We start from the raw sequence: 57671 nt of genomic DNA, 5'->3' as shown, positions 1-57671 counted from the left end.
GAGGAAGTAACCAGCAATAAAGGGTCAGGTGCTCGAGGGTTGTTGAAAGGTGCGGCGACAGGGGCTGCTGTTGGTGCTATTTCAGGCGGCAGTGGTTCTGATGGCGCTAAAGTAGGCGCCGCTGGTGGTTTAATCGTTGGTAGAGTTCGTGGCAACAACCAACAGTCTTCTCAACAAAAAACAAATTTGGATAACTACAAAACGGTTATGCGTAATTGTATGGTGAACCGCCAGTATGTGGCGTTAAACTGATCTGAAACGTTAATGCCCAATACCAAAGCCATTCCGAAGGGCAAATTGAATAAGTTCTGCATGGCTTTTTAGTCTTAGTACGTCGATCATTCGGTATTTATGAGATTCGATTGTGCGTGGGCTTAAGAATAATGCATCGGCACATTGCTTAGCACTGTAACCCTTGGCCAATAACTCTAATACCGAGCACTGCTTTTTACTTAATAAAAGCAATTTTTCGCTATCGTTGATGGCCGTTTCAGCCCCTTTGTTTAAGCTGCGTGCGATGATAGAGTGTTGCCAATAACAAAGCCAAGTATCTGAGATGATCTTTAATCGTCTGAAGTCTTTGTCATTCAACCCATTAGCGGGCTCTCCAAACTGAGTAAATGCCAGCGCTCCCCACACCTCCCCAAACAGCTCCAATCGAATAATGCCATGCCAACGTCCTCCTTGAGAGTAGAGTAATTTTAACGGTGTAATAGGCGATGTTCTCAGGGCTTGATGGTCGAAGCTTTGCCAGATGGACTTTGATTTTAAAAGGTCTATGTAGTTAATGTAGTTACCACTTGCAAAAAGGACTTTATCTAACGTTAGATCAGGTGTTTTTGCCACTGACATTGTTCGCTCATCGTTCAACAGCAGCATCGAGTTAGGAAACAATGTCAGCCGATCCAGCTGGAACCAATCAAGAACCTGTCTGGCGACAACATCAAAGGTATCTTCAAAATGAACGGGTTGGCTTCCTGACAATGCGACGGATTGACTCATTAACAAAGTTTCAAAGCTCTCGCTTGATTGAGATGTCATAAGCGATCTCTTGTGACGACGTGATATGATTTAAGCTAACGCTAACAAATGGTTATTGTCAACAATGTGATGAAAACTATCCTTGTCGTCATTCCGTTAAAGCCCCAAGATGGCAGTCAATCACTTGTAGTAACCGCTCTCTTGGGGGATATAGGCGACCTATGAGCGACGCTTACATGGCGTTTAAATAAGACTTGTAAGAGTGAAGTCGAACCGTTGCAGCGCCAATGACATCGATGAAACCAAAGAATGCGTGCGGCTTGGTTGCGGCGATCCATGCTGATCCGGTAGCACCTATAGGAATCACCTTTCCGTCTGGTTCGATTATTTCAAGTACCACCGTTCGTCCATGCGTACTTGTATTAGCACCGACGTGTTGACGTACGCTTTGTGGGCCTTGAAGCGGTGAAATTGATGACTCTCCCGTTCCTGCGGTAAAGCTATGCACGCGTGCTCTAAAGACTTCGCCTGGATACGCATCGACATAAAACTCAGCAAACTGACCAGGCTTCACATAACGAAAAGTCTGGTCTGGGATGCGCATTTCTAAGAATTTACGCGACGTATCATAGATATGCATATTACCCACTCGACTTCCGTCTGCCACGTTGACGACCGCGACTTGACCATCAAAGGGCGCTCGTACCGTTTTACGCTCTTGTTCAAATTGAACGCGATCGTAGTCGGCATGCAGAGAAGCGAGAGTGGACTCTGAGATTCTTAGTTGTGAGTGATAGTTTTCTACATCGCGTTCTTTAAAGATTTCTGGCGATGTTTTAGCGCGATGTAAATCACGCTTCATTTGCGCTATCGATTCTTCTTGGGTAACGATCGATGCTCGTATTTTCTCGAGGTCGGCATACGATGTCGTGTCTATTAGCGTGTAAATAACATCGCCTTTTTTAACCACTTGGTTATGGTCGACGTGTATTTTGTCAATCTGTTCGCGCAACAAAGGGGATAGTACAGAATGTGGCGCTTTGATTGTAGAAGAGTACGTTAGGTCTACCGGTGCCCAAAGACGGGATAATACCCCCAAGATAATGAGAATAAACGCACCGCCTGAGACAATCCAAAACCCGCTTTTTAGCGTCCATTTAATGGCTCCTGTCGAAACAAGGATCCACATGATAAGGATGTAAGGGATCATGACTTCTTTCATGACTTGGCCTCCGAGCTTTCGATGTGGTTGTTGAACGCTGAGGTAGTCGATGATGACCCTCGGCTGTTTCCAATCACTCGACTGATGGAAGCACCAATGTGTTCCCAATTGGCAAAGGCGATGATGATGGCCAGTACCCACCACGCTTTGTGCACAAATAGCCCACACAGGGAGAGGGCAAACACGAGCTGGATGTGAGAACTCTTCTTCTCATGCGCCTTATGCACAGCGACTTCATGAACTCGCCAAAGTAGATAGATAACAAAAGCGGCAAGCGCAATGGTCACAGAAAACAAATAGCCACTAAAATACTCTGAATTAAAGATCATCATCATGGCGTCATTAGGTGTATTGGTAAAAGAGCCCATATCAACGTCTTTTGAGTTGATCGTGCCCATTGGCGCTAACAGGTAAGCACCTAGAAACATGGTTAGCATAAATACTGTGAATTTAATCAGTACTTTGGCGATCACCATGATTATACGCATAATATTTTTTATCGCGTTCATAGTTGTCTCTATTTTTAATTGAATAATGGTCACTGTATTAACCATTTATTGCTATCTGAGGGATATCGTATTGTCCACTTCACGATGTTCACTCGATATAGTTAGCCTGATTACAGCGAAGCGCTCGCTAAAAAGCCGCTAACAGGGTTAGCGGCTCAGACATAGGTGTATCAATACACTAACTTACTTAAGAACTTGTTGGCTAACTTGTTCCAATTGTTGGAGTTTGCCTTGCAGCATGTAAGTATTTTGGTTGAAGTTACCCGGGTTTAGCACTTGGCTATTTTGCATTGGGTAACCTGGCAACGTTGCCATGAAATCTTGAACTTTGCCGCCTACTGGTACAAACAACCACATGTTGTCAGCCATCCAGCGTAGGTACATACCTGATTCATGAGGTGCTTTCTCAAATGGGTCAGCACGTAGATGTACTACTTGAGGCCAGTTAGTTTGGAAGCGAACTGCATCAACAATGTTACCTTCTAGGACAGCGAATGAGATTTTGAAGTCGTTCCAACGTACGGCGTTCAATTCAGCATTAGCAGAGAAGTACAGCATTGAATCACGAGGACCTTCTTCCGTTTTACCTTCAAAGAAAGGTAGGAAGTTGTAGCCATCTAAGTGTACACGCCAGTTTTTGTTGTTGTACGTAGCACCTTTATCCGACGCTAGCTTCTCAACAACTTTGTCATCACCTGCCGCGGCTAAAAGCGTTGGAATCCAATCTTGGTGAGCCATGATGTCGTTAATCTTAGAACCTGGTTCAATGACACCAGGCCAGCGAACGAGTTGAGGTACACGCATACCGCCTTCGAATGTTGTTCCTTTCTCACCGTGGAATGGCGTTGCGCCGCCATCTGGCCAAGAAACCGTTTCAGCACCGTTATCAGTAGAGTAAATAACGATGGTGTTGTCAGCGATGCCTAGATCATCAAGTTTATCAAGCAAGATACCAACGTGGTCATCGTGCTCTAGCATGCCATCTGCGTAGATACTGATGCCAGATTTACCTTGGTATTTTTCTTGTAAGCGCGTCCAAACGTGCATACGAGTGGTGTTGTGCCAAATGAAGAATGGTTTGTCAGCTTTCACTGCTTTTTCCATAAAGGCTAAAGACTCTTCTAGGAATTCCTCATCGGCATTTTCCATACGCTTACGCGTCATTGGTCCGGTATCTTCAATCTTGCCATCGGCAGTAGATTTGATTACACCGCGAGGGCCGAAGTTCTTACGGAACTCTGGGTCTTTCGGGTAGTAGTATGTCTCTGGCTCTTCTTCCGCGTTCAGGTGATAAAGGTTGCCAAAAAATTGATCAAAACCGTGGTTGGTTGGCAAGTGTTTATCTTGGTCACCCATATGGTTTTTACCAAACTGGGCTGTCATGTAGCCTTGCTCTTTTAGCAAGTCCGCGATGGTTGGCGCCCAATCAGGAATACCGTGGTCAGAGCCAGGCATACCGATCGTCAATAGGCCAGTACGGAAAGGTTCTTGACCCGTCAAAAATGCAGCACGACCTGCAGTACAAGATTGTTGACCATAGTGGTCAGTGAACAAAGCACCTTCGTTTGCGATACGGTCAATGTTCGGTGTTTGATAGCCCATCATGCCATTGTTATAAGCGCTGATATTGTAGATACCAATATCGTCACCCCAGATAGCAAGAATATTTGGTTGCTCTGCGGCAACTGCTGCGCCAGAAGCGGCGAGTAAACCGACGCCAATAGCTGCTTTATTAATACGGGTCGTCATAGGGACTCCAATTGTTTTTTTGTGATTGGAAATTAAGACGTTATTTGTGTGGAACGTCCTGTTGGCGACTAAACTAATCTTAATATTTGCAAGCGTCAGTTTATAGTGACTATAACCAAAGGTTATGAGCCGCTTAGGTATTATCAGAACACTCCAATTCGATGAGATAACACATGAATCCAGCACAACAGAAAATCGGCGAACTTATCACCCGTATTGAGCAAGATGTCGTGGGTCAACACCACGTTGTGAAGGCTTTAGTGCTGGGGCTGCTAACGAATGGACACATATTATTAGAAGGATTGCCGGGGACAGCAAAAACACGTTCGGTAAAAGCGTTAGCGAATACGCTAAATGCAGATTTTGGTCGTATTCAATTTACGCCAGATTTATTACCTTCAGATGTGACGGGTACCGAAATTTATCAAGAATTTGAAGGCAAGCCTCAACTCACATTTCAGCGTGGCCCCATTTTCAATAACATCGTGTTAGCGGATGAAATTAACCGCGCGCCGGCTAAGGTTCAGGCAGCGTTGCTAGAGGCCATGGCGGAGTCAACGGTCACGGTGGGTGAACAAACTCACGTTCTACCTGAGCTATTTATGGTCCTTGCGACCCAAAACCCAGTGGAACAAGAGGGAACGTATCCATTACCAGAAGCACAAATGGACCGTTTCATCATGAAAGTGGATGTGGACTACCCAGAAGACGATGCTGAGTTAGCGATTATTCGACTCGTCAGGGCTGAAGAAGAACAAACCTGCAAGCCAGATCTTGATGATGGACAAGCATTGACCATTGACCCGGCCGTTATCCTTCAAGCCCGTCGCGAGCTTCCAAGTATTGTTGTCTCCGAACTTGTGGAGCGATACATTGTCGCGCTGGTGATGGCGACGAGAAAACCAGAGCGATACGCAGACACTAAATTGGCTGATTGGATTGCGGTTGGCGCCAGCCCAAGAGCATCAATCGCGCTCGACAAATGCGCACGAGCCAATGCGTGGCTAGAAGGGCGGGATTATGTTCTTCCTGATGACGTCAGAGCAATGGCCTCTATGGTTTTAGGGCACCGCTTTAGCTTGTCTTATGATGCGTTAGCCGATGGAATTACCCACCAAACGGTTGTGGACACGTTGCTTGATTCTGTCGAAATTGGCTAAAAGGGGCGTTCAATATGATGATCCCACCAACCCCGCCAGTACCGCAGAGCATCGACGCAAGAATCCATTGTGATTATGCACAACTCGTGCGCTTGCAATCACAATCTCAATCCTTCCACTTGTTGCCAAACCTGAAAGCGGGCAGTGCCTTATCGGGACGGCATCATTCCCTTTTTCGGGGACGAGGGTTGAATTTCGAAGAGTTGCGCCATTACCAACTGGGTGATGATATTCGGAATTTGGACTGGAAAGTGACCATGCGAACCGGTAAACCTCATGTGCGTACGTACACGGAGGAGAAAGACCGCGACGTCATGATCGTTGTCGATCAACGTAGTGCCATGTTTTTTTCGTCGGTTGAAGTGATGAAGTCGGTCGTTGCAGCGGAAATCGCCGCGTTATGCGCATGGCGCGTGCTCAAAGACAGCGATCGGGTAGGTTTTTTGATTGCCGATCATCGTGCGTTGAGTTGGAGCAAATCGAAGCGTTCACAAAATGATGTTCTTGCTCAACTGAAAAAGCTGGCGAAAGCAAACCAAGAACTGAATGTGTCGACTGTGGATCAAAATGGCACCAGTTTTGACGATATCGTTCAATTATTGCTTCGCTTAAAGTTGAGGTCTACCACGCTTATTATTATCAGTGATTGGAGTGATGCTAGCGAGCAAAATCTGTCTCACTTGACCCGAATGCAGCAGCACAACGATGTGCTCGCGATCATGGTTTCAGACCATTTAGAGCAACAACTTCCCAGCGGCATGTCTGAACATGGTTGGGTCATGGGAAATGGGCAGCAGCAACTCAGTATTCAAAATGAGTCGATGTTGGTTTCTGTGAACCGTCAGCTCACTCTCAATATAGAATCTAAACGTGAGCAGCTCTCGAAACTGATGCGCCGGAATCGTATTCCTCTTGTGGAAGTCGATACGTCAGGCACACATTTGGCGCAGTTTAAGAAAATGATAGGGGGTAGTTGATGACTGAGCATCGGCCACCCAGTACGTACATTTTACGTGAACTTATTGATATCGATGTACCAGTGCCCGTGAGCTGGGTACCTCAAACCGTAGGATGGAAAATAGTCGCCGCCGTACTGTTTGCGCTTCTAATGTGGGCGGGGTATCGCTGGATAAAGCACTGGTGGAACAATCGTTATCGAAACGAAGCCATTCATGAGTTGGTTCGTATTAACTTGAGCAGTTCTCTCGCAGAATACCACCTCTTTTTAGTGACGAAAACGGTGTTGCGCTACTTAGATTCAAGATTGGCAAACGCTTTTGGGCAGCAGTTCTTATGCGCTTTAGACGACTTTGGCTCATCTAAGACGAGGCCACTGTCGACCGAACTCGGTGTGGCTTGGATGGATAGCTTAGTCACCCCAAATTTTGAATTATCTCTCGAACAGAAACAAGCATTGGTAACAGAGTTAACCTTATGGATTAAGCATCATCAGTCCGGAGGTGATCATGTCGTTAGCTAGTTTTGGATTGCTTAACATCGAAGTCGGTAATATGCAGCTCAGTAGTTTGGAGTTTGTTCACCCGATGTGGTTGCTGGCTCTGCCATTGCCATGGCTTATTTATAAATTAATTCCTGCGTACCGTACAAAGAAGCAAGCCACAAAAGTCCCGTTTTTTAGCGTGTTAGTTGAAGCTATTGGTGAGCCGCCTAGTGATGGTGCACATCAATTAAAAGCACGCTGGTGGCAGCGCTTTGTGTTAATCAGCGCTTGGCTTTTAGTGATTTTGGCACTGACGAAACCGATGGTGTTGGGTGAACCACAAACACGCGAACGCTATGGACGAGATATTATGGTCGTACTTGACCTTTCTGGCTCAATGGCAGAGAAAGACTTTGTTTCTTCAAGTGGCAAGAGTGTCAATCGCCTTGATGCGGCCAAACAAGTGCTTAATGAGTTTGTTGATCAACGAGAAAGCGATCGGTTAGGCATGATCTTGTTTGGTGACGCCGCATTTGTTCAGGCCCCTTTTACTGCTGACCATACAGTTTGGAAAGCATTGCTATCAGAAACTGAGGTGGCGATGGCTGGCCCGAGTACATTACTTGGTGATGCTATTGGTTTAGCGATCAAAATGTTTGAGATTCAAGCCCCCGGATCTAACGCGGCAGAGCATAATGCTAGAGAGAAAGTGGTCATCGTGCTGACTGATGGCAATGATACCGGTAGTTTTGTTGCTCCGATAGACGCGGCTAAGGTTGCCGCCGTCAAAGGTGTCCGCATTCACATGATAGCAATGGGTAATCCACAAACGGTGGGAGAACAAGCGCTGGATATGGACACTATCAATCGAGTCGCAGGCGAAACGGGGGGGGAATCGTTTGAGGCGCTCGATCGTGATGCTTTACTGCGGGCATATCAAGTCATCTCTGATCTTGAACCCACGCTGTACGAAAGTACGACTTATCGTCCTAAGCAGAGCCTTCATCATTATTTGGTGTCACTGGTTATTATTATTGTTTTGTTGGCATTCGTTATTGCTAGCGTTCTTCGTGTCTTGACGAAAAAGGCAACATCGCGCGTTACACCTAATGCAGTAATAGGAGCTAATGCAGCAGTAGGAGCTAATACTCGGGTAGAAGATGCACTAACAGGAATGAGTACATCTGCAGGAGCGAGTACGCCTGTCGCTGATAGTACGAATGATCAGTCGGAGAAGAATCATGATTGATATTCATTGGTTTGAACAATTCATCGCCCAGTTTCATTTTATTCGACCGATATGGCTAATCGCGTTTGTCCCTATGTTCGTGGTGTTTTACTTACGCTGGAAATGGGAATCCTCATCGAGCGCCAATAGCTTTTTGCCGGCTCATCTGGAGAAAGCGCTCACCATTCAATCACAAGGGTGGAAAAACCAACTGCCTTTGAAAATGTTGATACTTGGAGTCAGTTTATTGATTGTCGTGGCATCGGGGCCAACATGGCAACGTGAAGCGTCGCCTTTTGGTGAGGACAAAGCATCACTTGTTATTGTGTTGGACGTTAGCGAAAGTATGCTGCAACAGGACATTGCACCTAATCGGCTTGAGCGAGCGAAACAGAAAATTCAAGATTTATTGGACGCTCGACACGGTGGTCGAACCGGACTTATTGTTTACGCAGGTTCGGCTCATATAGCGATGCCTACCACTCAGGATAATCGAGTGTTTGCCCCATTTCTGTCTGCGATCAGTCCTGAAATCATGCCTGTAGCGGGAAAATCGGCAGAGCAAACTCTGCCATTGATTCAGCAACAACTGGATGGTCAACCAGGGAGCTCAGTGTTGCTGATCTCTGATGGCGCAACCCCAAGTGCCGTCAGTGCCTTTGAACATGCATTTTCTCAATCTCCGACACAACTTCTAATCTTAGCGATGGGGAATCGTGACGTTGTCACTCAAAGCCCTTTGGACCTCAATTCATTGCAACAACTGGCAAGCAGTGCGAACGGACAAGTCCTTGAAGCCACCATTGATGACCAAGATATCAAGGCTTTAACACGTTATATCGACACTCACATGGAGATGAATGGTGAGTCAGCGATGCCGTGGAAAGATATGGGCTATGGATTATTGGTTCCCATTGCATTGATGTTGTTACTTTGGTTTAGAAAAGGTTGGTTAGTGCAATGGTGTTTGGTCATGACGTTTGCATTACCTGCAATGATGCCGACTAGTGCATGGGCGGATGATGAGAGGGCTCTGAATGGTCAACAAAGTGCGCAGCTCGAAGCCAATTCTCAAGGTAATACAGAACAAATGGACACGATGTTACCGAAGAAAACGCTAGGGGATTCCGCGTATCGATGGTGGATGGACTTGTGGTTTACACCCGATCAACAAGGACAAAGGTTGTTCGATGAGCAAAGGTACTTAGAGGCAGCACAGCATTACACTGACCCCAAGTATAAGGGCGTAGCTTATTATTACGCGATGGAGTACCCATTGGCCCATAGTGAGTTTCTCAAAATGGACAGTGACCTTGGTTATTATTATGCCGCCTCTGCGCTTGCTCGTCAGAGAGAATACATCGCTGCGCGAAACATGTTGCGCGCCATTTTGGAATCTGACTCGTTGTCGGATCGGTTAAGGCCAGAGGTTCAGCAAAACTTATCGGTGATTGAGGGCATCATTGGTGAAATTAATCGAGTAAGTGAAAGCCAAACCAACACAACAGAAAGCATGGAAGAGTCAATTGAGCTTGGTGATAACCCTCAAACGGCGGAAGGCGCAGAAGAAATTACGAATCAGGAGTTGATGAAAAAGGAAACACTCAACGCCAATGAGATCCTGGGAAGCGAAGCCTTGGCCGACAAGTGGTTAAAACGTGTCGAAGCAGACCCTAAGCAATTTCTGCGTGCTAAATTTCAGATTCAATACCTAAATCAGCAAGCAATAGGAGCGAAAAATGAATCTTAAGTCGTTACTATTATCGCTAGTCATCGTTTTTTATTCTTTGGTTCATGCTTCTGCATTCGCGAGCGTTTCAGTCACTAAAAGTAATAATACAGGCACGACGAATCCTGTTGTTGAAATGTCAGTATGGCTAGGTTCTGATAGAGAGGAAAAAGACCCTACCTTCACAACCAATGAACAAGTGGTATTGTCAATAGAAGTGGCCACACCTCGTTGGTTTAGCGGTGGTACCCGAATTGGCAGCATAGAGGTCCCCAATTTGATTGCCATGCAACGCAATCCAATGGGTATTAATGGTACTGAGCGAAGAAATGGTCAGACATGGTCAACACAACGTTGGGAAGTGACCTTGTACCCACAAGCCTCTGGAAAGCTAGTAATACCACCAATAGCGGTGAAGGTGCAGGTATCAACAGAGAATAAAGGCAGTGTACCGATTACCTTTTATACTAAACCGATGTCGTTTGATGTCCATATGCCAAGTGGTCACCTGTCATCACAACAGGCATGGTTGTCAGCGTCTGATATGACACTTGAACAACACTGGGAATTATCGAATACCGAGCTTAAAGCTGGCGATACGATCACACGAACTGTGACGTTAAATGCGAGTGATACCTTGTCTATCCTCATGCCTAATCTTATTCATAATGTCGCCAGTGAGCGCTATCAGACTTATTCGAAACCACCGGTGTTAACCGACACGCACGAGCGAGGCGATTACGCGGCTGAGCGTATAGAACAATCGACCTATGTGTTGCAAAATGGTGGTGAGGTCATTTTACCTCCTATTGAAATCAAATGGTGGAACACGGACAAGGAAGTGTTAGAAACAGTGATGCTCGAAGGGAAGGTCATTCATGTTGACCACACCTTTGCATCGTTTATGAGCAGCTATCAACAGACTATCATTCGCCTAATGATAGCCTTGATGGTAATCATTATATCCAGCGTGTTTATTTACCAACGTGTTCGTAAGAATGGTTTGCCAGAGGTTGTGTCTATGCTTTTGGCGTTGAAAATGAGCCGTTTTGCAAGAGTGCGCCTGTTGACGTACCGACGTCTGCGAAAAAAACAAGGAAAGGTTGAGTTATCACTCGTATCTAAAGAAAAAGAGTGGCTGGAACGGTCCCGAAAATGGCAAAATGGCAGTGAAAATAAACGCTTATATTTCCGAGTTTGGCGAAAGATCAACGCAAATCAAACAAGTAAACATAATGAGCCAAGGACATCTACGTTTGGTGCCTTCATGGCTTGGCTTATTCCACCAGCATTGTCATTTCCGAATAAGCCACGGTTAAAAGACCCTAAAGTTGGTCTATCGGAAGACAAACGAAACTGAACAAGATACTAAATTTGACAACCACCACATTGCAATAGAGTGGCGTGGTTATGGATGGCTATGAAAAATACAGAACTGAATCTTATTCCTATTTTTGTCGCAATTTATGAAGAAAGCAATCTCACTAAAGCCGCTAATAGAATGGATATTAGCCAACCAGCAGTAAGCAAAGCTTTAGCAAAACTGCGTGATATTTACGACGATCCTTTGTTCCACCGAACCGCTTCTGGTGTGGACCCGACGCCGTTTGCCAGCGATATTTATCCGGCATTGGCGGCGGCACTGAAGAACTACACGTCGACCCTGTCTGCATCAAGAGGGTTTAATCCGAAGAAATCGAAACGCATTTTTTCAATTGCTAGTGTGTCTCCGGCAAGCTTTAACCTTATACCCAATGTCATGAAGCTTATTAGTGCGGTAGCTCCAGATATCTTTTTAGAGGTCCACTTACTGTTTACGGAAGATTATGAATCCGACCTACGTTTACAGCGGTACGATCTCATCATCGATATGACTCCTAAAGGCAGGACGTCACTAAAATATGAGCGTCTTTATAATGAGTATTTACAAGTCGTGTGCAGTCAAGACCATCCACGGATTGGGGATACTATTGATATCCAAGAGTTTTTAAATGAAGAACATGTTGTTGTATCACGTTGGCATACTCGACGCAGTTTGCTCGAAGTGAATGACCTTGAGGAGCTTCATAATAGGCGAGTTGTGTATCGCGCGGCCGGTGCAGTAGAAATGTTACCAGTCATTCAAGAAACTGAATATATTGGTATTCTTCCAGAAGCAACGATTGAGGAGTTTTCGTCAAAATACAACGTTAAGGGCATACCTTTACCGTTTGAGTTACCGGACGTCGGGCTTTGTATGATTTGGCACCCTAGCCGAACCAACGAAAGTGGGCACAGGTGGCTACGTAACAAATTTAGAAAAGCAGCAAAAATGAGAAAAAATAGAGACAGTTAATGTACCTTAAAAACAATAACTTAAAGCATGAAGCATGAAGCATGAAGCATGAAGCATGAAGCATGAAGTAAGGTGATCAGTCACGAACGCTAGTCACTCACAGGAAAATGCACGTAATGAACGATTAAATAGTGAATACACAACCTTTGTTGCCTTGGATGACTGTTATTGTTCCAATAAATAAGGTGCTCATGCTCGAGATGGGCACCTTATTACCGTTTTAATCGCTATCTTTTGCAAGACGTAATCCAATGTCTGACATGATGATCGATTGACTTGCGAAATCGCGTTTAAAGTTCTCAGAATCCTTTTCTGGATAGGAAAAGCTGCCGCCGCGTAGAGATTTATGGGCGAGTTTTATATCTGTATCCTGTGCATTGTTGGGGTTATCTGTTGGGCCGTAACGATAAAACGTATCATCAAACGCATCCATGACAAATTCACCCACGTTGCCAGTCATGTCGTATAACCCAAGTTCATTAGGCGCTTTTAACCCAACAGGGTGGGCTTGATTTTTTGAGTTCCCCGCGTACCACGCGACGTCTTCAATATTGTTTGAGCCGCTATAAAGGTAACCTTGACTTAGATTGCCACCACTGGCTGCAAACTCCCATTCCGCTTCAGTAGGCAGCCGATATTCTTCGCCAGTCAGTTCGTTTAAGCGTTGGATAAAATAATTGGCTTGTTGCCAACTGAGATTGTTGACGGGGATTTGATCGCCTGCAAAATAGCTCATTGATGAACCCATGACGGATTCGAACAATGCTTGAGTCACTTCAAATTTTGAAATGTAGAAGCTATTGACGGAAACCGTTCTTGATGGTTGCTCTGCTTTTGATGCGCTTTCTTGGTCTGAACCCATGGCAAACGCGCCGCCTTCGACTAAAACGAGGTCATCGTTAATTTGCTGTGCGATAGGATGCGCTGTTTGTGTCCCGCACCCTGCTAACACAAGCGTTAAGGTCAGTGCGCAGTACTTGCTTAACGTCGATTTTGTCCGTTTCAGTGGATTGAATCTTGATTGACATTGCTCATGCTGACCTAAAGGTAATTGACCCAATGTAACTTGATGTTGCTGTGTTTTATTTGAAGCCGCCATCACAGAATGTTCTCCAGTCTTTGTGGACACACAGAGTATCGGGTTTGGTCATTCCATTTGGTTATAAAGGGTATAACGAGCAAATGGAAGTGCTCAGAATTATGATGGTGACTACTCATTAATTTCAGGTGTTTTTAGTATGCATATCAGTCAAGGCCCTCAGTTTAACGGCAAAGCATCGAAGCGTTTACATGCAATGGCTAAGCCAATTGGCGCAGCATGTAATATCGACTGTACTTACTGTTATTACTTAAGCAAACAGGACTTGCTGGAATACAAAAAAGGATGCTCTCCGAGGATGGACGATGAGACGTTAGAAACGTACATTCGCCAGTACATCGAAGGTCAAAATACACCTGAAATTATATTCTCGTGGCAAGGCGGTGAGCCGACCATGTTGGGGTTAGATTATTTTGAAAAAATTGTTGGATTACAGGCAAAGTATCAACCGCAAGGCATCATTATTTCTAACGACTTACAAACGAATGGCACACTACTGAACGATGACTGGTGTGAATTTTTAGCGAAGCATCAGTTTTTGGTTGGTCTGAGTATAGATGGGCCAGAACTGCTGCATAATACTTATCGCACCAATCGAGCTGGACGCGGTACATTCCGACAGGTTATGAACGCCGTTGAGTTACTTCACAAACATAACGTGAAGTTTGCAACATTAACCTGTGTAAATAACTTAACCAGTCAGAACCCTCTTGAGGTATACCGCTTCTTGCGAGATGTCGTTAAATCGCCGCAAATGCAGTTTATTCCAATTGTTGAACAAAAAACATTCCGTACTACCGCACCACAGACTTGGGATGCTAACGACCAATTAAAGCAAGGGGATAAGCGACTGATCCCAGGACACAAAGATTCAGTTGTAGAGCCTTGGTGTGTCTCTGATCACGCGTGGGGCAATTTTCTTATTGCAGTGTTTAATGAATGGATTCAACACGATATTGGTAAGGTGTTTGTTCAATATTTTGAAGCAAGCGTCGAAACGTGGACAGGACGTCCTAACCCATTGTGCACACTGAATGAATTGTGCGGCAAGGGGTTAGCGATGGAACCAAATGGCGACGTCTATGCATGTGACCATTATGTGTATCCAGAATATAAAGTTGGCAATATTCATCATCAGAAGTTGGATGACATGGCTTACAGCCCGACCCAGCAAAAATTTGGGTTCGCGAAGTCACGAACATTAACCAGTCAGTGCCAAACCTGTGACTATAAGTTTGCTTGTCATGGGGAATGCCCCAAAAATCGATTTATCCGAACAAAATCTGGCGAGCCGGGCTTAAATTATTTATGTGCTGGTTGGCATAAATTCTTTGCTCATGCCGATAAAGCGTTGGCCTACATTTTGCGCGCGGCAGGGCACCCGGTTGTGCATGGTAAGTTCAACGATGAAGCGCTGAAGAAACAACGGTTAGACGCCTTGTCAGCTCGTACCCATAGCAACCCAGTTATTTCATACAGTACTAAGCTTTAGGATTGAAAATGATGAATAAATCGCTATCTAATACCGCTCGTTCAGTGGCCTCTGTCGCCATTTTGTCGGCGACCATCGCTTCAACCGCTTTTTTTCCTGCGCTTGGCTTTGCAGAGGAAATGGGCTCAGCGGACTCAAACAATGCGCCAGCAACGACGAGTATCGAACAACAGCTTAGTCAATTGTCTTATACCGCACAAAACATCAATGAGTCACCAGAGGTACGTGCCAATGCCTTGAGGGAGTTAGCGAATTATCCTAGTCAGAATGCACTTGTTGCCGTTGCTAGAGGGCTAAAAGACTCTGAGTTTGTCGTACGAGAAGCAGCTATTGTTGGCGCAGAACCCTATCCGCTTGAACATCGCTGGCGTATGGTTGCGCCGTTATTGAATGATGAACACGAATCGGTTCGAACAACGGCTGCCGCCAGTTTGGTTCGAGATTATGATAACGTAACGCCGGAACAACAAAAGCAACTTGAACTGCCAATCGCGGAGTTAAAAGATTACTTGGATGACAAAAGTGATTTTGCCTCTCAGCTTCTGCTTGCTGATGTCCTTCGTTGGAACAATGAATGGTCAATGGCCGATAAGAAGTATCAAACACTGCTTATCAAACATTCAGATAATCCACAGATATGGCTTAATATCGCCGATAACTACCGTGCACAAAATCAAGATCAACTTGCGATTGAAACCTTAGATACCGCGATAGATGTTAATCCAGATACGGCGTCTCTGCATTACTCAAAATCATTGACATTGGTTCGCATGGAGCAAAAAGAAAAGGCCGCAAGCGAAATAGAAAAAGCTGCAAAGCTTGCCAAGGACAACAGTTATTACTGGTATTTAAACGGTGTTTTGCAAGAGCCACTTGATGTCGATAAATCGACTCAGTCATTTGAAAAAGCTTACCTGATTTCCGGTGCGCCAGAGCAATTATACGCCGTCTGTGATATTTATGTGCGTTATGGTAATGACAATGCAAGTCAATGCTTAGATGAGCTCGGAAAAATCGCACCAGCGTATGTTATTGAAGAATTAAAGGCTAAGTTGGTTACCAAAGGGTAAGTTTAATTAATACACAAGAAAAACCCCAATAGTCAACTCGTTGGCTATTGGGGTTTTTCTTATGCAGTGTGGTTTGAGCATTACTGTTTGTACTGAGTCCACGATTTAGCGTCAAAACTATAAAATTGCTGTCCGTTGATTTCTAGCATGGTGGTACCCGAGTTTTGTGATACTACAGGGGTCTCAGGCAAACCAGAAACAAGTGATGTCAATGTTGTCGTATCCCCGTCGTATACACCACTAGAGGCAACATTAGCAATAAAATCGGAAAGCGCTAAAAAGCTAACAGGCGCAGTTACTTCCACTTGTTTTTTATTATCGAATGCGGCGTTACCAAAGAACTTAACTCCAACCGGAATGGAGGTAATAGCTTTGGTCGGAATTTCGCGCATTCCTGATATTTGCATTCGATCCCCACGAACAGCGGCACCATGCTCTGGCAGAATGACCACCATAATGTTTCGACCACTCGCGTCAAGATTGTTGAAAAACTGCAATAAATCGTCAAGCAGTATTGATTGCTGCCTTTTATAGGTCACTAAGCGAGAGCCCGACTGGCCAACAACACGATTCCCATCGTGGATGCTAATTGTGTTGTAGAGGCTGACCGTAGGTTTAGTGTGCTCGATTTCACTCCATGTTTTCAAAACCTCTTTATCCCGATATATCTTAGTACCGTCAAAGGCGTACTGAGAGGGCTGTAATGCATCAATATCTACTGCAGCAGTAAACGGACCTATATTGCTGGCAATATGCTTGTTGAAACCATCAAACTTACCGTCGTGATTCATCAATATTTCTTTTTCAAAACCTAAGCGATGAAGTTGGTCGAACAATGAGCATTGTTTCGTGAGAGTGCTGTCAAAAAGCTTAGCATGATCTTGTTGTCCACAATTCGCACGCAACACGCGCAAAACCGCTGGGCCACTGTAGGATGTTGCAGAATTAAAGTTTTTAAAGACAATATCGAGTTGGTCAAATAAGGGGTGGTCTTTATTGCCGCTGTACTCTAAGTCATCCCATGCCAAAGAGCAGATATTAATAAACAAGATATCGTAGTTTGGTTTGTAATTTTCAATCGTAGACAGTGTTGATGTTAGATTTTGTTGTTGGTCAAAAAAGTTAGATACGTAGCGATTTAAGCCTTCAGAAGACGTGTCGACCTCAGCGTTGATATCGTTCATCTGGGTAGGCTTGGTTACTTGTGTTGAAGGGGTTTGCATGTCATTTACGGCAGCGCTTGGTGCTGACGAGGTTTGCCAAAAGTAAGAGGGCATTGATGACACGATCATTGCGACGACAACAAACGTAGATAACCGGAAAACTTGGTTGAGGTAAAGGTAACCTACAATGCTAAGCGCGAGAAGAAGAACAAAGTCGAATGATATAAAGTCGGTGGCCAATGCAAGTAAGTAACTACGATCAAATTGACTAACCAGCGCCCATTGACTTGTAAGGCGCTCTATTGGTGGCAGGAATGAGTCATGGTGTAACAGCAGCAAGGCTATAATAGCTGCGAAGAAATGACGCATTCGGTTTAACCATTTATTCCCTATCGGGATCATGACAAAGGCTAAAAAAGCAAAATTGTAGGTTGGGTCGAAGCCAAGAGTGTCATCCCAGAATAGCATTACTTTTATGGAAAAGTAGATGGTCCACCAGCCAAGGTACCAGGTGTGAAGGCGAGAATTTTTCATAATCAGAACTTAGTTTTTTTTAGGTATCTAGGACGTTTAAAAAGAAAGTTAAACAACGCGTGGAATAACTTAAATAATGTTGGCACAAGGAAACTAATCGCCACCCCAAAGCAGGTAAAGAATAGAGCGACAATAAAAAAATCATTAATGTTCATAGACTATCCCAAGTCACCTTCTTTGCTGTTTTTGTTTTAGGCTCAGACAAAGGTTCAGGTGTGGGGGAATCATTTGATGACCGGCTTGAACTTGTTGTGCTGAGTGGCGCTAATTTATGTGTGATTTTATCTGGTTCTACAAACGTATTGATTTCAATAAAAAGATCATTGATGGACAGGCTAAACACGTTGGTCAATGCCTGAGAAACTTCGTAAAGTCTAAGCGAACTAAAGAAGATGAAGAATTTACCATCATGCGTCGCCGCGATATCCCCTTTACGTTTTAATTGGCAGTAACTTATCACTTCATCCATTAAGACCGAAGAGAACGGTATCAATTCAACCAATGCAAATTCTAGTTGAGAGTCTTTGATCGCTTCAACGACGTCTAATGTGGTGCGGCTAAAAGTGTCGAAGGATTGAATTCCTGACATTGAAAGTGGACTTTGGAAGTATTTCGATAGCGAATCAAATGATAGGGAACCTTCATCCATGGTGGTATGTGAAGCTAAACGAATTTGGTCGAACAGGATAGAGTCAGTTCGATCGTGTTCTACAATCGCTTGCGCTCCTGCACTTAATAACATGTGGAAGTCGTTATACCGAATACAAGGGACAGACTCTTTTACAATGATTTTAAGGTTACGGCCATATTTTTGTTTGAAAGAAAAAACGTGTTTAGAGACGCGGGAGATATCATGGAATCCTCGACAATTAAAGACAACAACGGCTTCCTGTGAGCGATCAAGCTCGTCAGCAACATTTTGTGAAAAAGAGAAAGAATGAAAATTATGTGCTGCGACAAATGAAGAAGACGCTGCGGACTCTTCAATAAATGTAGGTAAGAATTCATTTTGTATGTAATCAGAGTTAGATTGATTTAATTTGAACACTTTATTACCAAGAGAGATATTGCCTGCACGGTAACTGATCATCTTTGAGTATATATCATCTTGAAGGTGGGTAATATTGCCAACATAATATGTTGGAGATGAAATAAAAGGAAATAAAATATTTCGAATGTAAGAATTATCTGAATTAACAATGATAACGGTAATCTGAATAAATAATGAAAAGCTATGCGTAATTATTAACTCTAGCTCTTTGCTTGTTAACTCATTTTGATCGAGAAGAACGACGACATGTTGGTCATTACGTACCGTTACTCGGGATAAATCAATCAAAAAGTCAGAGGTAACTAACGTATCATGTGATAAGTAAATGTCTGAAAATATATCATTTAAAGCACTTTTTATTCGAGATGTCTTTTCAGGATTTTGATTAAGGCTAGGCAGTATTGATTCTTTGTTTAAGTTAGATAGCAGTAGCGAAAATCGATTAACAAATAAGGGTATTTGAAACTGTTTAATTGCAAGTGAGTGCATGTCTTCCCATGAATCGATGCCGATAACTTGTTGAATCATTGTAAATTGCTACCTAAAGGGATGTCGTCTTGTTAAAAACAGTGTACTATGCAGCATCCTTATTAACAAATATATTCAGAGTGTAAATGTCTAAGGCGTTATCAGATGTTTCGCAAGTTTTTAAATCATATGGATTGAAATGCGATTCTTATAAAGATCTAGAAAAAGATTATGAATTACAAATGACGTATCAAAAATGGCAGCTTTTGGTACACAAAAAGACTAACGACAGTGTGACGGCGACAAGTGAAAAGCTTGTTAGTGCGAACGACTAACCGTGGCTTTAATATCAGTTCAATCGGTAAATAGTGGTGCGGGAGCCAACACCGTGGCGGCAAATATGGCGGCTGCGTACACGTCTCGTGGAAAAAAGGTTGTTCTGATTGAATTAGACAATCGAAATGTTTTAGGGTGTTGGTTCGGTAAACATACCCTTGATGATGACGGGTGGGCGAATGCGCATTCAAATGGAAAGTCGTGGAAAGATGCGATCTTCATGAGCCCTGGAGGGACATGTTTTATACCGTTTGGAGACGCTCATCTAGACATTGAAATAATGATTAATGTTCTAAGTAAAATGTGCCAAACCGCTTCATTAAAATTTGATTACATTATTGTACTACTCCCAAATAATCTTAAAATCGAAGATTATGGTGTCAGTGTTGACCTGGCTTTGAAGGTTATTAATCCTACACCGCTATCAGTTACGATGCTTTCTAAACGACTCAACAACAACCCCGCTATGGAAAATACTCGATTTGTCCTGAACGCTTGTCGTCATGACGTTGGTTTGTCCCGGGAGCTAGTTTTAGTTCTAGAAAAGATGCTAGGAGATAAACTGTTATCGTCTTACCTATACTTTGACATTGCAGTACAAGAGACATTTGCGGAGCTGTCCAATGTAATCGTTTCTGCTCTCTATTCCCAAAGCCATATTGAGTTTAAACAATTGGCGACGGTGACCCTATCGTACTTGGAACAAAAGCAACAGCAGGGTCGTTAAGATGAATGTCGTTAAATTATTCATTTCGCCGTCTCTGTATCGAGACTTTTCGAATTCCATAAAGACCCCGGAATACTCCCTTAGCACTCGTCATTTTTTCTTATTCATACTGTATTTGCTTACCAGAGCCTTTCTTCGTCATCCGTTAGATTTGAAGGCATGGAACCATTATTTTCCACAAATTGAGTTTGATCACTTCTCATATGGCGATAATATTCGAATTGTCATTCAACTGCTTTGGATCTGCTTAGTAAAGCAAAATTTCCATTTAGATAGCTGGTTGTTGGTTCGTCATTTATGTTTTTTAAAATCGATGCTTCGATACGGCGCGCAATGGTTCCGTAAGATTAGTTCTATAGCGGTCAGTTCTTTGGATTCAAAGCTTGAAGATGTAGGTTCAGAAAAATACTCCAATAGGATCCTCCCAGATCCGCTTCTGTATGGTATTTTATTCGTCCTAACGCTGCTCTGTTTAACCGTTCCATTCTCAATTGCTGCACAGGCATTCTTTGTTGGTGCGTTAGCGTTAGTCGCGTTTTCAATTCGAGGAGTGGAAGGTAGACTGCCAAACCTACTCCTCATTGTACTCTCCCTGATTGCGTCATGTCGTTATATTTGGTGGCGCTATACGTCAACGATTAACTGGGATAAAGACCTCGACCTAATATTGGGCCTAATACTACTAATGGCTGAAACCTATTCGTGGTTGGTGCTCCTTCTCAGCTACTTTCAGTCTATTTGGCCACTTAACAGGAAACCCGTGTTACTGCCAGAGTCAGTGAAGAAGTGGCCATCTATTGATCTCTATATTCCCACCTTCAATGAAGAGTTAGAGGTAGTTCGAGCAACTGTCTTAGCAGCAAGTACAATCGACTGGCCAAAAAACAAACTTAACATCTATATCCTCGACGATGGCAAAAGAGATGATTTTCAAGCCTTTGCTGAGCAGGCTGGCGTTGGCTATATAAGGAGGCCAACAAACGAACATGCGAAAGCTGGGAATTTAAACTACGCATTGAAACACACCAATGGTGAGTACGTTGCAATCTTTGATTGCGACCATATCCCCACGCGAGTTTTTTTTCAGGTGACGATTGGAGCATTTCTCAAAGACGATAAGCTGGCATTGGTTCAAACACCCCATCATTTTTTCTCTCCTGATCCCTTTGAGCGCAACTTATCAAACTTCAGGAAGCTTCCCAACGAAGGCAATCTATTTTATGGATTGATTCAAGATGGTAACGACATGTGGGACGCGACTTTCTTTTGCGGATCCTGCGCAATTTTACGGCGCGGTGCACTTGAGGAAATTGGTGGTGTTGCCGTCGAAACGGTGACTGAAGATGCGCATACCGCGTTAAAGTTGCATCGGTTGGGCTATCGCAGTGCTTACTTGAAAGAACCAATATCCGCTGGACTTGCGACCGATAGTTTGTCGGCGCATATCGGTCAACGGATTCGCTGGGCACGAGGGATGGCGCAAATATTCAGGGTCGATAACCCGCTATTAGGGCGAGGTCTAAAGTGGCAACAAAGATTATGTTACCTCAATGGAATGATGCATTTTTTAAGTGGAATTCCACGGTTGATTTTCATGGTAGCCCCTCTTGCTTTCTTGTTGTTCGATGCATACATAATCTATGCTCCGGCATTGGCTATCGTCCTATTTGTATTACCACATATGTTTCATGCCAGTTTAACCAACTCGAGGATCCAAGGTAAATATCGTCATTCATTTTGGGGAGAGGTATATGAAACGGTTTTAGCTTGGTACATTGCAATCCCAACCACAATTGCGTTAATTGCGCCTAACAAAGGTTCATTTAATGTGACGGAGAAGGGGGGGCTAATACAAAATAGCTTTTTTGACTGGAATATTAGTAAACCGATTATAGCGTTGCTGATACTCAATTTATTGGGGTTTGCCGTTGGTATTCATAGGTTGTTCGACTATGAATTTACCGAAACAGCTACGGTTTTAGTCAACCTATTTTGGACGCTCTATAACCTGTTTGTACTTGGGGTCGCGCTTGCGGTATCGGCGGAAGAAAAACAAGTCCGTCAGACTCATCGAATTGAAGTGGATTATGCGATTTCATTTACGACGACTGATGGCCATCATTACCCCGCACAACTTAAAGATTTTTCGTTTGGAGGGCTGGGCTTTGAAATTCACTCAGGAATAGTGCTGCGGCAAGGTGATAAAGTCAATGTGGCGTTGCAACGCTACGGTATTACGGAATCATTTCTGTGTGAAATTAAGTTTTGTCAAAATGGAACGGTTGGCGCCGAGTTAATGCCGATGACATTGGAAAAAGAAAAACGTTTTATACAATGTACTTTTGCGCGGTCGGACACATGGTCTAAGTGGCAGAAATCGTACGAAGAAGACAAACCTTGGCAGAGTTTAAAGAATATGTGTTTAGTCAGTGTCATGGGTTTTAGAAAAATGGTGGATTACAGCCCTAGAATATTCCAATTGATATATTCAAGGTTAGAAGCACTGGTTTTATTCGGGCTGACTTTCAGGCCTCGATGGGTGTATTAGGAAATGATAATGAGAATGATAAGGACGCTATCGATATTATCGCTGGCAATGATATCCACGGCGTTTGCCGCTGATTTCAACGAGAAAGTGAACCCTAATATGAGTCTCGAATATACATTCGAAGACATTACAGGTGAGTCTTCTATACAGCTAAAAGGCAATCAAAGTACGGCTTATTTAGGGTTTGGTTCGCGTCTTGATCAAGTGATTACAGGCGGAAACCTTCGGTTAGAGTTTTTGCCATCGCCAGCATTGCGTGCATCCGTATCGCACGTACGAGTGTTTCTTAATAATGAACTGATGGATGTCGTTGAATTTAACAACGCTTCAACGACTAAAAAAGAGATGAAGCAGATAGCCCTTGATGGGCGTTTTTTCAAAAATTATAATCAAATTAAGTTCGAACTTATTGGCCGTATTGATGCTCAATGTAGCGATGGGAGCGATCCTGCGCTTTGGTGGGAATTGAGCTCAGCAAGCTCGATCCAACTTGATGTACAACCATTAGAAATAGCGAATGAGCTTAGTTTGTTACCGGCCCCATTTTTTGATACTCGTGATTTCCACGATGTGTCCATTCCTATGGTCGTACCGCGTGATTTTTCGCTTTCCGGCGTACATTCAGTATCGGTAGTTGCCAACTACTTTGCTAGCCACGTTAAATGGCGTGACATTACTTTTCCAGTTTATGATGATCAATTACCGGACAGGCATGCAATCGTGTTTGCCTCGAACAAAAATAGGCCGCTATTTTTAAAAGACCTGCCTGAAATAACGCGTCCTACCATTCAAATGGTAAGCCATCCCAGGAACCCCCACATTAAGCTGTTGCTCGTGTTGGGCGCCAACGAACAACAGCTGTCTATGGCGGCTAAAGGACTTGCCGCAAGCAATCAATTGATGTCAGGTGAAGTGGCGTATGTGCACGAGCTAAAAAACTTGAAAGCACGGCAGCCATATGATGCGCCCAATTGGCTTCCGACGAACAGAGCTGTCAGGTTGTCTGAGTTGGTTGAGGGGGACTACCAGTTAGAAAGCCAAGGGGTGAACTTATCACCTATTAAAGTTGACTTTACTTTGCCACCTGATTTGTTTACTTGGAACGCGAAGTCGATTCCGATGAAGTTAAATTACCGACATTCTCCTCCTCAAGAGGGGACCAGTAGTTCAAAGTTGAGCGTCGCGGTTAATGAACGATTCGTTAAAGCATTTTCTTTGGATAGCGGGGAAACCAGCAAGGAGCAACGAGTATGGCGAATTCCAGTATTAGGTAGTGAATCATTTTCTGCGCATGAATCGTTAAACGTTCCTGGATTTAAAGCGGCGACCCAAAACACCTTAGGCTTCACTTTTCAATTGGCTCAAAGCACGGCTGCGGAATGTGAAGGAAGCTCTACGTCGATCCAGTATGCCGCCATTGATGGAAATTCGAGCGTCGATTTTTCTGGATTTCCTCACTACATCCAAATGCCAAACAACCAAGTATTTGCTTCATCTGGGTTTCCGTATTCAAGAATGGCAGACCTGTCTGAAACCGCTATCGTCATGTCAGGAGAACCCAGTCCTAAAGAAGTTGAACTATTACTTGATATGGTTGGTTTCATCACCAAAAAGACAGGGTTGCCCGCTTATCAATATAAGTTGATCGATTCGTGGGATACCGCGGTTCTAAATGACAAAGATGTTTTGGTACTAGGCGTTCAGTCTGCAACTCGCTTTGGCTTAAACTCCGATTCTCTTGCTTATGTTAACTCCTCTGAAGACGGACAATTTATGACCGCGACACTCTCATCTGATGAGGGGGCTTTGAATGGGTTTGGAAAACTAGCAGGACGGGCACCAACCGTATCGGCGCACTTGTCGACGCGAGGCGAGTTTGCATCAATGGCAAGCTTTGAGTCACCTATTTCTGCTTTGCGAACCGTCACGGTGTTGTCGGCAAGGAACGAGCAGTCGATTCCGTTGTTGCAATCTGCGTTGAATAAACACAGTGCTGAATTGACTGGCTCTGCGGTCGCAATTACCAAGTATGATATCAATAGTTATCAGATTGGTAGCCAGTACTTTGTAGGTTCATTGCCTTTGTTTGACCTTGTGTGGTATCACTTTTCAGATAGACCCGTGATTATGGTCATCGTTGCGTTATTGTTGGTACTTGGCTTCACTTTGTTGATGTGGCGAGTATTGAAGCGCTATGCATCGCGTCGATTAAAGCACTCTTTAGGACACAACGATGAATAAGATCGTCATTTATCTATCTTTGCTGCTCTCTTGTTACTCAGTGTCAGCAGAGCACGACCTGTCTTGGTCAGATTTTAAAGAAGTGTACATTATAGATAATGGTCGGGTTATCGATGGATCTGACCCTCGAAGTATCACAACGTCTGAGGGCCAGTCTTACGCCTTATTTTTTGCTTTGGTTGAGAATGACCGAGCAACATTTGATCTTGTGTACGAGTGGACGCGCCACCATTTAGCCGGTGGCGATCTAACGGCGCGATTACCCTCTTGGTTATGGGGTAAGGGGAATAACGGCTATGAGATTCTAGATACCAACTCCGCTTCCGACTCGGATTTGTGGATAGCTTACACATTACTCGAGGCTGGGAGGCTATGGAAAAGCGACTATTATCAAAATGTAGGTTATTTACTAGCGCAAAGAATCTTAGCTGAAGAGACAATAAGCTTGGTTCCGGGCGTGCGACAACTTGTCCCTGGAAAATACGGATTTGAAGTGGATAAAGCCGTTAAGTTGAATCCAAGTTACGTTCCTATGCCGTTGCTTGCCAAGTTTGTGCACTCATCGACTGATAAGCGTTGGACAGAGTTGTGGAGCGGTTCGAGAGAACTTCTTTTTCGCTCTCAAGTATTTGGTGTGAGTCCTGATTGGATACTCTACGACGGTCAAGATTATTACTTTGATAATGAGACTGATGATCAGGGTAGCTACAATGCGATTCGCACCTATATGTGGGCAGGTATGATGCCTAGAACCATGGAAAGTCGAGAGCAGCTACTCAAGACATTGCAGCCGTTTGTTAACCAAATACGAACAGAACAGTCGATACCGTTGACAACCTTTGCGCAATCAGGAAAAAGTCGCGGTAGTGCTCCGGTGGGCTTTACTGCTGCTATGATACCGCTTCTTGTGGCGAATGAAGACGACGAACTTGCCCAGATATTTGCTACTAAAACAAAGCAACAGTTACAGACAAAGCGTGATGATGAATACTATAACAATGTGCTAGCGTGGTTTGGCATGAGTTGGTACAACAAGCGATTCCGGTTTGATGACCATGGTGAGCTTATTCTCCCTTGGGCAAACTCTGAGGCACTGACTCCTGAGGTAAATGAGCAGTGAGGAGGATTCCTTTTACGTCAAATTGCTACGCGATCGCTTTGTGCTACTCAGTGGCAGTCAATGCCACGACTCATACACCCGCAGTTTATTATCAATCTGCACCAAACTGGCTGGAAAATCAGATAGTCATAGGGGAGCTTAAGAAGGATGAAGATTTAGTTTTTTCTGCCGTCGAACGTTGGCTTGCTATTGCACCTACGGACCCTCAGGCACTTTTTGCCAAGGGACGCTGGTTGATTCGAAACAATCAGACTGAGTTGGCATATCCGTTGCTCGAGCAGGTAAGTAAAAGTGGTGATAAAGACATTCAGCAAGCCTTTCGCAACTACATCGACGTTAATGAGCAGAGAAAAACGGAATACAATCAAATCATGTTGCTCCAAAAAGGAGGGCAGTATGATAAGGCTCTAGCGGGATTTGTGGCGCTTTTTGGGGACCAACGGCCTGACGTTAATTATGAGCTTGAATACTTGGATCTTCTTTCTACGTTTCCCGATCGTGCAGACGAAGCACTAGAAGGATATAAGGCGTTAGATGACGCTTTTCCACAAGTTGGAGAGATCCGGATTAGGCTTGCGCGACATCTAGCTCGATATTACGACAGCGAAAAAGCCATCGAAATTTATTCCTCTTTGGCAAATGATTCACAGTTAGGGGTCTTTGCAAGCAGTCTTTGGTTAACCGAGTTGGAATCCCAGCCGCTTTCAAAGCAATGGTTTGCGACCTATGAGCGAGTTGCGAGTTATCACCCTGATGATCTTGCTCTTCAACAGCGCTATGAGACAGCAAAAAGTCGATGGCTGCATGAAAAAGAGTTACGAAAAGATCCGTTGTACCGGAAAAAGCGCAAGGCTTTACAGGAGGTAGGGCGTGGGAAATTTACATGGTCTGGGTACGACACGTTAGTAGCGTCAAACCGAAAGTGGCCAAACGACCCTTTGACACTCAGTTCACTTGCTAAACACGAATATCGACGTGGTAATTATACGGCGTCATTGGAGTATATTAGACGAGCACGTCAAAGTGATGATAACCCTGACTTAAGCAATTACTACAACGCCGAAGAGCGAACTATTTTATACTGGCAAGCGATTGATATTGCGCGTAGTGCTATCGTCCGTCAAAATTTTACTAAGGCTGAAGCTGAACTTGACAAAGCGTTGAGCATTGATAAACGTATTGCGTTAGGTTACGTGATGAAAGGTCAGGTTCTACGGTCTCAAAGCAATATACAGTCCGCGCACCAGTGGGCTATTAAGGCAAAGGATATTGAGCCCCTGAGTACCAGTGCTCTTGAACTGTGGGTGGAAACTCGCTATCCAAGTCAAGGTAACGAAGGACAATTGCAAGCGTTGTCTGAACTTAACGCCGAGCAACGCCATGTACTGAAGTCTTTTACAGCACGTGTCGAGCATTCAGTGGTACTTGATAGATTGCGACAGGATAAAGAAGCGCCCTCAGAGTTGTTGTCCTCCTCCATATTTCAACACGTTATGAATAGTAATGCTGATCTGCCTTGGTTAAAAAAAGAGATTGCTGATGAATTAGTGATATTGAATCAATACGAATCAGCTGATTATATGATGCGCACTGCTTATATTGAATTTCAAGACCCTGAACACACGCACGCTTATAGTCTGTTCTTAGTGTCAAACAATCGATGGGCTGAAGCGTATGGTATTGTCACAGAAAACCAACTCAATGGATTAACGTCATCAGAACAAGCGACGTTCACAAGAATTAAACTGGAGTATCATCGCCAGATGATACAAAGGCTATCTGATGATAAGAACGCCTCAGACGTTTTACTTGAAGTAGACCGGTATATTCAGTCGGTGGCTAAAACAGATGAGCCTATCGCTACCGTTCTATGGTCGGAGTTTGGTTACCCAGAAAAAGCGAACGATTTAATCGCTGAAATTGATATTAACGACTTACAAGATTACGAGTTGCTGCTCTATTCTCAGGTTGTGTATCAAATGAATAATCCTGATATACATCGCCTTGTCTATCAAGAAACAAAAGAACGAAAAATCAATGCCAAAATCGTTATGGATCGTGAAAAAGCCTTGAAAGCCGATCAGTCTCTTGTTGAGCACGATGTAAATCAAGCGATAGATGCCTATGTCGAACTCATTGGTGATGAGTTTCCATTGGGAGCGGATCGTTATTTAAATACCGTTGAACATTCTCCTGAAAACGCAGAAAAATTGCTTGAAGCCTCTGCTAATCATGTGTTTCAACTTGATAAAGAAGACTTCATTTCCGCGATGGTAGTGGCTATAAGGCTAAGAAATCAATCCTATATTAACTTTTTTAATAATCATCGTTCTCAATTTGCGTTAACGGGTTTTGACTACTGGCGTTTGCAGGAAGAGGCGGTTGATGCTAACGATGAGGGGCTGGTTGAACAATTCGCTACCACCGGTTTATTACTCGATGATCAAGAAAGAAGTGAGTCGCCAACAACCCGCAGTATCAAAACGGCGTACCGTGAAGCTGATGACAATTGGATGACAAACGATCTCATCGCAACGCTAGATGAATTACGTAACAAAAATCAATCTTATGTTATGTTCGGCACCGAATTTAACTCGGTACCAAATGGCGCTACATTTTTAACTGTTCCTGTTGAGTTGAGTTTAGCGATACCTGATTGGAATGGGCATTTGAAGTTACGGACAGATAGTGTCTACCTTGATAGTGGAACACTTACGTACTATGACGAAAATGTGACGTTTGAGCGCAGCCGAGTCGGTCAAGCATTCTCTATTGGGTGGGAAGCAGAGCATTGGCGTGCGGATATCGGTACGACGCCGATAGGCTTTAGGCTTAATGATTGGGTAGGAGGAGTAGAAGGAACAACATCACTAGGGGATGTATCTATTCGCGGGAGTGTGAGTAAACGCCCAGTGACCTCAAGCCTGATCTCATACTCTGGTTTAGAGGTTGCAGATAGACGAGGGAATGTAACAGAGTTTGGTGGAGTGACGCGCACCGGGAGTACGGTTAGTTTATCGTGGAATGATGGTCGACCATATGGTTTTTGGGGCTACGGTGAATACCATCAACTAACCGGTGTTAATGTTGCCGATAATGATCGTTTATCTGGGATGGCTGGTGGGTATTATAACGTCATTAATACCAATGATAATTCGCTATCGATCGGTAGCTCAATGTTCTATATGGGGTATGACAAGAATCTAAGTGAAGTAGTAATAGGGCACGGAAATTATTATAGTCCGCAATCGTACTTTTCGTTATCAGTTCCAGTGTCGTATTATCGACGTGTCAATTATGATTGGACCTACGGTGCGAGAGCGTCGGTTTCTCTATCCAATGCTAGTTTTGACGCACCTTATCAGTTAGAAGGTAACCCATCAACAAGCTCTGGGGTTAGCAGTGCTGTTCAATTGTACACAGAATATAAAATATCTGACCACTGGACATTTGTCGGCTATCTTTCTCAGCAATTTTCAAGTGATTATCAACCAAGCCTGTTTAACCTATATTTTAAGTACAATTTTGACTCCGTTTGGGAAAAAGCAAAATTACAACCCGACCCATTAAGGTTGTATTCTAATTATTACTAACTTGGTTACTTGGTTACTGAGCGTTTGGAGCACGAGTATCCATTTAATGGCCTCTGATAAAGGGAAGCCATGGTTAGTTTCATAAGAAATTATGGTTTAATTAATCGTTTTTGACTTCATAAATTTAGCGCGTTGCTTTATCCATTTGTGAGCCCAGTCTTCAGGTGCATTTTGGTAAAATCGTTCAACCGTTTGGTTTAGTTCACGCATTGTTGGTATGAACTCAAGCTGATTTGATACATCGCCCATTCTAGCCACTTCAACATCGCTAAAAGGTCGAGGCGCATAAAGTAACGCGTTTATATACACTGGTTGAGCTTCATTTTTTTGGTATTCTGTATCCGTAAATAAACGCATGTTTTGCTTATCCATTGCCCATTTAATCCCTTCACCTGCACTGTATCTCATCGTCGCAATGAACTGACCGTTTGAATATAGTTTGTAAACTACATCACCAGCGTCCGACGTATAAAATACCAAAGCAATACGGTGCCATGTATTCGCTTCAAATATACCGGCGTATTGAGAGTAAAGCCCGAGTTGATTATCTTCGTTTAGATATATTTCAACCTTGTTATTTAGGCTATTCGCATCAAGGATTGCCCGAAAATTGTTACTACTATCATCGGGCCAGAGAGCGTCAAAAACGAGTGTATAGTTTGAGACAAGGTTTTGGTTTGAAAAGTCGCCATTTGAATCGTGTTGTGTTTGTAATCGCAACTCTCCGTTGGTGTCGGCAACAAGTGCATTAAGCTTTATGACGTTGCCCACACTGCCATCAGGAAGCTGAGGGATGTTTAAAGACTCTGTAGTGCCACATGACAACAGCGATGATTCACAAGTGGCATCTGTTTCGTCTTTGAGTTGAAGCTTAAGAGACGATAGTTGACTCTGTTCCGCAAGGAAAATGTTATCAGTGTCATTAAAATTCCATATCGTCGTAGCATTGATTAAGTCATTGTTACAGCTATAAAGCTCGTCATCGGAATCAATAAAAAGGCAGCTTGCAGTGCGGGTTCTGGCGTAAGCATCATAGATTTGCCATGCTTCTGCAATTAGAACGGCATCGCTTGGGTCATAATACAGGGCGTTAAAAAAATATTCTGGATTCCACGCTGCTGATTTAAACAAGCCAACATTATAAATAGCGGTATCGACTAAGTCATCTAACGGAGGACCATTATATTGAAGTGTTTCATTGGCATCAGCCATTAACTTTAGGTCTGCACCAGACACTTCGACTTTGTAAAGCGCGGTGAAACCAGGTGTATTAGAAGGTTGTCGCTCAATAGGGTACGAGCGATGAAAATGCTCTTGGGTTAATGAGCCAGGCGCCCAAATTTCACTGTCTTCAATTTCGTTTTCATTCAGGAGGCTAGCGTCGATTGCGAAGTGTGTTTGTGTTTCAGGGTTTGTATACGACAGCATCCCTTTAAAGAGTAATTCTCGCATTTGTGTACGATTGAGCTGATTTTTTGAAACGGCGATTTCAGTGTGAGCATCTGGGGCGTATCGACCGAGTATCGTGTCTATTTTTGCCTGAGTGTTTTCGTCCGTTAATGACGTGGTTTCAATATCAGTACTTTTGATTGGTTTAGCAAAGGACGCTGATTTATCGGCTAGGTCAAATACAATTTCGATGTCTGTATATCCCTTGGCGTTAAAGTCAGGCAACACGACAGTGGTATTATTAATGAGCTCTGAATCAGGCGTGGCATGAGAGTGTCCTCCCAAAATAAGGTCTATACCATCAACGTAGGTTGCTAAAGCTTTATCCGTACCAAAGCCTAGGTGACTCAACATAATCATATAGTCGACGTCTTGTGCGTAATCACGGATAAGCTGTCTTGCTCTGTCATTCCAATCCCAACGCATTTTAAAGTCGGGAATAAAATCAGTTTCTGGTGTGATTTCTTGGTCGAGCTCGTTCCATGGGCCAGAGGTCATGCCAAACAAACCAATTTTTACGCACCCTACTTGTGCGATGGCAAAATCAATGCCATCAAAGCCGCTCGGATCTGTCCCGTAGTATTCGGTATTGGAGGCAAGCACGGTTGCGATGTCGTCTTTAGAATACTTGATTAATTGTTCCGGTCCCCAAGCAAAATCATGATTGCCAATAACGCGGTAATCAAACGCCATGGCTTGAGTCGCTTCTAATGTAGCATCCCCGAAAGACAGCTGTTCAGCGACTGACCCTTTTTCGTAATCATCCCCGCCATTTGTGAATAACGTATGAGGGTTTTCTTTCAACGCCTGTGTATGCGCTGCTTTTATTTTGCTGTAATATTTTTCGTTAAACCCAAAATGCCCATGAAGGTCTGCAACATGAATAATTCGTATGGTTTGTTTTGTCGCTAAAACGTCGCATTCAGGGCCAACCATTTTGACTGGCGCAGGATTAATAATATCTCCAAGGGAGACGGTATCGTCACTATTACAACCCGTGAGTGACAGGGCTATTAATAAACAACTTAAAGCAAGATAATATTGAGATATGGGCATGGATTTTAACAAAGGTAGCAAAGATTTTAACAGTATATCATGTAGTTAGTTTTCCAAGCACGAATTAACTCGCAATCCTTAGAAAATCTCAATGGTAACTGATTTGTATTAATGAAATGTAATGGTTGCCATAGAATAATATAGAGATGAGACGCTCATAAAGGTGTTTATGAGCCTTTGTAGGTAACGCGAATAGAATAGATGGTAGCGATGTTTATTAGAATAATAGTACTAGGACTATGTTGTGTGTTTTCCAACGTTGTTACTGCTAACTGGGTTGAGAGCTTTGTAGGCGGTCATATTGACCTGGTATCGCGTGAAGACCTAGGTGCATTATCAGACATATATGATTGTGGTGAGACGGAAGGGCAATATTATTGTGGTTTTGATCTGGATTACCGAGGCGTCCCTATGGACGCTAAGGTATCAGTCAATGATGACGAAATTAGCCGTGTAGAATTAATAGCATTGATGACGCCATATCATTATACGAGAATTCCGTTCAGCTTAAGAGTTGACGGATTCGAACTTGTAGAAGTCTTAATTGGTGAACAACGGTTCAATGTGGCGGAAGAGCTCGCAAAGCACTCTGCAGCAGAAACAGATAAGAAACTGGTTGAATTTTTGAACTTATCTCCCATTTCTGTTTCTAAAGTATTTACCTGGGTCAGAAAAAATGAGATTCAGGATAGGTTGGCTACAGAAACAGTCTGTATGAAAAGTGACAAAGAGCAGATTTCGCTCGTATGGATGTCCAATCCATCTTTTTAACGGTGTCACACAATAGTATTACGGTTGTCATTTCTCTGTTACATAGAGTCAGTAACTTAGAATGCGTAGAGTAAAGAAGGAATTAACCATGAAAAAAATGAGACGTGCTCGACTTCATCGTTGTCGTATTCAGTATTGGAAAGAAACCAATCAAAAAACAACAGATAAAGAAAAAGCATAAACAATAAAAAGTAATGTTCCACCCGCAAACCAGCAATCTGAAATTGCTGGTTTTTCCATTTTTAGCGTCCGCTAAAATCCGTTAAAAAACGATAGACACAGCAATATTTCAGGATTACAATCCGCTCGTTTTGGGGAGTAGTCACCTAAATTATTTGTCGTCATCTCGTTAAGCAAAGCTTATCCGGCAAATAAGAACACCTAGTGTGTTTTGACGAGACCAACGCAATCAAAGTCTCAGTACGTGTGTACTGAGGTATTTATTGGTTTGCGGAAGGTCGATTCTTACTCACGTCCTTCCGCTTGGAGGACTTATGCCCTTATCTATATACCTTTCTTTTCTCGTATTAACGCTCGGCTTAGTGGCGTTAGATATCTATCAAACCCGTGGTGGCCTTATTACCATTCGCAAAGCGGCGATATGGAGCGGTTTCTGGTTTTTACTTGCTTTTGTGTTCGCAGCATCGATCTATTTCTTTTGGGATGTCTATGCCCCTGATAGTGATTACAGCGCAAGAAAAGCAACAGTGGCATTCTTGACGGGATATCTGCTCGAAAAATCGCTCAGCATCGATAATCTGTTTGTGTTTGCGATCATTTTCCATCAATACGCTGTTCCCGAGCATTTGAGGCCGAGAGCGCTGTTGTGGGGGGTCATTGGCGCGTTGATATTAAGAGCCATCATGATTGGCGTTGGTGCTCAGTTGCTTGCACAGTTCCACTGGGTGATGTATCTCTTTGCAGCGTTCTTGATCTGGACGGGTATTCAGCTCGCGAGAGACAAGGGTGAAGATGAAATTAACCCGTTGCCTGAGCGCGTTATTCGTCGATTATTTACGGTATCCGATGATTATCGAGGTAATCGATTATCGGTCATAGAGAATGGAAAGCGTATCTTTACGCCTATGTTTATTGTTATTGGCGTCATCGCCTTCATGGATGTGTTGTTCGCTCTTGACTCTATTCCGGCCATTTTCGCGGTGACTAGAGAGCCATTTCTAGTGTTGGCGGCAAATGTATTTGCTTTATTGGGGCTTAGGTCGTTGTATTTTGTTTTGGAGGGCATGATGAATCGATTTGTCTATCTAAAACCTGCGTTGTCGTTCGTGATGGTGTTCATTGGGATTAAGATGGTATTGGTTGGAACCGCATGGGCGATACCTACCTGGGTTTCACTCAGCGTGATTCTTATTACCATGTTTATTGCTACTTTCGCCTCTTTGTATCACGAGCGGAATGCTTTACTTGTAATTGATAAGAAAAGGTAACGTTAGCATGTTGACTCAGCGAACTATTTTCGAATAGTTTATGCGCAACCATTCGTTAACAAATGGATTTGTTAACGTGGCTTGATGCAACATTATCCACAAAAATCGCGGAATGTTGAATAGTCATGCATTGATATTGAATGCTTTCAATATGGGTTTGTTAAGGGCTCGTTTCATTAGAAAAACTTATCTGAATATCAAAAAATAGTCATTTTTTTAAGCGCGTATTGTTGCCTATTATTGCTCCAACAACGACGAAAAACGAATTTGTAAAGAGAGGCAATCATGGCACAAGCAATGAATATCGAAACCATCGCTCTAGCACCCTCTATGGATAAGAAAGCCTACGCGGTTAACATCAAAGGATTGATTGCACACTTGCTAGATATCATGTTCGGTAAAGGTGAAGTTCAAAACACGTACTACACTAACGAGCTGTCTGGACATATGCAGAGAGACATCGGTCTTAACCGATAAACGATGCAGTTTAAAGTGAATATTAAGAAGGGGCATTGACGAAAGTTGATGCCCCTTTTTGTATCTAAGTACCTGGGTAATCGAGATATGTACTTGGGTAATTAAGAAATGTAACTGGATAGTTAAGATATAGGTGTTGCAGTCCCTTGCTTCACAGAGGCTGCGTTTAGTTGTGTAAACCACCGTCTCTTTGTGCTTGTCTAATTAATTCTTTTCTTTTTTGCTCAGCATCGGATTGCTTTCCCGCAGTGCTAGTGTTTCGACCTAACTCTTTAGGCGAAAATACATAATATTTATTAGTCATCATCATGTCTCTCTCGATCAAACGATTATCTGAATTACCGTAGGTTAAGACGATTATTGTCATTTTCAGATTAGAGTACATCAACCTAATGGCCTTTATTTAAGGCGTAGGGCATAGGTGGATATCGAATTAAAGCAATTAACCGGAAGTGATCTAAAGCTGATTTAACTCAACGTCTTGTCATGTCTAACCCGTATGATGGATGACGTTTAAACAATATGACTAGGTGAACTACAATGGCAAATCTTACCGACCGATTTCTTCAATACGTCACATTTGATACACAATCTGACTCGTCAAACGGTTGTTGTCCAAGTACCAAAGGACAAAGGCAATTTGCAGACGTTTTGAAAGCGGAGCTCATCGCCCTTGGTTTATCTAATGTGTCTTTAGATGACAACGGTTATCTTATGGCGACATTGCCGGGCAATGTAAAAGGTGACATTCCAGCTATTGGTTTTATTGCTCACATGGATACCGCGCCAGATGCTTCAGGAAAGGACGTTAACCCTCAAATCGTAGAAAACTACGTAGGCGGGGATATAGCATTGGGTAGGGGCGACGAAGTGCTTTCTCCAATTCAATACCCTGATCTTCACCTGTTACATGGTCATGACATTATTACCACCGATGGAACGACATTACTCGGCGCAGATAACAAGGCAGGAATTGCCGAGATCATTACTGCGATGGCGTATTTAATCGCGCACCCTGAGATCCCACATGGCGATATTCAAATTGGGTTCACCCCAGATGAAGAAATAGGACGTGGTGCTAACCTATTCAATGTTGAAAAGTTTGGCGCGCAGTGGGCGTACACCGTTGATGGGGGCCCAGTAGGTGAATTAGAGTATGAAAACTTTAACGCTGCTGCTGCGACGGTCGAGTTTACTGGGGTGAGCGTGCATCCAGGAACCGCCAAAGGCAAGATGGTGAATGCCATGACACTCGCTTCTCGTTTTCAGGCAGATATGCCTGCTGACGAAACACCTGAAAGTACAGAAGGGTACGAAGGTTTTTATCATTTAGGCTCTGCCGATCTATCGGTGGCAAAGTCGACGCTTCGTTATATTCTTCGTGATTTTGACTCTGACGGATTGGAGCGCAGAAAGGCCTACTTACAAGATAAAGTCGATTCATTTGATCTCGGCTCTAAACGGGCGAAAGTCACGTTAACCTTAGTGGATAACTATTCCAATATGCATGAAATGGTGGCACCTCACCCTCATATCATTGAGCTTGCGGAGAAAGCGATGTTGGCGTGTGATGTGACGCCTAATATTAAACCTATCCGCGGTGGTACTGATGGAGCAAGGTTGTCATTTATGGGGTTACCATGTCCGAATATCTTTACTGGTGGCTATAATTTTCATGGTATTCATGAGTTTATTACTATTCAAGGAATGGAATCAGCGGTAAAAGTGATTGTGCAAATTGCGAAAGAGACAGCAATTCGGTATCGTTAAGCCAAACCTTTACTGATATAGGCACTCATGGAAGACACGGAAAAAATAATCACGTATTTAACGGACAATAAACTGCTACTGAGTGCCTTAGTCCTGTTCCTAATACTTATTATTCGTCGGGTCACCCTAGGGGCGATCCGTGGTGACGTCGCGTTTATTTCAGAGGACCAGCGTAAGTGGATGTCTCGAACCAAGAATGGTTCATTTGCACTTATCATGCTGATGTTTTTCTTAATCTGGAAATCTGAAATTAGCGAGTTTGCTTTATCGGTTACCGCAATCGCGGTGGCTATTGTTGTGGCATCCAAAGAAATCATTCTGTGTTTCACAGGTTCGATCCAAAGAGCGAGCTCTCGATCTTTTCGAATCGGTGACTGGATTGAAGTGGGCAAGACCAGTGGTGAGGTTATTGAACATAACCTGATGGCGACTGTGGTCCAAGAGATTGATTTATACCATGGGCATTACCATTTCACGGGTAAAACCATCACAATGCCGAACAGTATGTTCTTCACGTATGCGGTGAAGAATCTAAATTTCATGAAACGCTACGTTTATCACCACTTTTCTATTGTTGTGCCTGGCTTCGATAATTTATTCCCTCTAGTTCCAGAACTCGTTACTCAAATAGAAAATCATAGCGAAGGGTTTATTGATGTCGCGCGCCGGTATAATGGTGTTATTGAAAAACATGCAGGTGTTGATCTGCCAGGTTCAGAGCCTCACGTTTATTTAACGAGTGGTGTGACTGGAGAACAAATAGTCAACATCATGATTTTTTGTCCGACCGAGTTAGCGACACATTTAGAACAAGACATTCGTGCCGATTTTATGTCGATATATACCAAAGCTTTTCCAAAAGTAAAAATCGAAAAAGTTCAATAAAACATAACGTTATATTTTGAAACACTTTCATGTGGTCAATTGATTTTCCTCGGACATTCACATGACTTTTAGTTAGATACTGTGGCTTGCCTGTTCCAACTAAAAGATAATCGGTGTTTCAATGCCTAAAAAAATAATCGCTTTAAGTTTAATCACAACCGCTTTATTAGCGGGCTGTGGAGATAAGAGTACTAAACAAGCTGGTGGTCAATTACCCCTTGTTCAAGCACAAGAAGTAACGGTCATACAGCATCAGCAAAGTAAGTCCTACATCGGCCGTATGGATGCGGTCGAAGACACGTCTATTACTGCTCAAGTATCAGGGTACTTAAAAGAAAGGCATTTCTTTGAAGGCCAAATTGTCGAAAAAGGTCAGTTACTGTATTCCATTGAGCCCTCGTCGTTCGAAGCTCAAGTGGCCAGCGCTAATGCATTGGTTTCTGAAGCTGAATCTTCCTTGAAAAAAGCGGAACTTGATTTCGCTCGTGGTCAGAACTTAGTTAAATCCAACAATATTTCTCAAGCGGAATTCGACGCGCTAACCGCATCACTAATGAGCGCCCGAGCTCAATTGTTAGCGGGCAAAGCCCAGCTAAAAGTGTCAGAAGTGAATCTATCTTACACTGAGATTCGAGCGCCGTTTACTGGGCGTATTTCGGACAGTAAAGTCAGTACGGGTGATTTACTATCACCGTCTTCTGGTGTGTTGACGACGTTAGTGAGTATGGATCCAATGTACGCGGCGTTTAGCATTAGTGAGCGTGAACGCTTGGCGCTTGGAATGGACCAAATTGAAGGTAACGGAGCTGATGAGTCTGATGGGGTAGCGGTCAATATTATCCTTGAAGATGGTCGAGTGTTTGACCACCAAGGTACATTAGATTTCTTGGGTAACCGCATTAATCTCAATACTGGTACGTTAGCGATGCGTGCAGTAGTCGATAACCCAAATCAACGCTTGCTTCCAGGTCAACATGTTCGTATTGAGTTAATGGAAAAACAGCCAATAGAAGTTGTCACCGTACCAAGACGATCGGTACAAACTGATCTTGAAGGTGACTTTGTGATGATCATGACCGCCGGGGATGTGGCCGAGCGCCGTAACGTAGCGTTAGGGCCACAAGTCGATACTGGCGTGATCATCAAAGCGGGTTTGAGCTCGAGTGATGTCGTCATTACACAAGGGTTACAGCGTGTTAGGAATGGAGTTCCGGTACGAGTTGAACAACCGGACGCTGCAGAACAAGGTGCCTAAATGTTAAGTCGTTTCTTTATTCAAAGACCAAAGTTCGCTTTGGTTATATCCATTATACTGACGCTAGCAGGGGCTATCTCTTTAACCGCTCTCCCTGTTGCTGAGTATCCCAAAATTAGTCCTCCTTCTGTCAGTGTGACCGCGTACTACACGGGGGCAAGTGCAGAAGTCGTTGAAGAGGCCATTGCTGACCCAATAGAAACATCAGTCAATGGTGTTGAAGATATGATTTATATGTCTTCAAAAAGTGCCAATGACGGTTCGTATTCATTGAATGTCACCTTTGATATCGGCACTGACCCAGATATGGCTCAGGTCAATGTTCAGAACCGTGTATCGCAAATCGAATCGAAACTTCCACAAGAAGTTCGCATGGTGGGTGTGACGGTTAAGAAACGATCGCCTGACCTGCTCATGGTATTGAACTTTTACTCTCCCGATGGCACTTACGACGACAAATTCCTGATTAACTACGTGAACTTGAACATCAAGGATCAGCTGGCACGTGTTAAGGGAATCAGTGAAGTCGGCGTTATTGGTGGTGGTGAATACTCAATGCGTGTCTGGCTTGACCCAGATAAGCTTGCCAACCTCAAAATGACAACGTCGGATGTCTATTCAGCGCTTGCTGAACAAAACGTTCAGGTAGCGGCGGGTCGTGTGGGTGCTGCACCTTATGCGGATCCTCAGGAAGTGCAATTTAACTTAGTAACGAAAGGTCGTTTAGAAAGCGTTAATGAGTTCGAAAATGTGGTTCTTCGCGCTAATACAGACGGTTCGTCGGTTTACCTTAAAGACGTAGCACGTGTTGAATTGGGTAAAAAGTTTTACGACGGGACGGGAGAGTTCAGAGGTCAAGATGCGTCTATCGTGACGTTGTCACTGCAATCTGACGCGAATGCGTTAGAAAGTGGTAAAGCCGTGATGGATATGCTTGAGAGGTTGAGCGTTAACTTCCCTGAGGGTATGTCGTATGAAACCAGCTATGACACAACGTTATTCGTGGCTGAGTCGATTAAAGGGGTAGTGGTGACCTTGATTCAGGCAATCTTGCTTGTTATCGCTGTAACGTATCTATTCTTAGGCAGTGCAAGGGCAACCTTAATTCCTGTTGTCGCAATACCGGTTTCATTAATTGGTACGTTCGCCATCATGAACATGACAGGTTTTACCATTAATACGGTGACCTTGTTTGGTTTGATTTTGGCGATTGGTATTGTGGTTGATGACGCCATTTTGGTGATTGAAAACGTCGACACGATTATGAAGCGTGATCCGAGCCTATCACCGCGTAAAGCAACACTGATGGCGATGAAAGAAGTAACCGGTCCCATTGTTACGTCTACATTAGTATTATTAGCGGTGTTTATTCCGGTTACCTTGCTTCCAGGTATCACCGGGATTATGTATCGCCAGTTCGCATTAACGATTTGTATTTCCGTTATTATTTCATCGATTAACGCATTGACCTTGTCACCTGCATTATGTTCACTGGTGTTAAAGCAGGGTGGTGGTAATACTGCGCGTTGGTTCCAAACCTTTAATAAGGGACTGGACCGTATTACCTTGAAGTATGGGAAAATGGCTGGCTTCCTAGTTAAGAAAGCTATCTTGCTGATTGGGTTCTTCGTTGTGGCGATAGCGGCGGTTACGTTCTTGGCAAAATCAACGTCAACAGCTTTCGTTCCACAGGAAGATAAAGGTATCTTGCTGGTTAATGTTCAGCTGCCAGACTCTGCTTCTTTGTCTAGGACGACAGAAACTACATCAGAGCTGATGGAATTGGTCGAGCAAGAGCCAGGAATTGATGGTGTTACCGTCGCCAATGGCTACGCATTTATGACAGGCGCTGCTGCCTCGAACGGTGCGTCTATGTTCATTAAACTCAAAAGCTGGGATGAGCGAATTAACCTTGATGGTGACCATTCTGCGAATGCTATTGCTGCCCGTATTAACGGCAAATCAGCGCAACAGATCCCGGGAGCGGTCGTCTTTGCTATGGGGCCACCTGCGGTTCCAGGAATGGGGGCGGCGTCAGGCTTTGAATTTGTACTTGAAGACACGTTAGGGCGAAGCCGTACTGACTTAGCGAACGTCATGCAAGAAGTCATTCAAGAGGCCAATAAACAACCCGAGATTGCTTACACCTTTAGTACCTTCCGTGCCAACGTTCCCCATTATCATGTAGATATTGATAGAGAGAAAGCACAGCAACTGGGCATCCCTTTATCATCAATATTTCAAACGCTACAGGGTAACTTAGGCTCGCTCTATGTGAACGACTTTACTATGTTCGGTAAGAACTTCCGAGTGACATTGCAAGCGGATGCTGAATATCGTAGTAGTATGGATGACTTACAGTTGTTCCATGTTCGCTCTGATAAGGGAGAGATGATCCCGCTCAGTACGCTAGTTAATTATGAGACGGTGTTCGAGCCAGACGTTGCATGGCGTTACAACATGTACCGAAGTGCGGTGATTCAAGGTCAGCCTGCAGAAGGGTATTCAAGTGGAGACGCACTGGTCGCAATGGAGCGTGTCGCTGCCAATGTTCTTCCTATGGGGTACCAGCATGAATGGACCGGTATGGCGTATCAGGAGATTTTAGCTGGCAACCAAGCGATTTATGCATTTGCGTTGGCACTGATCTTTATCTACCTGTTCATGGTTGCTCAGTATGAGAGTTGGTCAATTCCGCTGGCGATTATACTTGTGGTACCAGTGGCGACATTGGGCTCGTTTATAGCGTTGACCCTAGCTGGTATGCCGTTAAACCTTTATGCACAAATAGGTCTCGTACTACTAATCGCCCTCGCAGCAAAAAATGCCATTCTGATTGTAGAATTCGCAAAAAATGAACGAGAAGACAAAGATGTACCAATCGATGATGCGGCGGTCCGTGGTGGAATACTGCGTTTCCGAGCGGTGAACATGACGTCTTGGTCATTTATTTTGGGGATAGTACCTTTGGTGTTCGCTTCAGGAGCTGGCCATGTGAGTCAGAACTCCTTGGGTGTTTCCCTTATAGGTGGACTGCTTTGTGTGTTGTTGGCTGGTACGCTACTTATTCCAGGCTTTTACGCAATAATTCAAAGACGTAGAGAGAAGGTAAGGGGTGGGAGCACGAAATTAACCCCGTTAGATGATGATTAAGTTAACCGCTTATTAACACTTAATCTGTTTTGATCAAAACGCCTCGTAGATAATCTACGAGGCGTTTTTGTGTATGGCTTTGTATTCTCAGGTAGACAATTGCTTACTTTGGGGTGTTGCCAGCTACAAAGGGAAGACCCAAAATCCATCTATAGATAATAGTTATATTCGTAACTCTTTGGAATTTAGAGACTAAATCTACTTAAGGCCGTCGTTACTTTATAAATGTGTAATGCCTTACTAAAAATGTAATATTATTTATACGTGTTTGAGTAACTATGTAAATTTATGTATGGTGGCGCGTAATATTATTGATATTACGGATGGGATGATGGACAGCCAGAAACTATTAATTGTTGAAGATGACGTTAAATTGAATGAAATGCTAGCGGATTACTTCAAAACTCAAGGCTTCCGCGTTCGTAGTGTCGTCGATGGAAATCTTGCTCAAGATGTCATACAAGAATTTGAACCGGATCTGATCATATTAGATCTTATGTTGCCTGGGCAAGATGGCCTATCGATCTGCCGTGCTGTACGGGACAGTTATTTCGGAAAAATATTGATGCTCACCGCCAGTGACGATGACTTTGATCATGTGGCGGCATTAGAAACCGGTGCAAATGATTTTGTCTCTAAGCCTATTAAACCAAGAGTCCTACTCGCACGAATCCGAAACTTACTTCGTCAATCTGTGGGAGATAACGTCAATAAAACAGGTCACTCGCTGATGTATGGTCAACTCGTCATTAGTCAATTGAGCCGCAGTTGCAAATACAAAGACATTGACGTATCACTGACCGATAGTGAATTTGATTTACTTTGGTTGCTGGCTTCTTCGCCGGGTGAAACCTTATCGAGAGATTTCTTAACCAAGACGTTACGTGGCATTGATTATGACGGTATCGATCGCACTATCGATAATAGAATTGTGACCCTACGTAAAAAACTTTTCGATGACGCGACTAACCCCAAGGGTGTGATTACCGTTCGTGGTAAAGGCTACCTCTTTGTCTCTGATGGCTGGCAAGATTAAGGTTGTATGATCAATGTGGCGAATATTTGTTGAATCTTTAATTGGCCTTATCTTATTGTTTGCGGCGAGCATTGTAGGGTATGAGCATCTAATCTATGGTAAGTCTGATCCGGACCTTGTTGATGCGAACTTACAAGCTGAGGCGTTTCGTGACATCTTGAATCATGTCTCCGTCAGCGAAAGTAATCAAGATGCTACCGAGCTTCTGCAAATATTCACCCAAAAGACCCATCGATTACTCGATGAAGTACCGATGTCTGAGTTGCCTGATGATGTCGCTCAATATTTTAATCGTGATGATCAACCGACTTATCTGCTTGGCGATTCCGGTCAATTTTGGTTGAAATTTGATAATAGTGACCACTTCTTTACCATGTATGATGATCCAGACTCGGAACTGGTCAAAGCGATTGAATTTGCGGACCAAGTGGTGTGGCTCTTCTTTTTAGCCAGTTTCGTAGTGTTCAGCTTTGGATTTATTTGGTTTTTGAGTCGTAGACTTCGAGAGTTAGAACGAACGGCCAACGATTTTGCAAGCGGTAACTTTCAAGCCAGAGCTTCCGAACGACATTGGATTAAACTAGGAAAACTGAACCGAACGTTCAATAAAATGGCAGACGAGATTGCTAACTTGATGGTGAGTAATAAGTCGTTAACCAATGCGGTTGCCCATGAATTAAGAACGCCAATTTTCAAAATTCAGTGGCAGAGTGAGGTGCTACTTGAGCAAGTCACCTTACCCGAGCAGAAAAAGCAGATACAAAGCATCGTTGAAGATACGGAAGATATGGCGACGCTGGTGGATGAACTGCTTTATTACGCGAGAGTCGAGCGACCTGATGCTGCTGTACATTTAGAAACGGTCGATGTGGTTACGTGGCTAGAAAATCACCATGACAAATGGCAAAAAGATGTCGGAGTTGATTTCTTTATACAGGCAGGTGATTCTCCACAAATAGCGAACATTGATCCTTTTCTTTTATGTCGAATGATTGTCAATTTACTTAGTAATGCAAAACGCTATGCCAAAGAACGTATTGAGATAAACGTATTGTCCTGTGAAGATAGTACCGTTATCCAAGTACAAGATGATGGCTGCGGTGTACCGAAAGAACATTGGGAAGGGTTGTTTGAACCTTTTTATCGAGTGGATAAATCACGGGATAGAACATCAGGCGGCTACGGTTTAGGGCTTGCTATCGTTAAGCACATCATGCTTCGGCACAACGGGCGAGTTAAAGTTTGTGACAGTGAATTAGGTGGCGCGTGTTTTTGTTTGATTTTTCCTCATATAGAGCATAAATAAATCACCAGACATAATGACAATATTTTGCTATTTCAAAAGGGCTTCAGCCACACTTTCATGTGATTGATCTATCGCTGCCAACTGTTCCTTGAACGTTATATACTAACCTTGTACATGTATTAACAAGGTAACGAATTGAACCGTATGAAATTTATCCATACCTCAGACTGGCATTTAGGCAGACAATTTCACAACGTCTCTTTATTGGACGACCAACGCGTCGTTTTAGAGCAAATTGAGCAATATCTCACTGAACATCACATTGACGCGTTGATTATTGCTGGCGACATTTATGATCGCTCCGTCCCTCCGACAAACGCTATTGAAGTACTAGATAAATTTCTGACTAAAGTGATTCAAGAGCTTGGCGTCCCTGTCATCATGATATCGGGTAACCATGACGGTGCGAAACGCCTAGGCTTTGGTGCGCGTCAGTTTGATCAGTCCGGCCTTCACATTATCAGTAGCCTTGAACAGATGACTCAGCCAATTGTTATTTCTAGCGCTGACAATACGCAAATTAATTTCTACGGCATGCCTTATAGTGACCCTGAGCATGTTCGCCATTTCTACGATGTTCCTGCAGCTAATCATGATGACGCTCACCGAATTATGGCTGAGCAACTAGACCTTGTCATGGACACATCAAAAAACAATGTTTTAATTAGTCACTGTTTTATTGATGGAGCAGAACCGTCAGAGTCTGAAAGAACGTTGTCAATTGGTGGTGCTGACCGGGTCAGTTATTCTCACTTTAGTCATTTTGATTACGTTGCTTTAGGGCATCTACATCAAGCACAACAACGCGGAGCGCCACATATTCGTTACTCCGGCTCGATCATGAAGTACTCGTTTTCCGAACAATACCATAATAAAAGCATGACGCTGGTTGAGTTTGATTCTAATGGATTAGTATCAACGACTGCGATTCCACTAATCTCGCCTCATAATATGCGCATATTGGAAGGAGAGATGTTGGAGCTGTTAGAAAAGGGAAAAGAGGACACCCATAGTGAAGATTATCTGTTAGTTCGTTTAATGGATAAACACGCTATTTTGGACCCAATGGCCAAACTTCGGGATGTGTACCCCAATGTATTGCATCTGGAAAAGCCCGGAATGCTGATTGGTGTTGATAGAGAGTTAGCTCAAGCTAGATTGGCGCATTCAGAGTTTGATATGTTCAAAGACTTTTTCCAAGAAGTTCAAGGCAATACGTTGAGTACTGAGCAAGAAGAAATGATCACTGACATCGTTAGTTCGTTAACGAAAAGCAACAAGGAATAGCGACATTGAAACCAATAAAATTAACCTTATCTGCTTTCGGACCGTTTGCTAAGACCGAAGTGATCGATTTTGCGTTGCTAGGGCATTCTCCACTCTTTCTCATTAATGGACCGACAGGATCAGGGAAAAGTTCAATCCTTGATGCAATTTGTTACGCCCTGTATGGAGAAACAACAGGAAGTGAGAGAACGGGCGATCAAATGCGTTGTGATTATGCAAGTGCAACGATGCTGACATCGGTGACATTCGATTTTGAGTTGTCTGGCGAGCAATATCGAATTGAACGCAGCCCTGACCAAGAAGTGCCAAAGCAGCGCGGTGAAGGAACAACGAAGCGCACGCATGCCGCGGTGCTCACGAAGGTATCTGACCAAAGTTTAATTGCCAACAAACCAAAACAAGTAGCGGTTGCGATTCAAGAGCTTGTAGGGTTGGATGTGAAACAATTTCGGCAAGTAATGGTACTCCCGCAAGGAAAGTTTCGAGAGCTGCTTACCGCAAGCTCAAAAGAGCGTGAACTCATCTTTGGCCAGCTATTTCAAACGCATATATACAGTAATATAGAACGTACCCTATTAGAAAAAGCCGCTGGCATTCGCAAAGCTAAAGACGAGTTTGATAACCAAATCAAAGGCGCTCTTGAGGTTGCAGGGCTTGAATCGGAACAGCAACTAAAAGCCCAAGAAGATGTGTTATTACCAGAGGTTAATTCGTTTAAAACCGACCTTAATCAATCAGATAGGGCGTTAATCGAGGCGAGAAAACAAGCAGAACTAGCCACGCTTCAAGAAAGAAAGTTTAACGAGTTGGATGAGGTTGCTAGGTCAACATTGTCTCATCAGGCGAATCGTCCTATTGATGACACCAACCGTATTCAACTGGCTGCATTTCAATCTGCCGTTAAGTTACAACCTGCGTATATACAGAAAAATAAATTAACAGCAGACACCGTTGAAATGGAGCAGCGGTTACATATTGGAGCCGGAAAAATAGAGAAAGCAAAAGCGTCAAGCGATGCGGCGAACAGAGCGTTAGAGAAAGCGCAACAGCAACATAACTTTACACGGACATTGGATGAAGAGCTTTACCGGATAAAAGGTTATGTCGTGAATGTTCAGCAACTTGAATTACAACGTACAGAACTTAACAATACTTCTTTGGCAGTGACCAATTTAAAAACTGACGTTGAAAAAAGTAAGCAAGCCGTCGCCACCAACTTGATTCGCTACGAACAGAGTAAAGAGAAATTACTCGAATCTGAGCGCTCAGTGGCCATGGTGAAGGAAAAACAACTCGCACTTGAGGCGCTACAAGCTAAAAATGAATTGATTGGACAACTCACGAAGCTAATCGAGCAAACAATCGCGGGTGGAGTTCGAAAAAAAGAGATAGAGACACAGCTAGCCTCTGCCAAGCAACATTACCATATCCTCCAACAACAACGAATTCAGGCTGAGGTGGATTGGCACTCTGGCCAAGCTTATTTATTGTCTAAATCACTAGAGCAGGGCAAGCCTTGTCCGGTTTGTGGAAGTGAAGCACACCCTAATCCGGCAGCACCTATTGGAGCTGAAGTGACGGTAGAGTTGGTCGAAGACTACCGTGTTCAGGAATCAACCGCAAAAACGCAACTTGATGGTCTAGTTATCGATGCTAACCGAGTCGCCGATAGCGTGTCACAGCTTGAGCAACGGAAAAATGAAGTGAGCCACACACTTTCAATCAACATTGATTCCGTCACCCAAATTCGAGATCAAGTTTCGAGCGATCTACTGGCACTTTCTAATGAAATCAAAGCATTACAGACCATTGATCTCAGCGCATTAAATGCACAAGTTGACGTCGCGAAACAAAACCATATTGACGCGGAAACTCGTGTCAAACAACAAACTGCGCAAGCAGAAAAGCTCGTGAGTTCGCTCAGCGGCCTATCGGCAGTGGTGCAAGAACTAGAATCACAAAACCAATCACCTTATAAAACGTTGGCGGAGTTAACTACGAGAAGACAAGCCGTTGAATTGGAAAAAGCGCAGCTAGATCACTTAATTGAACGCACCAAAAAGCAAGCGGTAGAATCGGCAGAATTGGTGACTCGCTATTCAGCCCATTTTGAGTCCTTGACGACGCAAAGTATACAGTTACAAAAAGACCAACAAGCTGCTCAGCAACACTGGGATGAGTCGTTGGAGGCGAGCGATATTATCAATGAAGCTGCATTTAATGATGCTTTGATGTTAAGTGCCTCGGTTGGCCAACTAGAGAATGATATTCGTCAATATGAACGCATCACAACGCAGCTGACGGAAAGGCAGGCTTTATTGTCTAATGAGTTAAATGGAATCGTTCGCCCCGATTTACTGTTGTTTACAGCGCGAGTGACTCAGACTGAATTGAGATACCAATCATTGCTAGTATCGCTGCAAAGCGCACAGTCAAAATTAGATAACCTGACAAAAGTAAAACACATTCTAACCACACTCTATACTCAAAACGATGCCTTGGACAAAGAGTACAAAGTCGTAGGCACACTCAGTGATGTTGCCAACGGTCGGACAGGCAGTAAGGTGAGCTTACACCGTTTTGTTTTGGGCGTTCTTTTAGACGATGTATTGATTCAAGCTTCTCAACGCTTAAGGTTAATGAGCAAAGGACGTTATGACTTAAAACGTAAAGAAGTTCGCAGCAAAGGCAATGCAGGCTCGGGTTTAGATTTGATCGTCGAAGACGCTTATACGGGCAAATGGCGAGACGTGGCGACCTTGTCCGGAGGAGAATCTTTCATGGCCGCGCTGTCGCTCGCGTTAGGATTGTCGGATGTGGTTCAATCCTACAGTGGCGGTATACGATTGGACACGCTGTTCATCGATGAAGGGTTTGGTAGCCTTGACCCCGAATCACTTGACCTGGCGATTCAAACATTGATTGAATTACAACAGTCAGGAAGAACCATTGGTATCATTTCGCATGTTTCTGAGTTAAAAGAACAAATGCCATTACGATTGGATGTTCACGCATCAAGGCTCGGTAGCACGGTGAGTTTAATTAATTAGATTTGCAGTTCCATACAGAAGACTTAATAGAGCAGGCACTAAGAATGGCAAAGACTAAGTACTGTACAGACTAAATGTTGTAAAGACTAAGTGCTGTAAAGGCTAAATGTTGTAAAGGCTGGGCGCAGTAGAGCTTAAGTACAAAAGGTTCCAGTACGCCGACATCTAATTTGATTGGTGTACAGTATCAAATTTATTTAACGACAACTCCCATTGGAGTGTGTATCAGGAAAGTATTCATGTTAAAAACAATGACATTTTTTGAGCGATTTGAAACCGATATTCTTGCTCAGACCAAGACAATAACGATTAGAGATGCGTCTGAGAAAGATTATGAGATTGGCAACGTTGTGCCGGTTTCGACTTTCGAGGATGGGCGAGAGTTTTGTCACGTCAAGGTGTTGTCGGTAAAGGCCATCGACTTTGACGAAATCAATGACCTTCATGCTGAACAAGAAAACATGACGCTTCCTCAATTAAAAGAGGTCATCGAGGAGATTTATCCTGGAGAAAAGCAGTTGTATGTCATCGACTTTGAACTCGCCTAAGTTTGAGCTTGGTCGTTACAAGTTCAAAGTCGCATGATGCGGTAGATAGGAATAAAACGCTACATCACGACGAGGCTATGGATTAACATACAGTAGTTGATAATAAGCGAGCAGCGATTTAGGGAACATGACACGGCCTTCCCAGGCTCTAGGAATATCTTGCTGCTTGCTTTGATAACAAGCGCCCAACGTTGCGCCTAATAAAATGGCGCGACCACAACTATCGCCACCACAAAGTATGTTTTCCCGGATCGTGGCTTCATAACTATGTGCGTTGAGTAATAGGTGCAACGTGACTGGAAATGCGGCTTCTAGGCTGCAGTGCATCCCAAGCGTTTCCGCAACCACAGTTGATGGTTGCAGTACCATCTCCTCAGCGGTTGAAATTGCTTCGTCAACCACCGCCGACAAATTCTTCGCACTCTGGACACATTCGACAGGTGTCTTGCCTTCAATAGCGGCTTTTAAAATGGCGGTAGCGGCAAGGCCATAATCAACAGCATCAGCATTATTGTTAGTGACTCGTATTGCGGATTCGGCGAGCGTCAGTAAATTAGGGTCCAGGTAATGTTTCGCGACGAGTGCTGGAAGTTTAGATAGCGCTGGGTTTTGCTTGTCATCAGCACCACAAGCGGTAAGTGGGGCGTTCTTAATTTCAAGATGGTGGAGATTGAGGAGAGTTTGTCTCGTTGGTTTATCTATATAGCCGTCCCAAAAACCGCCAAAATCGAACCATTGACGAAAGCTATCAATATACGACTTCTCCTCGTAATTTCCGTTATCCGCAATCGCATCTATCATCGAGACAAGTTGCGCGCCATATTGAGACACGTCACCAGGTCTCTTGTTTGTGTGCGCAAAGTATCCCCGGTCAATGTAATCCTTAGCGTTTGGCGCATGGAACTCAGGTGTTCCGTTTGATAGTGTTTTAATCGTGACTTGGTCGTATAACCAATGAAACCCCATAGATGCGGCATCAGCAACCAACGCGCCTACGATTGAGTTGACTGCTCTATTATTGTTTGAGTTCATATATGATCCAATTAAAGCGTGCTAAGTTAATGTTAACGTTAATTGTTATTCTAGTTTGGATTGCGAGAACCTACCTTTAAACATGACTAATTCGTTGATATTTACACGAGGTATCAGCATTTTGCGCATAACCATTTATCTTGTTGCATATTAAAAAAATGCCAGTCTAATCGGACTGGCATTTGGTTGAGATGCAATTAATCTTCTGTACTGTATGACTTTACTTTTGCATTTCTTCGACTGTGTACTCAAATTCAGGAACAGTGAGCTCTACACGTCTATTTTGCGCTCGTCCTTCTGATGTTGAATTATCAGCAATAGGATTTGATTCACCCATACCGCTGACCGTCATTCTTGAACGCTCGATACCTTTAGACTCGAGATAAGCAGCGATAGACTCTGCACGCTCCTCAGATATTCGCTGATTGACTTCTTCTGGGCCAGATGAATCCGTATATCCAACAATTTCAACACTTGATTCAGGGTGATCGGTCATAAGTACGACCAATGGTTCGAAATCAGATAAACGCTCTTCATCAAGTGAGGTGCTGTTAAAGCCAAAATTCTCTTGTCCAGAGGCTTGTTCAAATGTCTTGGTCATGACAACCGCTGCTGCCACAGTTTCGGTTGGCGCCGGCTCCACTTGTGTTGTAGCGGCTGCGGCGGCAGCGGCCGTTGCAGCGGCCGCTGCGTTACCAAATGAGTAGGAAATACCAAGCCATAATGTATCAACGTCAGTGTTAAACCAATCGTCTTTTGCATCGTTAATTCGTTGATATTCGAGTCGACCCGACCATGCAGTGGCAAAATCATACTCAACCCCAACCCCACCCATAAGCGCTGTAGTTTTTCGATCACCATAGGTGGTGTAGGCCGCACCAATCTTACCAAAAACAGACCAATCCTCAGTGAAAGGATACGAAAACTTCGGCGCTAGCGTCGCGGCACTCAGGCCCGAATCTTGTGTGTAACCGATGCCGTTATCTACAAATGATGTTTTGTAATTGCCTAACCAGTCGTATGCAAATTCTAAAGCGATATAATCATTCCAATCGTATCCGCCAAAGAAACCGGCACTAAAGCCGCTGTCTGTACAATCTGCGCCTGCTATATTACAAGCGTCGGAAAGTTGTGAACCACCTAAACGGCCACCTAAGTAAAACCCTTCATCCGCCGTGACCTGTGGTACGGTCAAGGCACTTAGTATTGCGGCTGCTACCACTGTTATTCTCATAATGACGTCCTTTATCCTTAAAATGTGTATTACGGTACATCACTGATAAAAATAGTTTAATAACAGGGTATTGGCAAAAAAATTAGTTAAGTTTCATATAAAAAAGCAGGCGCAATATAAATGTTCAGCCAGATTGGATAAAAATGAACCTGCTCGCACTAAACTAAAGTGCTATTTAGCCCTTTGTTTGTAATGATTTACAGTGTGAATTCTCACAGAATGGTTGAACTTGTTGGCAAATAAAACGGCGCAAATTTGAAGCGCTCAATATAAACGTGAGTGCATTGCGTGCTTGTGCGATTGACTGAGTTTTCCATAAACTAGCTTCCCGTCAATTCAGTATTCACAAAGTCACTAACCAAATGCACAGCCATATTGTCGTGCTTCACATTTCATCTATCCTTAACTAGGAATGGATACTAATGATTACATAGTACTAAGGGAAGGGATGTTGGTCATGAATAACACTATGCTGAGAAATAGTGTCGCAGCGGTATTCGCACTAGTCACGCTAGTGGGTTGTGGCACAAAATTTCTCTACAGTAATTTGGATTGGATCATTGTTGAATATATCGACGATTATGTCACCTTGACTGGCGGGCAAGAAGAGATCTTGAGTGAAAGAATAGAAGTGTTAAGTGACTGGCACCGTCAAGAAGAATTGCCTTCCTATCTTCGCCAATTAGATACAATTCGACAGCAAGACCCTAATCAAGCGTCGCAAGCATTTGTTTTAGAGCAAATGAGGGAGGTCAGGCAGCACAGCCAACGATTGGTAGAGCGAATGACCCCCGATCTCTATGCGTTGACTCAGCAATTGAACGACCAACAGGTCAATGAGTTGGTGAAAAACCTTGCGAAACAAGACAAAAAGTTATTGGAGAAATATCAAGGATTAGATGGGGCATCCATTCGCCAGATGTATCAAGAGCGGATCGAAAGTAGTTTTGAGCGTTGGTATGGGGAAGTCACACCCGAACATCATTTGTTGGCAATTGAATGGTCAGAAAGCATGGAAATAACAGCGGTTGACTGGCAAATGCATCGAGAAAATATGCAAAGATACATCAAGCAGTTGCTGCTCAGAAGAAACGATCTTGCTTACTTTCAACCTGAGTTTCAACGTTTTATGAATTCACCTGACAGCTACTACTCGGAAGCTTTGACTGCCAAAGTTCTTAGTAATCGCCAGACAGCAGCGAAATACATCGCTAAGTCTCTCAATACATTAACAGAGAAACAAAAAAAACACCTCATTAGCGAAATTGATGACTGGCGCGATATCGCCAAGGACTTAATGGCTTTGAAGACGTTAGACTATAGTCCTACAGCTTTCATCCTAAGAACCTCCTACACTGAGTCAGTATAATTGTTGGCTACTACAAGCATTAGGGAGAGTGGGACGAATGGAAACGAGTTTATATTTGGCGGAAAAAGGACTGCTCTTAGTCGGTATCATGTTTATTTTAACGGGTATGGTTCAGTATGGCCGTCGTAGTCAGGACTGGAAAGGTGTTATAACCATGTTTTATAAGCGAGTACCGATGAACGTAACGGAATATAAGCGCTACAGACTGGGTGTTTCCTTGGTTATAGCTGCTATTGTCATCCGTTTTGCATTTCATATCTTTTGGCCGCAGTTTTAGATAGAACGGTTTACATTAAGAGTTCGAAACGCTCTATCCATTAATACTGACGACCTATCAATACTTACGACAAGGTGAGGGTTAATGATGAAGCAGTGTAATTATACGCATACCTTACCTTGTGAGCTTTATAGTACCGAGTCGGTCAGGCAAGGCGAGAAGGTGGTTGCATCGCACCTGAATATCGAACTTTCTACTTTAATGGAACGCGCTGGGCAATCGGTTTTCGATTACCTAATGGATACATACCCCTCTCTCAATCATATTCTGATCTGTTGTGGTAAAGGAAGTAACGGCGGTGATGGTTATATCACGGCTGCGCTGGCCTTGCAGGCGAACATCTCGGTGACGTTGTGGCAAGTTGGCAGTACTGAATTACTGAGTGGCGATGCTTTACACGCCAAAAATCACTTCCTGAATCTTGGTGGTACCATTACGTCACCAACCAATCTCGTACCTGATTCAATAAATGTTGTTGTCGATGCGATATTAGGCACCGGTCTATCCGGCCCTGCGCGTGCTTATCACTCTCATGTAATTGACCGTATTAATCAGTCAAATCTGCCTGTTGTCTCTATTGACGTTCCTTCGGGTCTCGATGCCGATACAGGGCACGTCTTTGGTAAGGCTATTATTGCATCTCACACCGTAACGTATATTGGCGTTAAGTCAGGGCTCGTCACGGGTAATGCACGACAATATGTTGGGCAACTCGTGTTTGCTGGCTTGGGCATTCAGGATGAATTTAGGCGTGTTATCGCACCGCTTGCTCAATTGTCGAACAACCAGTGGATGTCACAGATTCGATCAAGAAAGAGAGACGCACACAAAGGTAATCAAGGGAAAGTCGTGGTGATTGGTGGCGACAGCGGTATGAGTGGTGCAGCCTATCTTGCCTCTGCTGCTGCATTTAGGGTAGGAGCGGGGCTTGTAACAACCGTTTGTCATACAGACAGCCTAACCCCCCTTCGTTCTCTATTGCCCGAGGCCATGATTGTTGAGTGGGATCATCGTCATTTATCTTGGGGAACGGTTGCTTGTGTGGGTGTTGGGCTAGGACGGAATCAATGGGGGGAAAAGCGGTTCTCAGAAGCTGAGTTATATTTCGATACGCACAATATCGCGCGGGTGTTAGATGCTGATGCGCTATATTGGTTAGCCCGCAAGACATCAAATTTGTCATCATCAGCACGTATTCTTACGCCACACCCTGGTGAAGCGGCCAGTTTATTGGGCGTATCGGTTGCAACTATCGAAGAAAATCGATATCTCGCGGCGAATCAATTGGTAGATCGTTTCGGCGGTATCATTGTCCTAAAAGGTGCAGGGACGTTAGTCTGTGATGGTAACAATACCGTTGTTTGCCATGCTGGTAACCCTGGAATGGCAACAGGAGGTATGGGCGATGTCCTCGCTGGGGTCATTACTGGCTTACTTGCTCAGGGCTATTCGCCATATCAAGCCGCGGTCCTAGGGAGCTTAGTTCATAGTATTGCTGCTGATCAGTGTGCAGAAGAGCGAGGCGAGGTTGGTATGCTGGCCAGTGATTTACTTCCATACTTAAGGGAAGTCGCGAATAGTTATAACAGATGATGGAGACTCAGAGTTTTTAATGGCAGTGTCAATGGATAGAGTGTTTCAACATCAAAATGGGTATTTTGAACGAAATATTTACAGATTTGTGCGCTAACAATCATTGCGAAATAGCATTATTGGTCGTTTTTTGAACGACTGCCTGGCGGTTTTTTCTTAGAGAATCGTTTGCTTGGTTATTTCTTGTCCAAGTTGAGCGCTGGTGTTGGGATAAGGCATGTCGTGTTTAATCAACATTATTAATTTAATAAACAATAAGTTAATAATGTTTTAGCTTAAAGAATAAGCACTTAGAATTGAGCAGATTTGCAGATGTTCGAAATAGTATCACAAATAAATTTGAAAAATCAGTCTTGTAAGATTTATTTCCCAACCTATAATGCTGAAAACCGGAGCGTCTGCCAACGCTCCGGTTTTTTTGTGTCCGAAGAAAGGTAAACCGTCTGCCAACGTTTTGCCACGCACTATGCTTAGTTATGTAAGTGATATGCCCACTGGAACATTTACTAACAAATCAAGGAATAAATACAATGCGTATCGAACAAGAACTTAAGTTAGGCTTTAAAGATGTACTGTTTCGCCCTAAGCGTTCAACACTAAAAAGTCGTTCTCAAGTAAATTTAACCCGCGATTTTACATTCAAGCATAGTGGTCGTCAATGGTCAGGTACTCCTGTCATTGCAGCAAATATGGATTCAGTTGGTAGCTTTGAAATGGCGACTGAGTTAGCGAAACACGGCGTTATGACGGCAATGCACAAGCATTACAGTGTTGAGCAGTGGGCTGAATTCGTAAAAGGCGCTGATAAAGAAACATTGAACAAAGTATTTGTTTCTACTGGTACGTCTGACCGCGAGTTTGAAAAAACAAAAGCTATCTTGGCGTTAAGCGACGACCTTGAGTTTATTTGTATTGATATCGCAAACGGGTATTCAGAGCACCTTGTTGAGTACGTTCAACGTGTACGTGCTGAATTCCCAACGATGACGATCTCTGCAGGTAATGTTGTTACTGGTGATATGTGTGAAGAGCTTATTCTTGCTGGTGCGGACATTGTTAAAGTAGGTATCGGCCCTGGTTCAGTGTGTACGACACGTGTTAAAACAGGCGTAGGCTACCCACAACTTTCTGCCATCATTGAGTGTGCAGACGCAGCTCATGGCCTTGGCGGTATGATCATTGGTGACGGCGGTTGTGCTTGTGCTGGTGACGTTGCTAAAGCGTTTGGTGGCGGTGCAGATTTCGTCATGCTTGGCGGTATGCTTGCTGGCCACGAACAATCTGGTGGCGATGTCATTGAAAAAGACGGTAAGACGTTCATGAAGTTCTACGGCATGTCTTCAGAAAGCGCAATGGCGAAGCACTCAGGTGGCGTTGCTAAATACCGCGCAGCAGAAGGCAAAACAGTCCTTCTTCCTTACCGTGGTGACGTGAACGATACGATTTCAGACATCCTTGGTGGTGTACGTTCAACTTGTACATACGTAGGCGCAGCAAAGCTTAAAGAGCTAACGAAGCGTACCACGTTCATCCGTGTACAAGAGCAAGAGAACAACGTTTACGGCAAAGACGCATAAGTTAACACTTAGCAAAATTTGTTGAATAAGGGCCGCTTTTTAGCGGCTCTTTTTTTTGCCTGAAAAACAGCGTTTTGTAAATGTAAACATCCCTTAATTAGTGGCACTCGAAATTAGAGCCTTTCCTTTGTTGCGATTTTGCCAAATACTCCCAAGGAGTAAGATCTCCCGGTGAGTCATGTGGTCGCTCATGGTTGTACTCTTTTATCCATATTTCTGTTAATTCACGGACTTCATTCAGCGTTTTAAAGATGTACATATTCAAAATGGCATCGCGATAGGTTCGATTAAAACGCTCTATATATGAATTCTGAGTGGGCTTTCCTAGTTTGATAAACTCCAGGTCAACCTGATTATCCTCCACCCATTCAGCCAACTTTATCGAGATAAATTCGGGGTCATCATCCATTCATATCTTTTTAGGATAGGCACGCCATGCGACAACTCGGTCAAGTATTTGAAGTACACGAACCGTTGGTATACTTAAATCGACCTCTACGGCTAATGCTTCACGATTAAAACTATCTAAGAGGTGAAACGTACTAAAACGTCTTCCACACTGTAAAGAGTCACTCATAAAATCCATAGACCAACATTCATTCACATGGTCTGGCACGCACAACGGCATGGGATGACGAGTTGGAAGCCGCTTTTTAGCACGTTGGCGCATATTCAGATTTAACAATAGATATACACAATGGGCTCGCTGATGATTCCATTTATAATCCCATCGCTTCAGAGTCTTAAATGGCTTGCTAAATCCGTATGCTGGATAGCGTTCAACTGCCTCTTGAAGCGCCTCAATGATCTCATCATCTCGATGTAGCTCTGGCTGATATCTATAAACTGAATCACTAATGCCAACAACTCTGCACGCTCGGCGTTGGCTGACGTTATGTTTACATTTGACATAATCGACCAACTCACGACGAACCGATGGCTTTACAGTTTTTTTTCAATAACGTCTTTAAGAATGGAATGATCCAGGCTTAAACCTGTGTACATCTGTTTTAGTCGGCGATTCTCTTCTTCAAGCTCTTTTAGGCACTTGATATCAGAGCTATCCATGCCGCCGTATTTGGACTTCCAGTTATAATACGTTGCGTCCGAAATACCGTATTCACGACAAACATCCGATACTTTTCAGCCAGCTTCAACTTCCTTCAAGATTTTAACGATCTGCGATTCTGTATAGCGTGACTTTTTCATTATCGTTTTCCATTTTACTTAGTTTAAACGGAATAACTCTAAATCGGATAAAGCTTTTGATTGATTAAGCACGCAGGGCAAGATCATGAAAGC

The 57671-nt window shown here is 43.6% G+C and carries 41 protein-coding genes and 3 pseudogenes (1 of these 44 running past the window's edge); 33 read left to right on the top strand and 11 right to left on the bottom strand.

Going from position 1 to position 57671, the window contains the following annotated elements; all coding sequences use genetic code 11:
* On the top strand, positions 1-252 hold the 3' portion of the coding sequence (locus AB4405_RS13840) for a glycine zipper family protein (RefSeq protein ID WP_372061365.1). Its footprint begins 180 nt before the window's first position; 252 of the gene's 432 nt are visible here — the last part of the coding sequence; its start codon lies beyond the left edge, outside the window; it ends in the stop codon at positions 250-252.
* A 9-nt stretch (positions 253-261) separates the two neighbouring features.
* On the opposite strand, the gene AB4405_RS13835 is transcribed toward AB4405_RS13840, so the two are convergent.
* The 4 genes from AB4405_RS13835 to AB4405_RS13820 all read right to left on the bottom strand — a co-directional run bounded on the left by AB4405_RS13835 (position 262) and on the right by AB4405_RS13820 (position 4461).
* Positions 262-1041, bottom strand: coding sequence for a response regulator transcription factor (locus AB4405_RS13835; protein WP_372061364.1), 780 nt, complete (start codon positions 1039-1041; stop codon positions 262-264).
* Positions 1042-1213: 172 nt separating this feature from the next.
* On the bottom strand, positions 1214-2203 hold the full coding sequence (locus AB4405_RS13830) for an efflux RND transporter periplasmic adaptor subunit (RefSeq protein ID WP_102470176.1): 990 nt from the start codon (positions 2201-2203) through the stop codon (positions 1214-1216).
* Entirely contained in the window at positions 2200-2712 is a 513-nt protein-coding gene (locus AB4405_RS13825) for a magnesium transporter (protein WP_102470177.1), read from the bottom strand. The genes AB4405_RS13830 and AB4405_RS13825 overlap by 4 nt, the downstream gene beginning before the upstream one ends.
* A gap of 183 nt (positions 2713-2895) precedes the next feature.
* Positions 2896-4461, bottom strand: coding sequence for an arylsulfatase (locus AB4405_RS13820; protein ID WP_102470178.1), 1566 nt, complete (start codon positions 4459-4461; stop codon positions 2896-2898).
* A 173-nt stretch (positions 4462-4634) separates the two neighbouring features.
* On the opposite strand from AB4405_RS13820, the gene AB4405_RS13815 reads away from it, so the two are divergent.
* From AB4405_RS13815 to AB4405_RS13785, 7 genes are read left to right on the top strand one after another with little or no spacing between them, the layout of a single operon-like run.
* The gene (locus AB4405_RS13815) at positions 4635-5621 is read left to right on the top strand and encodes an AAA family ATPase (protein WP_372061363.1); all 987 of its coding nucleotides are present in this window, start codon (positions 4635-4637) and stop codon (positions 5619-5621) included.
* 14 nt (positions 5622-5635) lie between these two features.
* Positions 5636-6598: a DUF58 domain-containing protein gene (locus AB4405_RS13810; RefSeq protein ID WP_372061362.1), complete on the top strand. Its 963-nt coding sequence runs from the start codon at positions 5636-5638 to the stop codon at positions 6596-6598.
* Positions 6598-7101, top strand: coding sequence for a DUF4381 domain-containing protein (locus AB4405_RS13805; RefSeq protein ID WP_372061360.1), 504 nt, complete (start codon positions 6598-6600; stop codon positions 7099-7101). Before AB4405_RS13810 ends, AB4405_RS13805 begins: the two co-directional genes overlap by 1 nt.
* Positions 7088-8311, top strand: a complete 1224-nt coding sequence (locus AB4405_RS13800) for a VWA domain-containing protein (RefSeq protein WP_372061359.1) — start codon at positions 7088-7090, stop codon at positions 8309-8311. Before AB4405_RS13805 ends, AB4405_RS13800 begins: the two co-directional genes overlap by 14 nt.
* A complete protein-coding gene (locus AB4405_RS13795) occupies positions 8304-10040 on the top strand; it encodes a VWA domain-containing protein (RefSeq protein WP_372061358.1) in 1737 nt (578 codons plus the stop codon). The genes AB4405_RS13800 and AB4405_RS13795 overlap by 8 nt, the downstream gene beginning before the upstream one ends.
* Positions 10030-11379: a BatD family protein gene (locus AB4405_RS13790; RefSeq protein ID WP_372061357.1), complete on the top strand. Its 1350-nt coding sequence runs from the start codon at positions 10030-10032 to the stop codon at positions 11377-11379. Before AB4405_RS13795 ends, AB4405_RS13790 begins: the two co-directional genes overlap by 11 nt.
* A gap of 60 nt (positions 11380-11439) precedes the next feature.
* Complete coding sequence (locus tag AB4405_RS13785) at positions 11440-12354, top strand: LysR family transcriptional regulator (RefSeq protein WP_372061356.1); 915 nt, start codon at positions 11440-11442, stop codon at positions 12352-12354.
* Positions 12355-12574: 220 nt separating this feature from the next.
* Here AB4405_RS13785 and AB4405_RS13780 read toward each other — a convergent pair whose 3' ends face one another.
* Positions 12575-13360: a formylglycine-generating enzyme family protein gene (locus AB4405_RS13780; RefSeq protein WP_372061383.1), complete on the bottom strand. Its 786-nt coding sequence runs from the start codon at positions 13358-13360 to the stop codon at positions 12575-12577.
* Positions 13361-13592: 232 nt separating this feature from the next.
* Between AB4405_RS13780 and AB4405_RS13775 the strand changes: the two genes are divergently transcribed.
* Together AB4405_RS13775 and AB4405_RS13770 are read left to right on the top strand one after the other, a co-directional pair.
* Positions 13593-14945, top strand: a complete 1353-nt coding sequence (locus tag AB4405_RS13775) for an anaerobic sulfatase maturase (protein WP_372061355.1) — start codon at positions 13593-13595, stop codon at positions 14943-14945.
* An 8-nt stretch (positions 14946-14953) separates the two neighbouring features.
* Positions 14954-16015 (top strand): hypothetical protein, encoded by a 1062-nt coding sequence (locus AB4405_RS13770; RefSeq protein WP_372061354.1) that lies wholly within the window; start codon positions 14954-14956, stop codon positions 16013-16015.
* Between the two features lie 80 nt (positions 16016-16095).
* On the opposite strand, the gene bcsG is transcribed toward AB4405_RS13770, so the two are convergent.
* Together bcsG and AB4405_RS13760 are read right to left on the bottom strand one after the other, a co-directional pair.
* Positions 16096-17712, bottom strand: a complete 1617-nt coding sequence (bcsG, locus tag AB4405_RS13765; protein WP_372061352.1) for a cellulose biosynthesis protein BcsG — start codon at positions 17710-17712, stop codon at positions 16096-16098.
* Positions 17713-17863: 151 nt separating this feature from the next.
* Positions 17864-19291, bottom strand: a complete 1428-nt coding sequence (locus tag AB4405_RS13760) for a BcsE family c-di-GMP-binding protein (RefSeq protein ID WP_372061351.1) — start codon at positions 19289-19291, stop codon at positions 17864-17866.
* Positions 19292-19377: 86 nt separating this feature from the next.
* Here AB4405_RS13760 and AB4405_RS13755 point away from each other — a divergent pair, with 86 nt between their 5' ends.
* From AB4405_RS13755 to AB4405_RS13730, 6 genes are read left to right on the top strand one after another with little or no spacing between them, the layout of a single operon-like run.
* Positions 19378-19566: a hypothetical protein gene (locus AB4405_RS13755; protein WP_102470189.1), complete on the top strand. Its 189-nt coding sequence runs from the start codon at positions 19378-19380 to the stop codon at positions 19564-19566.
* A gap of 2 nt (positions 19567-19568) precedes the next feature.
* Positions 19569-20294, top strand: coding sequence for a cellulose synthase operon protein YhjQ/BcsQ (locus AB4405_RS13750; protein WP_372061350.1), 726 nt, complete (start codon positions 19569-19571; stop codon positions 20292-20294).
* A gap of 1 nt (position 20295) precedes the next feature.
* The gene (gene bcsA, locus AB4405_RS13745; protein ID WP_372061349.1) at positions 20296-22842 is read left to right on the top strand and encodes a UDP-forming cellulose synthase catalytic subunit; all 2547 of its coding nucleotides are present in this window, start codon (positions 20296-20298) and stop codon (positions 22840-22842) included.
* A gap of 9 nt (positions 22843-22851) precedes the next feature.
* Positions 22852-25083 (top strand): cellulose biosynthesis cyclic di-GMP-binding regulatory protein BcsB, encoded by a 2232-nt coding sequence (gene bcsB / locus AB4405_RS13740; protein ID WP_372061348.1) that lies wholly within the window; start codon positions 22852-22854, stop codon positions 25081-25083.
* Complete coding sequence (gene bcsZ, locus AB4405_RS13735) at positions 25076-26203, top strand: cellulose synthase complex periplasmic endoglucanase BcsZ (RefSeq protein WP_372061347.1); 1128 nt, start codon at positions 25076-25078, stop codon at positions 26201-26203. The genes bcsB and bcsZ overlap by 8 nt, the downstream gene beginning before the upstream one ends.
* On the top strand, positions 26200-29796 hold the full coding sequence (locus AB4405_RS13730; RefSeq protein WP_372061346.1) for a cellulose synthase subunit BcsC-related outer membrane protein: 3597 nt from the start codon (positions 26200-26202) through the stop codon (positions 29794-29796). Before bcsZ ends, AB4405_RS13730 begins: the two co-directional genes overlap by 4 nt.
* 96 nt (positions 29797-29892) lie before the next feature.
* On the opposite strand, the gene AB4405_RS13725 is transcribed toward AB4405_RS13730, so the two are convergent.
* Positions 29893-32301 (bottom strand): metallophosphoesterase, encoded by a 2409-nt coding sequence (locus AB4405_RS13725; protein WP_372061344.1) that lies wholly within the window; start codon positions 32299-32301, stop codon positions 29893-29895.
* Positions 32302-32547: 246 nt separating this feature from the next.
* Here AB4405_RS13725 and AB4405_RS13720 point away from each other — a divergent pair, with 246 nt between their 5' ends.
* The 13 genes and pseudogenes from AB4405_RS13720 (at position 32548) to yqfB (ending at position 49287) form a co-directional block, all read left to right on the top strand.
* On the top strand, positions 32548-33072 hold the full coding sequence (locus AB4405_RS13720; RefSeq protein WP_102470196.1) for a hypothetical protein: 525 nt from the start codon (positions 32548-32550) through the stop codon (positions 33070-33072).
* A gap of 494 nt (positions 33073-33566) precedes the next feature.
* On the top strand, positions 33567-34520 hold the full coding sequence (locus AB4405_RS13715; protein ID WP_372061342.1) for a TerC/Alx family metal homeostasis membrane protein: 954 nt from the start codon (positions 33567-33569) through the stop codon (positions 34518-34520).
* Positions 34521-34805: 285 nt separating this feature from the next.
* Complete coding sequence (locus AB4405_RS13710) at positions 34806-34997, top strand: hypothetical protein (RefSeq protein WP_102470198.1); 192 nt, start codon at positions 34806-34808, stop codon at positions 34995-34997.
* A 540-nt stretch (positions 34998-35537) separates the two neighbouring features.
* A complete protein-coding gene (gene pepT / locus AB4405_RS13705; RefSeq protein WP_102470200.1) occupies positions 35538-36767 on the top strand; it encodes a peptidase T in 1230 nt (409 codons plus the stop codon).
* Positions 36768-36794: 27 nt separating this feature from the next.
* On the top strand, positions 36795-37652 hold the full coding sequence (locus tag AB4405_RS13700; protein ID WP_372061339.1) for a mechanosensitive ion channel family protein: 858 nt from the start codon (positions 36795-36797) through the stop codon (positions 37650-37652).
* 121 nt (positions 37653-37773) lie between these two features.
* A complete protein-coding gene (locus AB4405_RS13695) occupies positions 37774-38907 on the top strand; it encodes an efflux RND transporter periplasmic adaptor subunit (protein WP_372061338.1) in 1134 nt (377 codons plus the stop codon).
* A complete protein-coding gene (locus tag AB4405_RS13690) occupies positions 38908-42060 on the top strand; it encodes an efflux RND transporter permease subunit (protein ID WP_372061337.1) in 3153 nt (1050 codons plus the stop codon).
* A 328-nt stretch (positions 42061-42388) separates the two neighbouring features.
* Positions 42389-43096, top strand: a complete 708-nt coding sequence (locus tag AB4405_RS13685) for a response regulator (protein WP_102470274.1) — start codon at positions 42389-42391, stop codon at positions 43094-43096.
* 13 nt (positions 43097-43109) lie between these two features.
* Positions 43110-44402: an ATP-binding protein gene (locus AB4405_RS13680; protein ID WP_372061336.1), complete on the top strand. Its 1293-nt coding sequence runs from the start codon at positions 43110-43112 to the stop codon at positions 44400-44402.
* Positions 44403-44546: 144 nt separating this feature from the next.
* The gene (locus tag AB4405_RS13675; RefSeq protein ID WP_372061382.1) at positions 44547-45689 is read left to right on the top strand and encodes an exonuclease SbcCD subunit D; all 1143 of its coding nucleotides are present in this window, start codon (positions 44547-44549) and stop codon (positions 45687-45689) included.
* Between the two features lie 5 nt (positions 45690-45694).
* Positions 45695-46364: pseudogene (locus AB4405_RS24405) on the top strand (AAA family ATPase); the annotation flags it as partial.
* A 1466-nt stretch (positions 46365-47830) separates the two neighbouring features.
* Positions 47831-48739 (top strand): annotated as a pseudogene (locus AB4405_RS24400) (SbcC/MukB-like Walker B domain-containing protein); the annotation flags it as partial.
* Positions 48740-48990: 251 nt separating this feature from the next.
* Positions 48991-49287, top strand: a complete 297-nt coding sequence (gene yqfB, locus AB4405_RS13665; RefSeq protein WP_102470275.1) for a N(4)-acetylcytidine aminohydrolase — start codon at positions 48991-48993, stop codon at positions 49285-49287.
* 75 nt (positions 49288-49362) lie between these two features.
* On the opposite strand, the gene AB4405_RS13660 is transcribed toward yqfB, so the two are convergent.
* Both AB4405_RS13660 and AB4405_RS13655 read right to left on the bottom strand, forming a co-directional pair.
* A complete protein-coding gene (locus tag AB4405_RS13660) occupies positions 49363-50319 on the bottom strand; it encodes an ADP-ribosylglycohydrolase family protein (RefSeq protein ID WP_372061333.1) in 957 nt (318 codons plus the stop codon).
* A gap of 220 nt (positions 50320-50539) precedes the next feature.
* Positions 50540-51553: an OmpA family protein gene (locus AB4405_RS13655; protein ID WP_372061331.1), complete on the bottom strand. Its 1014-nt coding sequence runs from the start codon at positions 51551-51553 to the stop codon at positions 50540-50542.
* Positions 51554-52010: 457 nt separating this feature from the next.
* Between AB4405_RS13655 and AB4405_RS13650 the strand changes: the two genes are divergently transcribed.
* From AB4405_RS13650 to AB4405_RS13635, 4 genes are all read left to right on the top strand, one after another.
* Positions 52011-52922 carry a DUF6279 family lipoprotein gene (locus tag AB4405_RS13650; RefSeq protein ID WP_372061330.1) on the top strand — a complete coding sequence of 304 codons (912 nt, stop codon included), beginning with the start codon at positions 52011-52013 and terminating at the stop codon, positions 52920-52922.
* A 37-nt stretch (positions 52923-52959) separates the two neighbouring features.
* On the top strand, positions 52960-53199 hold the full coding sequence (locus AB4405_RS13645) for a hypothetical protein (RefSeq protein WP_102470210.1): 240 nt from the start codon (positions 52960-52962) through the stop codon (positions 53197-53199).
* 84 nt (positions 53200-53283) lie between these two features.
* Positions 53284-54792 (top strand): NAD(P)H-hydrate dehydratase, encoded by a 1509-nt coding sequence (locus tag AB4405_RS13640; protein ID WP_372061328.1) that lies wholly within the window; start codon positions 53284-53286, stop codon positions 54790-54792.
* 530 nt (positions 54793-55322) lie between these two features.
* Entirely contained in the window at positions 55323-56369 is a 1047-nt protein-coding gene (locus tag AB4405_RS13635; RefSeq protein ID WP_102470212.1) for a GMP reductase, read from the top strand.
* Positions 56370-56466: 97 nt separating this feature from the next.
* Here AB4405_RS13635 and AB4405_RS13630 read toward each other — a convergent pair.
* A pseudogene (locus tag AB4405_RS13630) lies at positions 56467-57578 on the bottom strand (IS3 family transposase).
* Positions 57579-57671 lie beyond the last annotated feature (93 nt).

Source organism: Vibrio sp. 10N.261.51.F12 (assembly GCF_041471725.1).
Taxonomy (GTDB): Bacteria; Pseudomonadota; Gammaproteobacteria; order Enterobacterales; family Vibrionaceae; genus Vibrio.
The sequence above is the reverse complement of the archived record's forward strand: the minus strand, read 5'-3'. Positions and strand labels throughout refer to the sequence as shown.

Coding starts and splice junctions, on each gene's coding strand:
- AB4405_RS13835 (WP_372061364.1), bottom strand. CDS start 1,041: ATGACATCTCAATCAAGCGAGAGCTTTGAAACTTTGTTAATGAGTCAA.
- AB4405_RS13830 (WP_102470176.1), bottom strand. CDS start 2,203: ATGAAAGAAGTCATGATCCCTTACATCCTTATCATGTGGATCCTTGTT.
- AB4405_RS13825 (WP_102470177.1), bottom strand. CDS start 2,712: ATGAACGCGATAAAAAATATTATGCGTATAATCATGGTGATCGCCAAA.
- AB4405_RS13820 (WP_102470178.1), bottom strand. CDS start 4,461: ATGACGACCCGTATTAATAAAGCAGCTATTGGCGTCGGTTTACTCGCC.
- AB4405_RS13815 (WP_372061363.1), top strand. CDS start 4,635: ATGAATCCAGCACAACAGAAAATCGGCGAACTTATCACCCGTATTGAG.
- AB4405_RS13810 (WP_372061362.1), top strand. CDS start 5,636: ATGATGATCCCACCAACCCCGCCAGTACCGCAGAGCATCGACGCAAGA.
- AB4405_RS13805 (WP_372061360.1), top strand. CDS start 6,598: ATGACTGAGCATCGGCCACCCAGTACGTACATTTTACGTGAACTTATT.
- AB4405_RS13800 (WP_372061359.1), top strand. CDS start 7,088: ATGTCGTTAGCTAGTTTTGGATTGCTTAACATCGAAGTCGGTAATATG.
- AB4405_RS13795 (WP_372061358.1), top strand. CDS start 8,304: ATGATTGATATTCATTGGTTTGAACAATTCATCGCCCAGTTTCATTTT.
- AB4405_RS13790 (WP_372061357.1), top strand. CDS start 10,030: ATGAATCTTAAGTCGTTACTATTATCGCTAGTCATCGTTTTTTATTCT.
- AB4405_RS13785 (WP_372061356.1), top strand. CDS start 11,440: ATGAAAAATACAGAACTGAATCTTATTCCTATTTTTGTCGCAATTTAT.
- AB4405_RS13775 (WP_372061355.1), top strand. CDS start 13,593: ATGCATATCAGTCAAGGCCCTCAGTTTAACGGCAAAGCATCGAAGCGT.
- AB4405_RS13770 (WP_372061354.1), top strand. CDS start 14,954: ATGATGAATAAATCGCTATCTAATACCGCTCGTTCAGTGGCCTCTGTC.
- bcsG (WP_372061352.1), bottom strand. CDS start 17,712: ATGAAAAATTCTCGCCTTCACACCTGGTACCTTGGCTGGTGGACCATC.
- AB4405_RS13760 (WP_372061351.1), bottom strand. CDS start 19,291: ATGATTCAACAAGTTATCGGCATCGATTCATGGGAAGACATGCACTCA.
- AB4405_RS13755 (WP_102470189.1), top strand. CDS start 19,378: ATGTCTAAGGCGTTATCAGATGTTTCGCAAGTTTTTAAATCATATGGA.
- bcsA (WP_372061349.1), top strand. CDS start 20,296: ATGAATGTCGTTAAATTATTCATTTCGCCGTCTCTGTATCGAGACTTT.
- bcsB (WP_372061348.1), top strand. CDS start 22,852: ATGAGAATGATAAGGACGCTATCGATATTATCGCTGGCAATGATATCC.
- bcsZ (WP_372061347.1), top strand. CDS start 25,076: ATGAATAAGATCGTCATTTATCTATCTTTGCTGCTCTCTTGTTACTCA.
- AB4405_RS13725 (WP_372061344.1), bottom strand. CDS start 32,301: ATGCCCATATCTCAATATTATCTTGCTTTAAGTTGTTTATTAATAGCC.
- AB4405_RS13715 (WP_372061342.1), top strand. CDS start 33,567: ATGCCCTTATCTATATACCTTTCTTTTCTCGTATTAACGCTCGGCTTA.
- AB4405_RS13710 (WP_102470198.1), top strand. CDS start 34,806: ATGGCACAAGCAATGAATATCGAAACCATCGCTCTAGCACCCTCTATG.
- pepT (WP_102470200.1), top strand. CDS start 35,538: ATGGCAAATCTTACCGACCGATTTCTTCAATACGTCACATTTGATACA.
- AB4405_RS13700 (WP_372061339.1), top strand. CDS start 36,795: ATGGAAGACACGGAAAAAATAATCACGTATTTAACGGACAATAAACTG.
- AB4405_RS13695 (WP_372061338.1), top strand. CDS start 37,774: ATGCCTAAAAAAATAATCGCTTTAAGTTTAATCACAACCGCTTTATTA.
- AB4405_RS13690 (WP_372061337.1), top strand. CDS start 38,908: ATGTTAAGTCGTTTCTTTATTCAAAGACCAAAGTTCGCTTTGGTTATA.
- AB4405_RS13685 (WP_102470274.1), top strand. CDS start 42,389: ATGATGGACAGCCAGAAACTATTAATTGTTGAAGATGACGTTAAATTG.
- AB4405_RS13680 (WP_372061336.1), top strand. CDS start 43,110: ATGTGGCGAATATTTGTTGAATCTTTAATTGGCCTTATCTTATTGTTT.
- AB4405_RS13675 (WP_372061382.1), top strand. CDS start 44,547: ATGAAATTTATCCATACCTCAGACTGGCATTTAGGCAGACAATTTCAC.
- yqfB (WP_102470275.1), top strand. CDS start 48,991: ATGACATTTTTTGAGCGATTTGAAACCGATATTCTTGCTCAGACCAAG.
- AB4405_RS13660 (WP_372061333.1), bottom strand. CDS start 50,319: ATGAACTCAAACAATAATAGAGCAGTCAACTCAATCGTAGGCGCGTTG.
- AB4405_RS13655 (WP_372061331.1), bottom strand. CDS start 51,553: ATGAGAATAACAGTGGTAGCAGCCGCAATACTAAGTGCCTTGACCGTA.
- AB4405_RS13650 (WP_372061330.1), top strand. CDS start 52,011: ATGAATAACACTATGCTGAGAAATAGTGTCGCAGCGGTATTCGCACTA.
- AB4405_RS13645 (WP_102470210.1), top strand. CDS start 52,960: ATGGAAACGAGTTTATATTTGGCGGAAAAAGGACTGCTCTTAGTCGGT.
- AB4405_RS13640 (WP_372061328.1), top strand. CDS start 53,284: ATGATGAAGCAGTGTAATTATACGCATACCTTACCTTGTGAGCTTTAT.
- AB4405_RS13635 (WP_102470212.1), top strand. CDS start 55,323: ATGCGTATCGAACAAGAACTTAAGTTAGGCTTTAAAGATGTACTGTTT.